The sequence below is a fragment of the Streptomyces sp. NPDC044002 genome (genome assembly GCF_056434525.1).
Window position 1 is genome coordinate 1 of sequence record NZ_JBWKEZ010000026.1, and the last position, 53138, is coordinate 53138.

The following is a 53138-nucleotide window of genomic DNA, read 5'->3' on the forward strand; positions in this document are numbered from 1 at the left end:
AACGCCGGCGAGGCTATAGATAGCCCCGCCGGCGTTTGAGGCGCGGGTCCGGGCAGCGCCCGGGGAACGGTGGAAGGGCGGGTAGGGGACGGCCCCGCGCAGCGGCATCGCCCGCACCCGACCCACCGGCCCCAGCCCCAGCCCCAACAGGCTCCGGATGCGGGGCCCCGTAAGGGCCCATAGCCTCCCAGATGTGTACTCGCTGAGACGCGTCGCCCCGCACGCGATCCTCCTCGCCGCCATGCTGCTCGCACTGCTCGTACTGCCGGCCCCGCCGGCCCGGGCCGAGGACCCCGTCGCGCTGTCACGGCAGGGGCAGGTCACCGACCGCGTCGGCGCCCTCGGGGACCGGGGGCCCGCGGTGGCCGCCGCGCTGGAGCGGCTGTACGCCGGCCGGAAGGTCCAGCTCTTCGTGGCGTACGTGCGCGACTTCTCCGGGCGGGCCCCGCAGAGCTGGGCGGACGCCACCGCGCAGAGGAACGGGCTCGGCCAGGACGACGTCCTGCTCGCGGTGGCGACCGGCGACCGGCAGTACGCCTATTCGGCCGACGTCGACTCCGGTTTCACCGAGGCGCAGCTCGCGGACGTCGCCCGTACCGCCATCGAGCCCGCCCTGCGCCAGAACGACTGGGCGGGCGCCGCCATCGGCGCGGCGAACGGCTACGACGCCGTGCTCGGCGGGAAGCCGGTCCCCGTGCCCGCCGTCACCCCCGGCCCCGCCGACCCCGGTGGCGCGGCGGAAGGGGCGAGCGGGGCCGGGGACTTCGTGCTGCCCGTGGTCGCCGTCGGCGCGGCCGGGGCGCTCGGGGTGTACGCGTACCGCCGCCGCAGGAAGCGCGACGGGACGGGCCGGGGCACCACCACCGCCCACGCCGGCTGGGACGGGGCTCGGGCCGGGCCCGCGCCGCTGCCCGAGCTCGACGCCACCGCGAAGGCCCTGCTCGTGGAGACCGACGACGCCGTCCGCACCAGTACCGAGGAGCTCGGCTTCGCCACCGCGCAGTTCGGCGACGAGGCGGTCGGCACGTTCACCGCGGCGGTGGCGTACGCCAAGGACGAGCTGACGCACGCCTTCCGGCTGCGCCAGCAGCTGGACGACGCCTACCCGGAGGACGACGCGACCCGCCGCCGGATGCTGGAGGAGATCGTGGCCCGCTGCACGGAGGCCAACCGCAGGCTCGACGCCGAGTCGGCGGACTTCGACCGGCTGCGGGACCTGGAGAAGAACGCCCCGCAGGCCCTGGCCACGGTGGAGGCGCACTTCCGGGCGCTGACGGGCCGTACGACGACGGCCGGGGCGACCCTGGCCGCGCTGACGGGCCGCTACGCGGACTCCGCGGCCGCGCCGGTGGCCTCCAACCCGGAGCAGGCCCAGGACCGGCTGCTGTTCGCGACGACCAGTCTCGGCGAGGCGCGGGCCGCCCTGGGCGCCGGGGACAACGGCCGGGCCGCCGTGCACGTACGGGCCGCCGAGGGCGCGGTGGACCAGGCGGCGACCCTGGTGGACGCGGTGGAGCGGCGGGCGCAGGAGCTGGCGGAGGCGGCCGGGAAGCTGCCGGGGGCGCTGACCGAGACGGAGACGGACCTCGCCGACGCCCGCGGCCTGCTGACCGGTACCCAGGCGGGCTCCGCCACGGGCGACCTGCGGGGCCGGATCGGCCGGGCGGAGTCCGTACTGGCCGATGTGCGGCGGGAGCTGGCGGCGGGCCGGTACGACCCGATCGACGCGCTGCGCCGGGTCGAGGAGGCGGACGCGGCCCTGGACGAGGCCCTGGCGGGGGCGCGGGAGCAGGAGTCGGGGCGGCGGCGGGCGGCGGCGCTGCTGGACCAGGCGCAGCTGTCGGCCCGCAGTGCGATCGGCGCGGCGACGGACTACGTGACCACCAGCCGGGGTGCGGTCGGCAGCCAGGCCCGCACCCGGCTGGCGGAGGCGCAGCGGCACCTGGAGCGGTCGGCGGCGCTGGCCGGCCAGGACCCGGCGGGGGCGCTGGCGGAGGCGCAGCAGGCGGACTCGCTGGCCCGGCAGGCGCAGCAGCTGGCGGAGGAGGACGTACGGGCGTACCGGAACCCGTACGCGGGGCGGCGCGCGGGCGGCGGCCGGGGCGGTGCCGTCCTCGGCGGGATCATCCTCGGCGAGATCCTCCGGGGCGGCGGCGGCCGGGGCGGGTTCGGCAGCGGAGGCGCCTTCGGCGGAGGTGGAGGCGGAGGTGGAGGCGGGTTCGGCGGCGGGCCCGGCTCGTACGGGGGCGGCGGCACCCGCGGCCGCATGGGCGGCGGCGGCCGCTTCTGAACGACCGGGCACCAGGTCTCCGGACCCCCATCCACCACCAGGAAGGACCCAGATGAGCAAGCAGACGATCCTCGGCCGTGTCACCCAGCTCGCGAAGGCCAACGTCAACGCGCTGCTGGACCAGGCCGAGGACCCGCAGAAGATGCTGGACCAGCTGATCCGCGACTACTCGAACAACATCTCGGAGGCCGAGCAGGCGGTGGCCACGACCATCGGCAACCTGCGGATGCTGGAGGCCGACCACAAGGAGGACGTGGCCGCGGCCGCCGAGTGGGGCGGCAAGGCCCTCGCCGCCAGCCGCAAGGCGGACGAGCTGCGCGCGTCCGGCGCGGCGGCCGAGGCGGACCGCTTCGACAACCTGGCGAAGGTGGCCCTGGGCCGGCAGTTGCAGTCGGAGAAGGAGGCGGCGACGGCGGAGCCGGTGATCGCCGCTCAGACGGAGGTCGTGGACCGGCTCAGGGCGGGCCTGGACTCGATGAAGGACAAGCTGACGGAGCTGGAGGCCAAGCGGGACGAGCTGGTGGCGCGGGCGAAGACGGCGCGGGCGCAGAACACGATGCTGGACGCGGTGAAGAACATCGACGTGCTGGACCCGACCAGCGAACTGCACCGCTTCGAGGAGAAGGTGCGGCGGGAGGAGGCGATGGCCATGGGGAAGTCGGAGCTGGCGGCCTCCTCCCTGGACGCCCAGTTCGAGGCGCTGGACGACCTCGGCAGGACCTCGGAGATCGAGGCCCGGCTGGCCGCCCTCAAGTCCCGGGCGGCCTGAACGGCCCCTCCTCAGCCGTACATGTCCAGCAGCTGTTCCGCCGACAGTTCGGTGACCGCCCCTCCCGGTGCGCCGCCCGGCATCGGGAGCGGGAGCTCGAACCAGACGGTCTTGCCCCGGTGGGTGCGGCGGGTGCCCCAGCCGGCCGAGAGCAGGCCTACGAGCTGGAGGCCGCGGCCGCCCTCGTCGGTGTCCCGGGCGCGGCGGCGCCTGGGCTGGGCGAGGTTGCCGTCCCAGACCTCGCACACCAGGGTCCGGTCCAGCAGCAGCCGGAGCCGGATCTCCCCCTCCCCGTACCGCAGGGCGTTGGTGACGAGTTCGCTGACCAGCAGTTCCGTGGTGTCGAGGAGGCCTTCCAGGCCCCAGGCGGGCAGTTTGGCGCGGGCCAGTTCCCGGGCGCGGCCCACCGAGCGGGCCTCGCGGGGCAGCTGCCAGTCGCCGACGGCGCCGGTGGGCAGTCCCTGGACCCGCGCCATGAGCAGGGCGATGTCGTCCTCGCCGTGCCGGGTGTGGAGGGTGTTCAGGACGTGGTCGCAGACCTCCTCCAGGGGGCGGGACGGATCGGCGACCGCCCCGCGCAGCCCGCGCAGGCCCTCTTCCAGGGGGTGGTCGCGGGACTCGACCAGCCCGTCGGTGTAGAGGGCGAGCAGGGCGCCCTCGGGGAGTTCGACCTCGACCTCCTCGAAGGGTTCGCCGCCCACCCCGAGCGGCATTCCGGTCGGGATCTCCAGCAGCAGTCCGGGGCGCGGTTCGGCGCCGTCCTCGGCGGGTTCGACGAGGACGGGCGGCATGTGGCCGGCGTTGGCGATGGTGCAGCGCCGGGTGACGGGGTCGTAGACGGCGTAGACGCAGGTGGCGAGGTAGACCTCGGAGCGGTCGGCGTCGCGGGAGTGCAGCGCGGCGCGCGAGGCCTGCTGGGCGCCGCCGGGGGCGCCGAGGCCGCGGGCGACCTCGTCGAGGGCGGTGAGCACCTCGGCCGGTTCCAGGTCCAGCAGGGCGAGGGTGCGTACGGCGGTGCGCAGTTCGCCCATGGCGACGGCGGCGCGCAGGCCGCGGCCCATGACGTCGCCGACGACGAGGGCGGTGCGGTGCCCGGGCAGTTCGATGACGTCGAACCAGTCGCCGCCGACCTCGGTGGCGGCGTTGCCCGGCAGGTAGCGGCAGGCGATGTCGAGGCCGGCGGCCTCGGGGTCGCCGGGCGGGAGCAGGCTGCGCTGGAGGATCAGGGCGCGTTCGTGCTCGCGCCGGTAGAGGCGGGCGTTGTCGATGCAGACGGCGGCCCGTGCGGCGAGTTCCACGGCGACGGCCCGGTCGCGTTCGCCGAAGGGCTCGCTGCCCTTCGTACGGGAGAACTGGGCGAGGCCGACGACGGTGTCGTGGGCGACCATCGGGACGATCAGCGTGGACTGGACGAGGTCGTCGGGGCCCGCGGCGTCGACCAGCCGGGGCCGTGCGGTGCGCAGGACCCGCGCTCCGGGGGAGGCGGCGGGGTAGCGGTGGGTCTCCCCCACGGCGACGAGGGCGCCGGGCCCCGACAGGGGGGCGTCGGAGACGGCGGAGGCGAAGGCGACCCGGCGCAGCTTCGCGGAGGGGGCGCGGCGGGCGCCCTGGTCGGGCAGGGAGGGGACTCCGGGTCCCTGGGGACGGGCGGGGCGGTCGTCGTCGCCGAGCAGCAGGCCCTGGTAGAGGTCGACGGCGGCCAGGTCGCAGAAGCCGGGGACGGTGACGTCGAGGAGTTCGCGGGCGGTGGTCTCCAGGTCGAGGGAGTTGCCGATGCGGTGCCCGGCCTCGTTGAGGAGGGCGAGGTTGCGCCGGACCCCGGCGGCCTCGCGGGCGGCGAGGTGGCGGCGGGTGACGTCGGTGCCGAGGCCGGCGACGCCGATGGGGCGGCCGGTGCCGTCGTGCACCCGGTAGAGGTTGATCGACCAGTGGCGGTCGTCGCGGCTGCGGGGGGTGGCGCCGGTGATCCGCAGGTCGGTGACGGATTCGCCGGTCTCCAGCACCCGGCGCAGGGCTTCGGCCATCCGGTCGGCCTCGTGGGGCGGCAGGTAGTCGTGGACGGTGCGGCCGCGGTGCTCGGCGACGGTGCCGCCGAAGACGGTCGCGAAGCGCCGGTTGGCCCGCTGCACGGTGAGGTCGGTGCCGAAGAGCAGGAAACCGAAGGGGGATTGGCCGAATATGGCCTGTGATGCGGCGAGGTCGGATTCGATGCGGCGCAGCGCGCGCACGTCGACGACGACGCACAGTGCGGCCCGCTCGGCGCTCTCGGTCTGGGTGGGCATCACATAGATCTCGGCCACGCCGTGGGCGCCCTTGCCGCCGGGGATCCGGAAGGGGATCAGGCCGGTCCACTCCTTGCCGTCGAGGATCTCGGCGACCTTGCGGTGGCCGCCCTCGCGCAGCTCGGGGGGCATGAAGGCCGCGACGGGGTCGCGGCCGACCGCCTGTGCCGCGCTGAGCCCGAACAGTTCCTCGGCGCGCAGGCTCCACTGGTCGATGAGCCCGTCAGGGCCGATCGAGAAGGAGGCGACCTTTATGTAGTCGTATATCGAGCCAGGCGGACTGCTGTGCCACAGGGAGTCGTGCAAAGGCTCCCCGGGCACACGGGCCTGATGTGTCTGCGCAGGTATCTCGCTCACGCGACCGTCCCCTCCAGCTCACCGCAACCGGACCGGCCATGACCGAAGTATTCAGCACCACGGCCCCGTACGGCACGGCGTTCACGATCACAAAAGGGTCCCGTTGTTTTCCGGCCATGTCCGGTGGTCTCCCCAGACGCCGTCCGGGAGACCCACTGCCGCCCTTCTCCTTGTTACTCACCAGGAAGAGCCAACTCGAACCACACGGTTTTCCCCGTCTTCCCGTGCCTGGTGCCCCAGCGGCGCGCGGAGACGGCGACGAGGTGCAGGCCGCGCCCGCCCTCGTCGTCCGGCTTGGCGACCCGCTCGCGGGGCGGATCCGGAAGCGGATCGGAGACCTCCACGAGCAGGGCCGGGCCGCCGGCCAGGTCCGGCGCGGCCGGATTGCGCCGTACCAGGCGGACCCCGATGGGGCCGGAGGCGTACCGCAGGGAGTTGGTGACCAGCTCGCTGACCAGCAGGACGGTCACGTCGCCGACGGAGTCGAGGCCCCAGGAGCGGAGGGTGCCGCGCACGGCGTGGCGTGCGGTGCGGACGGCACCGGGCTCGGCGGGGAAGGCCCACTCGGCGCATTCACCGTCTGTGTCGATCACGCCGATCACTTCCCGGGCCACCAGCGACCCCAGTCAGGTTCGTCGGGACGAAAGGGGGACGAGATAGGGACTAATAGCGACATACCCGATATTCGGGGCGCCGTACCACCCGATCCCCCACGCACCGGCGCACTGTGGCGCAGACGGCCTAGAGCGGGAGCGTCACGCGCCCCGGTGCGCCCCGCCGTGCGACGCGGCGCCGGTCCCGCCCCCTCGGCGGTCCCGCTCCGCCGCCCGGCCCACGCCCGTTCCGGTGCGCAGCCGGCGGCCGGCCTCCTCGACGAAGGGCCGGTCCTGGTCGAGCCAGTCCACCGAGTCCAGCTCGTGCGGGGCCAGCCAGCGCAGTTCGTCGTGGTCCTCCAGGGGCTCGGGCTCCCCCGAGACCAGGCGGGCGGTCCACACGTGCAGGACCAGGCCGGGCCTCAGCGGCCACTCCCCCGGGATCCGTTCCAGCACCTCGGTCTCCACGCCGAGCTCCTCGCGCAGTTCGCGCACCAGCGCCTCGGGCACGGTCTCGCCCGGCTCGGCCTTGCCGCCGGGGAGCTCCCACCGGCCGGCCAGCTCGGGCGGCGCGCTGCGCCGGGCGGCCAGCAGGCGCCCGTCATGACAAAGGGCTCCGCCCACGACCACGCGTACAGTCATGGGCGGAGCCTATGCCAGCGCCTTCAGCCGATTCAGTTGGTGGTGGCGGTCTGGCTTTCCTGTCCGATCCGCTCGACCCAGTAGAGCTGCTTGTGTCCCCGGTCGTCGAGGCTGTCGACGACCTTCTGGGCCTCGGCCCGGGTGGGGTAGCGACCCACCCGGTAGCGGTTGCCGTTGTCGTCCTGACGTATGACCAGCCATGGAAGCAGGGCACCGCTGTCGGTCATCGCGCTTCACCCTCCGCCGCTGTACCTGCCCAGGAAACCGCATTGCGCATATGCCCGAGCTTACGCCCGACCTTTACTGAGCGGATACGGTTTTTCACGAAGAGGTACCCAGGGGGCGTACGCATCCGGCCAGGGGTACGAGCGGGGCGTGCGCGCCGGTCCTGACCCGGCGCACGGAGCGCACCGCGGGTGGGCGGCGTGGGAGGGCCCGCCGCTCCGCGCGGACCCGACTCGAACGGGGGTCCGGGGCGCCCCCCGCACCCCTGTGAAACGGCCGAAAACCCGGCGTGTGCGCCGTTACCGGACAGGCAGGTGGTACGAGAGGCGGTAGCGGTCCGCCGGCACGACCACGTCCGCGGTCTCCACGGCGCGGCCCGACGCGAAGTACGTACGGCTCACCACCAGCACCACGTGCCCCGGGACCCCGCCCAGCGTCATGATCTCCTCGGCCAGGCCCGGCCGGGCCCCGACCTCCTCGACCACGTTGTCCACCACCACGTCGATGGCGGCCATCCGGTCCACCACCCCGGAGCCGCCCAGCGGCCCCTCCTCCGGCAGCATCACCGGGGTCCGGCCGGTCACGGCCAGGGGCTCCCAGGAGGTGGAGAGCATCATGGCCTCCCCCGCGTCGCGGAAGACGTACCGGGTGCGCATGACCCGGTCCCCCGGCTCGATGCCGAGGCGCTCCGCGATCCGGTCCGGCGCGGCCGCCTGCTCACTGCTGGACTCCCACGTGCCGCGGGCGCCCGCCTCCGCCTGCTCCTGGCGGAACGGCGTCGACGCCCCGGCCGAGCGGTAGCCGGAGCGGGCGACCCTGCGGGGCACGGGCTGCTCGCGCACGTACGTACCGGACCCGGACCGGCCCTCCACCAGCCCCTCGGCCATGAGGACCTTGCGCGCCTCCAGCGCCACGGTGTCGGAGACCCCGTACTCCTCGCGGATCCGGGCCTGGGAAGGGAGCCGGGCGTGCGGGGGCAGGGAGCCGTCGACGATCTTCCGTCGCAGATCCCCGGCGACGCGGAGATAGGCCGGCTGCTCACCGAAAGTCACGAGCCACTCCCATCAGGTTGACAGACAGCTACACCCTGGCAACCGACGGTTGAGCAGCGCAAGCACGGGCCAGAGTTTCACTCGATGTGATGAACCCAGGTCACTCAAACCCGTTACCGCGCGTTACCCACAGGACCTCAGACGGACTCCGCCGAGGGCCCCCGACCGGACCCCGTCCCCGGCCCGTCCGGACCCGGCCGCAGCCACTCCGGAACCCGCGTCGAGAGCCCGTACGACCCGCGCAGCGCCTTCTCCGTGTCCACCGACAGCGCCGCCAGCGCCGCGTCCCACGCCCGCTGGAAGTCGGCCGGCCGGGTCGCCCGCGCCGCCCGCTGCCACTCCTTGCGCGCCGCGGCGACCTCCCGGAGCCGGGCGCCCGCCGCCGGGCCCGTGCCCTGGTGCGCGGTGGCGCCCTGGAGCATCCGCTCCTGTGCCGCCAGCGCCTCGTCCACGCCCCGCGCCCACTTCTGGTGCTCGGGCAGCGCCTCGTCCAGCTCCCGGTCGGGGGCGCGCCCCAGCGCCTGGTCCACGGTGTTCAGCGCGCTCAGCAGGGTCACCTGGTCGGGCGTCAGCATGCCCGCATCCTTGCGCAGACTGCCCTTGTGCTCCTGCGTCGACGTGCCGATGAGGCACAGGAGCCGCCGGTCGCCGTTCTGCCAGCCGTCCGGCGAGGGGGTGAAGTAGAACATCTCCGCGTACCCGGGCAGCGCCCACGAGTCCATCGCGTAGGCGTCCTGCGCCTTCCAGCAGGCTTCCGTGGCGTTCTCCTTCAGCCAGCCCTTGCTGGGGTAGGAGCTCTGCCCGATCGCCGTCGCGGCCGTCACCTCGGCGTCGTGCACCCGGTCGCAGCCGATCTTGTAGGTGAAGCGGGTCTCGTCGAGGAGGTCGCCGCCGGGGACGTTGAAGCAGTCGCCCACGCGCAGCTCGTCCATCCCCGTCAGCTGGCCCTCCACCTGCTCCGGCTCCCACGCGCCGCCCGGCCCGCCCGTGAAGTGCTCCGCGTACCGGGTGACGCCGGTGACCAGGACGGCCGTCGTCAGCAGCGAGACCACCAGGCCCGCGACGGCCAGGGCGCGGCCCCGCTCCCCCTTGCGCGCGATCTGCACCAGCGCCACGACGGCGAAGACGATCCCGAGCGGCGGGAAGCACAGCAGCCCGACCAGCAGGGAGGCCAGCGCGAACCCGTTGAGCGCGGGCTGATGCATGTATCCGGGAGGAGTCCCGTACCCGGGCGGCGGCGCCCCCCACACCGGCGGCGGCGACGGCGGGGGCCAGGAGTGGCCCGGGCCGGCGGGGGGATGCTGCGGGGGCGGGGTGGTCACCGGGCGAGTGCTCCATCAGGGGCGGCGCGAACGAATGCCCGAAATAGTACGCAGCGGGGGCGACCGATCACTCGGTCGCCCCCGTGTTCATCGCGCGATCCAGCCTGTTATCGCGCCCCTCGCCACCCGGTCGCCCGGGCGGAGGACCTCAGTGCTCCGTCCCGTGCCGGAGCCACCCGGCGTCAGAACTGCAGCGCCCAGGAGTCGATCTTGCCGGTGTCGATGTTGGCGTTGTCGTTCACCCGCAGCTTCCACACCCCGTTGGCCACCTCGGACGAGGCGTTGACCGTGTAGGAGCGGATGATGTTGTCGGCGCTGCCGCCGCTGCGGTTGTGCAGGTTGTAGACCGAGCCGTCGGGGGCGACGAGGTCGACCTTCAGGTCACCGATGTAGGTGTGCTTGATGTCGACCGAGACGCTCAGCGCGGCCGGGGCGTTGCCGGAGATCCCGCTGACGGTGACCGGCGACTCGACGGTGGCGTTGTCGTTGATCGCGTAGTCGGCGGTGTTCTCGAACTTGGTGCCCGGGTTCGGCGGCGTGGTGCTCGCGCCCACGTTCAGCAGGCGGTTGGGGGATCCGGTGCCGGGGCTGGTCACCACGTTCGGGGTGGCCGCGGCGACGAGGCCGTCGCGGACCTGCGCCGGGGTGCTCGCCGGGTTCTGCGAGAGGTAGAGGGCCGCCGCGCCGACGACGTGCGGGGTGGCCATCGAGGTGCCCGAGATGGTGTTCGTCGCGGTGTCCCCGGTGCCCCAGGCGGAGGTGATGGAGGAGCCCGGCGCGAAGATGTCCAGGATGGAGCCGTAGTTGGAGAAGCTGGACTTCGCGTCGGTGTTGGTGGTCGAGCCGACGGTGATGGCCTCGGCCACGCGCGCCGGGGACTTGCTGGAGGCGTCCGTGGACTCGTTGCCGGCCGCGACGCCGTAGGTGATGCCGGCGGCTATGGAGTTGCGCACGGCGGTGTCGAGCGCGGAGTCCGCGCCGCCGCCGAGCGACATGTTGGCCACGGCCGGCTTGACCGCGTTGCGGGTGACCCAGTCGATGCCGGCGACCACCTGGGCCGTCGTGCCGGAGCCGTTGTTGTCGAGGACGCGGACGCCGACGATCTTCGCCTTCTTGGCGACGCCGTACGCGCCTCCGGCGACGGTGCCGGCGACGTGCGTGCCGTGGCCGTGGCCGTCCTGGGCGGTGTTGTCGTTGTCGACGGCGTCGTAGCCGTAGGAGGCGCGGCCGCCGAAGTCCTGGTGGGTGATGCGGACGCCGGTGTCGATGATGTACGCGGTGACGCCCTCGCCGGCCTTGTCGGGGTAGGTGTAGCTCTGGTCGAGCGGGAGGGCCCGCTGGTCGATCCGGTCCAGGCCCCAGGACGGCGGGTTGGGCTGGGTGGCGTCGACGGTGAAGGTGCGGTTCTGCACGACGGACGCCACCGCCGGGTCGGCCGCGAGTTTTCTGGCCTGCGCCTCGGAGACCTCCACGGAGTAGCCGTTGAGGGCCGCGCTGTAGGTCCGGTCGATCTTCGCGCCGTACCGCTTGGCGACGGCCCTGCCGCTGTCCGCGGTGGAGCGGGCGGCGGAGTCCTTCAGGGTCACGATGTAGCTGCCGGGGACGGCCCCGGCGACACCGGCGTTCTCGATGACGCCCTGCGGGGCGCCCTCGGCCGCGGCGGCGGGCAGGGCGGCGGCCGCGCCGAGCGCGAGGGCCGCGACGGCGGTCGCGCTGACGCCGGCGATCCTCCGGCGGGTGTGACGCATCACGGACATGTGGGGGGTCCTCCTCTAGGGGGTGTCCTGCGGGTGCCGTGCGACGGTGCGCGGACACGCGGAAGAACTCCCTCCAGGCAGCCCTTCGGACATGTCCATGACAACGAATCCCGCTCAACGGGCCGCCGTCCCCGAAAGGTTGACCCACCCCCGCGCCATCCCACAAGAGCCCCACGGACGCACAACGGACGCGTAACATCCGTGCCATACAACGGCCATGAACGAGCAAAGGCGCTCCGCACATGACGCACGCACTTCCTGGTTACGTCTGCCCCGAGGACGGCACGCACGCGGACGTGCGGACCGCGCCGTGGTGCTGCCCCTTGTGCGGCGGCCCCTGGGACCTCGACTTCACACCCGATCCGGCCATCGCCCTCGAACCGGCGGCGGGACCCCACTCGCTGTGGCGGTACGCGCCCGCACTGCCCCTGCCGGGGGCGTTCCAGGTCTCGCTGTCGGAGGGGCACACCCCGCTGGTGCCGCTGTCGGAGCGAATTCACGCCAAGCTCGACTTCCTGATGCCGACGCTGTCCTTCAAGGACCGGGGCGCGGTCATGCTCGCCGAACTGGCCCGGCGGCTGGCCCCGCAGCGGGTGGTCGCCGACAGCAGCGGCAACGCGGGGACGTCCGTGGCGGCGTACTGCGCGCGGGCCGGGCTGAGTTGTGAAGTTTTCGTGCCGGAGGGCACTTCGGAGAAGAAGACGGAGCAGATGCGGGCGCACGGGGCCGTCGTACGCGTCGTCGCGGGCGGCCGCGAGGCCACGGCGCGGGCCGCGCGGGCGGCGGCGGACGAGCCGGGGGTGTTCTACGCCAGCCACGTCTTCAACCCGTACTTCCTGCACGGCACCAAGACGTACGTCTACGAGATCTGGGAGTCCCTCGGCGGCCGGCTCCCGGAGGCGCTGGTCGTGCCGGTGGGCAACGGCACCCTGCTGCTCGGCGCGGCCCTGGCGGTGGAGGAGCTGGCCCGGCAGGGGGTGCGGCCGCCCGCGCTGATCGGGGTGCAGGCGGAGGCCGTGTCCCCGCTGGCGGCCGCCTTCGCGGCGGGCGCGGAGGACGCGGCCCCGGTGCCGCAGCTGCCGACGGCGGCGGAGGGCATCGCGATCCCGGCCCCGCCGCGGGCCCGGCAGATCCTGGCGGCGGTCCGCAAGTCCGGCGGCACCTTCGTCACGGTCCCGGACGACCGGCTCCGCGAGGCGCAGCGGGACCTGGCGCGGCGCGGCCTGTTCGTGGAACCGACGGCGGCGGCCTGCTGGGCGGCGGTGGCCCCCACCGCCCCCGGCAACCCCCTGGGCGGCCGCAGAGCGGTCATCCCCCTGTGCGGCGCGGGCGCGAAGACGGGGCTTGCCCCTTCCTGAGGGGTAGGCGTCGGAAAACCGCCAGCCGGGCGGGGCCGGATCTGCTCAACTGACCCCATGACCAGCAACCTTGACCGCGCCGCCCAGGCCACCGCCTTCACCGCGCTGCACACCCCCGCCGCCCCCCTCGCCCTCGCCAACGCCTGGGACGTCGCCAGTGCCCGTCTCGTCGAGGCCGCCGGGGCGGCGGCCGTCGCCACCACCAGTGCCGGGGTCGCCTGGTCGCTCGGGGCGCCCGACGGGGACGTCCTCGCGCGGGACCGGGCGCTGGAGCTGATCGCCCGGGTGGCCTCGGCCGTCTCCGTGCCCGTCACCGCCGACATCGAGGGCGGGTTCGCCGCCGACGCCGCCGGGGTCGGGGAGACCGTCGCCGGGGTGCTGGCCGCCGGGGCGGTCGGCATCAACATCGAGGACGGCCGCCGCGCCCCCGCCGAGCACGCCGAGCGCCTCGCCGCGGCCCGGGCCGCCGCCGACGCGGCCGGGGTGCCGCTGTACATCAACGCCCGGGTGGACACGTACCTCTTCGGCCTCGGCGAGAGCTCCGCCCGGCTGGACGAGACCCTCTCCCGCGCCGCCGCCTACCTCGCCGCCGGCGCCAGCGGCGTCTTCGTGCCCGGGGTCGTCGACCCCGCCACCGTCGCCGAGCTCGCCAAGGGCATCGACGGGCCGCTGAACGTCCTCGTCGGCCCGGACGCGCCCTCCGTCGCCGAGCTGGGCGCCCTCGGGGTGGCCCGCGTCAGCCTGGGCTCCTGGGTGGCCGAGGCCGCGTACGCCGTGGTCCGCCGCGCCACCGAGGAGCTGCTGGCCGGCGGCACGTACGGCTCCCTCGCCGGATCCCTGCCGTACGGGGAGCTGAACGCCCTGCTCAAGGGCTGAGATATCGAGAAGCGTGCATCGGGCACCGACCGTAGGATCCGGCCATGGGCACCTCGACTCCGACAGACAGCACGGGTGCGGCGACGGACGCGCCCCGCCGCACCACCGGGGCCGTGTGGTTCGCGCTCGCGCTCGTGTACGTGGTCTGGGGATCGACCTACCTCGGCATCCGGATCGTCGTCCAGACCATGCCGCCCTTCCTGTCCGCCGGGGCCCGCTTCATCACCGCCGGCCTGGTGCTGGCCGGCATCGTCGCCTGGCGGTACGGGCCCTCCGCGCTCAGGATCACGGCCGCGCAGGCCCGCTCGCTGGTGCTGGTCGGCCTGCTGCTGATCCTGGGCGGCAACGGCCTGGTGGTGCTGGCCGAGACCTCCATCCCGTCCGGGCTGGCGGCGCTGCTGGTCGCGTCGGTGCCGATGTGGGTGGTGGTGCTGCGCGCGGCCACCGGGGACCGGCCGCCGCTGCGCACCCTGGCCGGGGTGCTGGTGGGCCTCGCCGGGCTGGCGGTGCTGACGAGCCCGGGGCTCAGCGGCACGGTCCACCTGGGCGGGGTGCTGCTGGTGCTGGGCGCCGCGCTGCTGTGGTCGCTGGGCTCGTTCTCGGCCGGGCGGCTGCCGCTGCCGGAGAATCCTTTCACCGGCTCCGCGTACCAGATGCTGGCGGGCGGGGCCGCCGGTGTGCTGGTGGGGCTGCTGCGCGGCGAGCAGCGCGGCCTGGACGTCGGCGCCTTCTCCACCGCCTCGTGGGTGGCGCTGGGCTACCTGGTGCTGATCGGGTCGGTCGTCGGTTTCACCGCGTACGCGTGGCTGCTCCAGGCGGCGCCGCTGTCGCTGGTGGCCACGTACGCGTACGTCAATCCGGTGGTGGCCGTCGCGCTGGGGGCGCTGATCCTGGACGAGCCGCTGACCCTGCCGATCGTGCTCGGCGGCGCGATCGTGGTGGCGGCGGTCGGCGTGATCGTCAGCACGGAGCGCCGCAAGAAGTAGGCCGGCTCAGCCCTTGGCGGCCTTCTCGTACAGGGCCTTGGCCTTCTCGTCGTACAGCGCGGCCGTGGAGTCCACGTCCGTGTCCCCGCCGCTGAGCACCCCGATCAGCCGGCCCGGCTGCCCCGTGCCGCCGCGGTCGGCGATCCAGGGGCTGCCGCTGGTCCCGGTCCAGAAGCCCGAGCAGCTGATGTACAGCATGTCGGGGTCGTCGAGGTCGTGGCGGGTCTGGGTGGTGCAGGACACGGGCTTGTTCTGCGGGTTGTGCTCGGACTCCGGGTAGCCGACGACGGTGACCTCGCGCTCATACCCGGAGGTCCAGTCGGGCACCGGCGCCTCGCTCTTGCCGCCGACGGCGTCCTGCACGCTGCGGCCGTCCTCGTCGGGCTCGATGGTGAGGAAGGCGAAGTCGGCGGTGTCGTCGCCCCACTTCGTCCAGCGTTCGTCGACGTGGATCGAGCGGACCTTCCACACCCCGAGGGGCTGGGTGCCGGAGCCCTCCCCGGAGAAGGCGGGCGCGAAGGAGAGCTCGCCGATGGCGAGGCCGTCGTGGGCGACCTCGCCGGGCACTCCGCCTTCGCCCGCCGGGGCGACGCAGTGCGCGGCGGTCGCGACGACGTTGCCCTCGGGGCTGTCGACCACGCTCGCCGTGCACCAGTGCTCGCCGTTGGCCATGAGCACGCCGACGGTCGGGAAGGGGTGCACCGGCCGGTCGCCGGGCGCCTTGAGGAACGCGACGGCGCACACCATCGCGATCCCCGCGGCGACGGCGGCCGTGGCCCCCTTCACCGTCGGGCTCACCGCACGGCGGGGTCGGGTGTCGGTCCCTGCATCACCTTGCTGATCCACTCCAGGGAACCCTCCCTCATTCCGCGTACGTACGACTTTCCGTTGTGCTCACCATCCTGGATCACCTGGAGCCGGGTGTGCACGGGGCCCCTGCCGTACTCGCGCATGAACCGCTCGGCCAGGTCGCGGCCGCTCTCCTTGGTGCCGATCTGGAAGTTGATCCAGACGTCCGGGCCACCGTCCTTGATCAGCTTCTCGGCGAGCTTCTCGGGGTTGTTCTCGTCCATGGCCTGCCGGTTCCCCTTCCACAGCGGGGAGTCGGGGACGATGTCGACGCCGCTGGCGATCACCGCCTTGAAGCGCTCGGGGTACTTCAGGACGTGCTTGAAGGCTCCGAAGCCGCCCGAGGAGGAGCCCATGAAGGCCCAGCCGTCGCGGGAGGTGAAGGTGCGGAAATTGGCCTTCGTGAAATCGGGGACGTCATCGGCCATCCAGGTGCCCATCTTCGGCTGGCCGGGGATGTCCGATCCGTCGAAGTGGTGCTTGGTGTCCGCGTTGATCACCGGCATGACGAGGATGAAGGGCAGGCTGGTGCCCGCCCTGACGCCGTCGATCACGGCCTGCTGGAGCCCGAGGCCGGGGCCGGTGCCCCAGTAGTTCTTGGGGTAGCCGCGTCCGCCGGGCAGGGAGATCAGCACGGGGAAGGCGCTCTTGGCGTACTTCGGTTCGTCGTACTCCTTGGGCACCCACACCCACACGTCGCCCGTGAAGCCGGACTTCGCGCCGGTCAGGGTGGTCATCGCGATCTGCGTGCCGTCCGGCAGCCGGCTCGTGCGGGTGAACTCGGCCTTCGGGCCGGTGGGCATCAGCACCCCCGGGCGGATGTCCTCGGCGGCTGCCGACTCCTGGATCTTGCCGAAGGAGACCGGATCCCCTATGTCCGAGAAGAGGCCCGCCTTGTACGCCGCGCCGCCCCCTGCGGCGAGGGCGAGCGCGATTCCGCTGCCGATCAGGACGTGGCGCCTGCGGGGGCGCCGGGGGCGACGGCCGCCCTTGGTCGTGGGGCCGCCGTCGCCTTGGTGGTCATACTGCACGGATTTGTTCCCGTTCCTTCTCCGGCGCCCTGGTTGGGCGCGGGTCGGACCGATTGGTCCCCCTTAACACCTGTACAGAGGTGTGAACGACCGTATGGGTTGCCTGGGACCGGGGCGACGTGGCGAGGGCCACGTGGCGGAGTCCGGCGACGGGCCGGGGGAAGGGTCCTGCCTGCGGGAACGAGCGGGAACGGGCGGCTTTCGAACGTACGGGGCCGCGGTCAGCCGGGCGCGGTCAGCCGCCCTCGGGCCTGGGGCCCTTCAGCACCTTGCTGATCCACTCCAGCGAGCCCTCCTTCATGCCGCGCACGTAGTGCCAGCCGTTGTGCTCGCCGTTCTGGATGTCGCGGATGGTCGTCCTGACCGGGCCCTTGCCGTACTGCTGCACGAACTTCACCATCCGGTCCTTGCCGGACTCCTTCGTGCCGACCTGGAAGTTGATCCAGACGTCCGGGCCGCCGGCGGCGATCAGCTTCTCGGCGAGCTTCTCCGGGTTGTTGGCGTCCATCTCCGCCTGGTGGCCCTTCCAGAGCGGGGAGTCGGGGGTGATCTCGCCGCCGCTGGCGATCACGGCCTTGAACCTGTCCGGGTGCTGGAGGAGCGTCTTCATGCCGACGAAGGCGCCCGAGGAGGAGCCCATGAAGGCCCAGCCGTCACGGGACCGGTACGTGCGGAAGTTGGCGCGGGCGAAGTCCGGGACGTCCTCGGCGATCCAGGTACCCATCTTGGGCCGGCCGGGTATGTCGGCACCGTCGTAGTAGTACTTGTCGTCGGGGTTGAGCACGGGCATCACCAGGACGAAGGGCAGGCTGGTGCCGGCCTGGACGCCCTCGGACACGGCCTTCTGGAGGCCGAGGCTGCGGTCGGCCCAGTAGTTGGTGGGGAAGCCGTTGCCGCCGGGGAGGGCGATGAGGACCGGGAAGGCGCTCTTGGCGTACTTCGGGTCCTCGTACTCCTTGGGGGTCCAGACCCAGACGTCGCCCTCGAACCCGGACTTGGCCCCGGCCACGCGGGTCTTGGCGATGACCGTGCCGTCGTCGAGCTTCGCGGTCTGCCGGAAGTCGGACCGCGGTCCGGCCGGCAGCTGCACGTCCGGGTCGCCGCCGGGTGTGGGCGAGGCGGAGGGCTCGGGCTGCTTCGCGCCGGAGCCGCCGGTGGCGGAGGCGGAGGCGCTCGGCAGGACGACGGGCTCGGCGAAGCCGGCGGCCCGGCCGTCGCCGGAGAACCAGTCCTTCTCGTAGGCGGCGAAAGCGCCCGCGCCGAGGAGCAGCGCGCCCACGATGCCCGCACCGGTCCACATCGCGGCGCGCCGGGACTTCCTGCGGCCCTGCCCCGGCTCGGGCCGGCGGCCGGACGACTGCTGCGGGTACTCGTGCACGGACTTCGCTCCGAACGGTCGGGCCTGCCCCGGGCGGGGCAGTGCGGGTGGAGGTCCCCCTCCTGCTGACGCACGGATCCCGCGGACGGTTCACCTCAGGGTGTCGAGCACCTCGGCGCACCGCCCCAGCAGCTCGATGAGCTGCGTCCGCTCCTGCTCCGTGAGGGCGGCGGCGAGGGCGGTCTCGACGCGCACGGCGCCGGTGTCGGCCAGTTCCATCGCGGCGCGGCCCTCCGGGGTGAGCCGGGTCTCCAGCACGTTGCGGTGCCACTCGTGGGGGGTCCGCTCGATGAGGCCGCGCTCGTGGAGGTTCTTCAGGACGGTGTTCATGGTGGGCGGCGTGACCCCGCAGAGCCGGGCGAGGGCGGCCGCCGAGATGCCCGGCTTCTCGGCGAGCCAGAGCAGGGCGGCGTACTGCGGAACCGTTACTGCGGCCGGCTTGCAGGCGGCGTTCTTCGCCGCGAGGAGCGCCTGCTCGGCGCGCTTGATGTGTGCGCCGATGCGTTCCTCGGGAGGCATGGAGGTCATTGCGGCATCCTACGACCCTTGCCAAGCATTAGACCTCTAACTACTCTGCGAACACACCGATCAAGAAGGGCTCATCCATGCGCATGTCCTCTCACGCCTTCGTCACCACGGCCGCGGTCGCCCTGGCCGCGGCCCTGACCACGGCCGCCGCCCCCGCGCCCGCCCCCTCCCCCTCCTCCTCGGTCCGGACGGCGTTCACCCTCCCCGGCTCGAAGGTCTACCCGGAGGGCATAGCCTCCGACCCCCGCACGGGCACCGTGTACGTCGGCTCGTACGCGGACGGCACGGTGTACCGCGCCCGCCCGGGGGCCCGTACCGCCGAGGTGTTCCTCCCGTCCGGCACCGACGGCCGGCGCACGGCGAACGGGCTGCGCGTCGACGCGCGCGGCCGCCTGTGGGTCACGGACTCCACGGCCGGGGTGTCGGTGTACGACACGGCGACGGGCACCCGCCTGGCCAGCTTCGAGACGGACCCCGCCGTCCCGCACTTCGTCAACGACCTGACCATCACCCCGGACGGCACCGCCTACCTGACGGACAGCGTCCGCGCGGTGATCTACCGGGTCACCCCCGCGCAGCTGCGCGCCGGCTCCGGCCCGCTGGCGGTGGCGTACGACCTGGGCCGGCACATCACCCCGCCGCCGCCCGGCAGCTTCACCCTCAACGGCATCACCGCCGACCGGGACGGCCGCTACCTGCTGACGGTCGACATGACCGCGGGCGAACTCCACCGCGTCGACCTGCGCACCGGCGCCCTGAGCCGGGTCACCCTGACGGGCGGCGACCTCAAGGCCGCCGACGGCCTCCAGCTCTCCCCCACGGGCACCCTCCGGGCGGCCCACAACGTCACCAACACCCTGACCCGCTGGCAGCTCACCCCGGACGGCACCCGCGCCCGCCTGACCCGCACCCTCACGGACCCGTCCCTCCAGATGCCCACCACCCTGGCCCACACCCCGGGCCGCACCCTGGTGGTCCGCTCCCAGTTCGACAAGGACGGCCCCTTCACCCCCTCGACGGGCACCCCCACCGCCTTCTCGGTGGCCGCGGTCCAGGGTCTGTGACAGCCGAGCCCGCCCCACGGCGGTTGACCGGTGCCCGGGACGGCCGCTCGCGCCGTCCCGGGCCGCTCCCGGTCAGAGCCCCGTCAGGTGCTCCGGGCGGATCGGGGTCTTGTTGAGCTCCAGGCCCGTCGCGTTGCGGATGGCCGCGAGGACCGCCGGGGTGGAGGACAGGGTCGGGGCCTCGCCGATGCCGCGGACGCCGTACGGGGCCTCCGGGTCGGCCAGTTCGAGGTAGTCGACCGGGATCGTCGGGGTGTCGAGGATCGTCGGGAGCAGGTAGTCCGTGAAGGAGGGGTTGCGCACCTTCGCGGTCTTCGGGTCCACGATGATCTCCTCCATCACCGCGACGCCCAGCCCCTGGACGGTGCCGCCCTGGATCTGGCCGACGACGGACAGCGGGTTGAGCGCCTTGCCCACGTCCTGGGCGACCGCCAGCTCCACGACCTTGACCAGGCCGAGTTCGGTGTCCACCTCCACGACGGCGCGGTGCGCGGCGAAGGCGTACTGCACGTGGCCCTTGCCCTGGCCGGTGACCCGGTCGAAGGGCTCGGTGGGGAAGTGCCGCCACTCCGCCTCGATCTCGACGACCTCGTCCCCCAGGACGTCGACGAGGGCCGCGAGGACCTCCCCGCCCGCGGTGACCACCTTGCCGCCCTCCAGCAGCAGCCCGTCGGACGCCCACGCCGGCTGCTGCGCCCCGAACTTGCGCCGGCCCATCTCCAGGACCTTCTCCCGGACGAGCTCGCAGGAGTTCTTCACCGACCCGCCGGTCATGTACGTCTGGCGGCCCGCGGAGGTCGAACCCGCCGAGCCCACCTGGGTGTCGGCGGGGTGGATGGTGACCTGCTGGACGCCGAGTTCGGTACGGGCGATCTGCGCGTGGATGGTGACACCGCCCTGGCCGACCTCTGCCATGGCCGTGTGGACCATCGCGACGGCCTCGCCGCCCACGGCCTCCAGCCGCACCTTGGCCGTCGAGTAGTCGTCGAACCCCTCCGAGAAGGCGACGTTCTTGATGCCGACCGCGTAGCCGACACCGCGGACGACGCCCTCACCGTGGGTGGTGTTGGACAGGCCGCCCGGCAGCGCGCGCAGGTCGGCCGGGCCGCCGGCGGTCTCCCACTGGCGCAGGGGCGGCAGCGGGCGCTCCTTGACCATGCGCAGCAGTTCGGCGACCGGGGCGGGGTGGTGCACGACCTGCCCGGTGGGCATGACCGTGCCCTGCTCCATGGCGTTGAGCCGGCGGAACTCGACCGGGTCCATGCCCAGTTCGGCGGCGAGCTTGTCCATCTGGGCCTCGTACGCGAAGCAGGCCTGGACGGCGCCGAAGCCGCGCATCGCGCCACAGGGCGGGTTGTTGGTGTAGAGGCCGACCGCCAGGATGTCCACGTCGTCGATGACGTACGGGCCGACCGAGAGGGACGCGGCGTTGCCGACGACCGAGGCGGTGGAGGAGGCGTACGCGCCGCCGTCGAGCACGATCTTGCAGCGCATGTGCGTCAGCTTGCCGTCGCGGGTGGCGCCGTGCTCGTAGTACAGCTTGGCCGGGTGGCGGTGGACGTGGCCGAAGAAGGACTCGAAGCGGTTGTAGACCATCTTCACCGGCTTGCCCGTGCGCAGCGCGAGCACGGAGGCGAGGATCTGCATGGAGATGTCCTCGCGGCCGCCGAACGCACCGCCGACACCGGCCATCGTCATGCGGACCTTCTCCTCGGGCAGGCCGAGGACGGGGGCGATCTGCTTGAGGTCCGAGTGCAGCCACTGGGTGGCGACATACAGGTCGACACCGCCGTCCTCGGAGGGCACGGCGAGACCGGACTCGGGGCCGAGGAAGGCCTGGTCCTGCATGCCGAAGGTGTACTCGCCGGTGACGATGACGTCGGCCCGCGCGGCGGCCGCGTCGGCGTCGCCGCGGACGATCGGCTGGTGGTGGACGACGTTGGGGTGCGGGACGTGCGCGGAGTGGTGGTCGTCGCGGTTCTCGTGGACGAGCACGGCGTCCGGGGCGAGCGCGGAGGCCTCGTCGGTGATGAGCGGCAGCTCCCGGTACTCGATCTTGATCTTCGCGGCGGCGCGGCGGGCGGTCTCGGGGTGGTCGGCGGCGACCAGGGCGACCGGCTCCCCGTGGTGGCGGACCTTGCCGTGGGCGAGGACCGGGGTGTCCTGGAACTCCATGCCGTAGTACTTCATGGGGGCCGGCAGGTCGTCGTACGTCATGACCGCGTGGACGCCGGGCACGGTCAGGGCCTCGGCGACGTCGATGGAGACGATCTCGGCGTGCGCGACCGTGGACCGCAGTGTCTGGCCCCACAGCATGTCCTCGTGCCACATGTCCGAGGAGTACGCGAACTCGCCGGTGACCTTGAGGGTGCCGTCCGGGCGCAGCGTCGACTCGCCGATGCCGCCCCTGGTCCGGGAGCCCTGGGTGACGTTGGTGGGGATACCACTGGTGGTGCCGGCCATGTTCGGACCGCCTCTCTCTCCGTGACGTGCCGGTACCGCGACCCCCGTGCGCGGTATCCGGCTCCGCGTGGCCGAAAACCTGTCGGCCACGCGGAGCAGTACACACAGCGGCCCGGGGGGCGGGGCAGTCACCGATCGCTCAGAACCGCCCGCCCGGCCGCCTGTGGAGGACGGTGTGTTCACACCGCCGCACGCCCGTGAACTGTGGTGATCCGTCCACGGGAAGGACCGCGGCGTTCGTGAGAGGGTGCTGGTCATGCGGCTGCGCGAACTCCTGGACACCGACGAGCTGGGGCTGCTGCTGCTCGTGGGCGCGGATGCCGGGGACGAGGTGCTCGACCGCGCCGTCCGGGCCGTCCCGGTCATCGACCTGGCCGACCCCGGCCGCTTCCTCTCCGGCGGGGAGCTCGTCCTGACCGGGCTGGCCTGGTGGCGCGAGGACGGGGACGCCGAGCCGTTCGTACGCGTCCTCGCGCGGGCGGGCGTCACGGCCCTGGCCGCGGGGGAGGCCGAGCACCGGCTCGTTCCGCACGACCTCGTACGGGCCTGCCGGCGGCACAGGCTGCCGCTCGTCGCGGTGCCGCCGGAGACCTCGTTCGCCGCGGTCACCGAACACGTGCTGCGCCGTCTGCACCGCCGGGAGGTCGGCAGCCTCGCCGCCGTGGTCGAACGCCACCGGCGGCTCCTCTCCGACCGGGCCGCCCCCGACTCCGTACTGGAGCTCCTGCGGCACAGCCTCGGCCTCCGCGTGCGGGTCCTGTCCGCGACCGGGCGCCAGATCGCCGGGGCGCACCCGCCGCCGCACCCCAGGACGGCGGCGGCGCTGGCCGCGCGCTACCTCGCGGCGCGCCGGGCGGGCGTACGGGCCCCGCACCGGGTCACGGTCGGGGACCGCCCGTACTCCCTGCTGCCGGTGGCGGGCCCGGCCGGGCCCGCCTCCGAGCTGGGCGACTGGCTGGTGGTGGTGGAGGCCGACGTCTCCCGGTGGCCCGCGGCGGACGCGGAGCTCCTGGACCGGGTCGGCGAGCTGCTCGCCGATGCGCGGCGCGCGCACGAGGAGGCGAAGGCGGCCCTGCGCGATCTGGCCGGCCGCTCCCTGGAGCTGGTGCGCGGCGACGTCCCGGCCGAGGAGATCCCCCTGCGGCTGCGCAGTACCGCGCAGTCCGTCGTCAGCGGGGTCGGCCACTGGCCGCGCTGCCAGTACGTGGTGGCCGACGGGGCCCCGGCCGGGGCCCTGCGCGTACTCCTGGAGGAGGCCCTGGTCGAGCCGGACGGCCCGGTGCCGGTGTCACCGCTCGACGTCGCCGCCACCGTGGAGGGCGACCGTGCGGTGCTCATGGTCCTGATGCCCGAGCCGGCGCCGGGCGTCGACTGCGCCGCCCTCCAGCGGCGGCTCGCCGCGGCCCTCGCCCGCTGGCTCGGCCCGGCCGAGGCGGTGTCCGTCGGTGTCAGCTCGCCCGTGGGCGACCCCGGCAACGCCCGCCGTGCACTCGACGAGGCCCACGATGCGCTCCGGGTCGCGCGGGAGGCCCCGGACCGGGTGGCCGTGCGCGGCCCCGGCGACCTGACCGCGCACGTCCTCTCGCTGCTGCCCCTGATCCCGGCGGACGCCCGCCGGGCCTTCGCCGCCCGCCACCTCGGGCCGCTCAGGGACCACGACCGCCTGCACCGGACGGATCTGCTGGGCACGCTGGATGCGTTCCTGGCCTGTGACGCGTCCTGGACCAGGACGGCGGCCAGGCTGCACCTGCACGTGAACTCGCTGCGCCACCGCATCACCCGCATCGAGCGGCTGACGGGCACCGACCTGAACCGGCTGGAGACCCGGCTGGACTTCCTGGCGGCCCTGCGGGCCGGCTGAACCGCCGGGCCACCGCGGGAGCGGTCAGACGGCGGCCACGCGCAGGACCACCGACAGGGAACTGACGACCAGCAGGCCGAGGACGACGCGGCGGAAGCGCTCGGCGTCCAGGCGGTGGAAGACCTTCTCCCCGGCGAACATCCCGATGAGCAGGGCCGGCACCCCGACGAGGAGCATCTGCCCGACGGTCGCGGTGAGCTGCCCGCTGATGCCGAAGCCGGCGAGCGCGGCGAGGCTGGTGCCGGAGAACACCACGCCCAGCGTGGCGCGCTGGACCCGGGGCTCCAGCCGCATGCTCTGGAACGCGGCGACCATCGGCGGTCCGTCGATGCCGGTGGCGGCGAAGGAGGCCCCGGAGAACACGCCCACGGCCGCCACCGTCTTCATCCCTCCCCGCAGCTCGATCTTCCGCCACACGATGAAGGTGCCCAGCAGGACCACCGCGGTGATGACGAACAGCAGCACCCGTGAGGGGAGCGCGGCCAGCAGCCACACCCCGAACGGCACGCCGGCCAGCCCGGACAGCAGGGTGGCCGCCATGACCTTGCGGTCGACGTACCGCCAGTCGCGTGCGGCGATCCACAGGCTGAGCGGGGCGGCCATGATCCCGGCCACCACCACCGCGCTCGCCGGGTCGATGAGCAGCGCCAGGGGCGGTACGGCCACCAGCGAGAAGCCGAAGCCCGCGGTGGTGCGTACGACGGAGGCTGCGGCCAGCACCAGGAAGGCGCAGAGGAGGATCAGCACGGCGGCACCAGATCGCTCTCGCTGACGGTGCAGGTCAGCGGGGGGTAGGAGAAGTCGGTCTCGTGGTTCTCACGGCGCCGCATCCGGTAGAACTCGCGGCTCTGGTCCTCGTCGGCCGGCACCAGGCGCGCGCCCCCGGGGAGGTGGGCGTGTCCGTCGCGGAACCGGAGGAGGGTCTTCGAGGTCCGGAAGGTCACGCCCAGCCAGCGGTTGTCCGTCGCGGCCGGTGCGGCCGCGTCCAGCACGATCCGGTGCCTGAACCGGCGGTTCGTGCCGACGGAGAACGCGACGACGCCGTTGTGGACGAGGGGAACCTCGAACGCCTCGCCCCCCTCCCCCTTGGCCTCGAACATCAACTTCCGCGGCGGGCCCGCGTCGGGATCCCGGTAGCAGGAGTAGAGGGCGATGAACGACCCGTCGGCCAGGTCGAGGGCCTGGTCGCTGTGGCCGCCCATGGTCCGGTAGGCGTCGGTGTAGTTCTCGATCAGGGCGTTGTTGAAGCCGGCCGGGAGAGCCAGGTGCTCCCGGATCCGCCGCGCGAGCCGTTCGTGCACCGGCCGGAAGCGCTGCGCCGGGCTGCCGTACCGGGTGGTGGTGCGCACGAGGGGCACGCCGCCCGACTCGTCGGGGCGGGTGAGCACGGCGCCCTGCCGCCCCTTGCCCACGTCCTCCCACCGGACCGACGCGAACAGCTCCGCGAAGAGGTCCTCCCCGGCCGGCAGTGCGCGGGCGACGACCCCGTCAGGGACCCTAGATCCGAGGGGCAACGTAGTCTCCCGCGTTCATGCTGAAAAGGAACCCGTCGCCGTAGTCAATGACGGACGAGGTCCTGTTCTCCTCGGCGTACAGTCTTCGCAGCTCGTCCATGCCCTCGGCCGTGGGCGGCCCTAGCTCCACCAGCCCGCCGTCCTCCTTCTTGAGGAACGTGGTGCCGTCCTTGTGCACGGCTTCGGCGCTCGAACAGCGCACCACGTACCCCAGCCGGGTCGGCAGCAGCCCGGCGTCGAGCGCCGAGGGCCGGATCTCGTGCGTGTAGAGGCGGTTGGTGGACAGCGGCATGAAGAACACGGAGCCGGGATGGAGGGTCACGGTGAACTCCTCGGCCAGTCCTGGTCCCCCACCCGGCTCCTTGAGCCGGAACCGGAGCCGGGTCAGCCCGCTGACCCCCTTCACACCACGGTCGAAGGGATCCCCCTCCAGGGGCCCCAGCCGGTCGAGCCGATCGAGCTGGTCGTAAAAAGTACAGAAGGCCATGACCCCATTGGCGGGCATGTCCTTGGTCTTGTCCGCGTGCGCCGAGATCTTCGCCTTGGACTGCTTGCGCCCGGCCGTGGCGAGGGTGTTGTGGTAGGTCTGCGCGAGGACGTGGTTCAACGGCGCGTGATCGCGGAACACCGACGCGGCCGCCCGGTTCAGCGCGTCGACGATCTCCGTGTCGGTCGGCCCGAAGCCCTCGGTCGGCCCCGACAGGTTCGTGGAGCACCGGAGCAGGCGGAAGTGCAGTCCGTCGCCGTCCCGCGTGACGGGCGTCAGGTAGATCCCGCTGCGGTGGGCCGTTCCGGGCTTGGTGGACTCCGTCAGCGACTGGAACTCGTGCTCCGCACGGATCCGCCCAAAGTGGCCGTCCCCGGGCTCGAAGAATCGCGGGTAGTACACCCCGGCCCCGTGCACCCGGACGGGAACCCGCCCGAGCCCGACGGGGACCCACCCCTCGCCGCGTCGCCCGTGCGACAACTCCCGCACGACGAACACCCGCTCCGCCCGCTCCAGTTGCCGAGCACTGACGGCGGCCAGGTCACCGCACAGGTAAACGGTCTTCCCCACCAGGTCGACCCCACCGGCCCCCAACTCCTCGGGCGAGACGACGACCCCGAAGAACCCCCCGACCGGATCCCCACCCCCCGCCTCCGAGGGCGCGACCAGCACATTCCCCGCATCCTCGATGCGGGCCCCTGCCGACTCTGCCGCGTTCATCAAACGGTCCCCCCGTTCGCCGATCACTCGAATCCGTGGCCATGACAACGATCCGCACTGTACATCCGCGCAGCGGACACGCGACCGTAAAATCACCCCGTTGTGTACACATGGGACACTCGGTACGCTTGAGCGCATGACGCAGCCGCTGCCCATCGAGTCCATCCGCGATGTCCGCGCGCACCTGGCCGAGGTGGTGGAGCGAGCCGAGCGGGACGACACGCCCACCGTCATCACCCGCCGCGGCAAGCAGGTCGCCGCCGTCGTGTCCATCGAGGTGCTGCGCAAGTACCAGGAGTGGGAAGAGCGCGAGATCAACCGGATCATCGACGAGCGCATGGCCAACCCCGCGCCCGGTATCCCGATCGAGGACGTCATGAGGGAGACGCTGGCGCGCAGTGAGTGAGTACCGCACCGTCTTCCGTCCCGAGGCCCAGGCCGAGCTCCGCAAGGTCCCGCGAGACATGGCCCTCCGCATCCTGGCCAGGCTGACCGAGCTGGAGACCGACCCGCTGGGCTTCAACACCACGGCCCTCGTCTCCCAGCCCGACCGCCGCCGCCTGCGGGTCGGTGACTACCGCGTGATCTACACGCTCGACAACGGCGAGCTGGTGGTGTGGGCGGTCGGCGTCGGGCACCGCTCCACCGTCTACGACACCTGAAGTCCCGGAAACGAAAACAGCCTGACCTGCATCACCGCAGGTCAGGCCGCCCTCAGGGGATCCGGTCACACGTTGAAGCGGAACTTCGAGTGCAGAGCTGCGACCTGCGAAAACGTCGTTTTCGAGCGGGTCATCCCAGCACCGTCCCAGCACGGGAGGACATCCCAGCACGACCCGCACGGCGCGAGCGGTCAGTAGTGGTACCGGGCGGCAAGGATGACGATCTCCTTGTCCGTCACCAGGTAGACGAGGCGGTGCTCGTCGTCGATCCGCCGCGACCACGCCCCGGGCAGGTGGTACTTCAGCGGCTCTGGCTTTCCGATGCCCGTGAAGGGGTCACGCCTGACGTCCTCGATGAGCTTGTTGATCCGGGCGAGCATCTTGCGGTCGTTCTTGAGCCAGGACGTGTAGTCCTCCCAGCCCTGATCCTCGAAGACGAGCCTCACGCGGCACCCGTACCGGCATCCACCGATTCGGGATCGATCAGCTCGCGCTCGGACACGTTGATGTTCGCCAGGGCGTTCTCGTACGCCTTGAGCAGCCGGCGGGCGTTCGCCGGAGAGCGCAGCAGGTACGAGCCCTCACGCAGTGCCGCGTAGTCCTCGGCCGAGACGAGCACTGCGTTGCCGTGCTTGGAAACGATCTCGATGGCCTCGTGGTTCTCGTTGACCTTCTTGATCAGCGGAAAGAGTTCCTTGCGGGCTTCGCTCGCGGTTATGGACATGACCCGACCCCTCCCTCAAGTGGTACCTAATAACGTACCACTCCCGACACCTTCCAGCCGGTCCGAACGGCTGACGGGCGGTCAGGAATCTCAGCACCATCCCAGCGCGGGAAACAACAAGGGGCCGACCCCCGGAGGAGCCGACCCCTTCTGACCTGCATGCTTGCCACGTCAGCGACGTGGCGTTATTTCATCCGCTCAGACGTTGAAGCGGAATGTCTGCCGCCCGATCCTGACCTGCGGCGGAGCCCCGCACAGGGCTCTGACCTGGGTTTTCCCCGTTGGTATGCGTTGGCACCCGACAGCCATTTACGGGTGTCCTGCGGACTGGCCGCGGACTGGTCGGACGTGCAGAGGCCGAGAAATCCATGGCGCACCGGCCGGACCTCCAACGAGACTGCGCAGGTGAGCGACCGCTACCCCTGTCCCTGCTGCGGGCACCGCGTGCTCGACGCCATGCCCGGCTCCTTCGATATCTGCCCCGTCTGCTTCTGGGAGGACGACGGGGTCCAGTTCCGCTGGCCGACCATGGACGGCGGAGCGAACAAGATCTCCCTGATCGAGGCCCAGCGCAACTACCAGGACTTCGGCGCCTGCGACCAGCACGGCCGCCAGCACGTCCGCCCGCCGGCCGAGGACGAGCCGCTCGACCCCGCCTGGCGCCCCATCGATCCGACGCGCGACTCCTTCGAGGACTGGGAAGCCGAGGACCGCTCCCCGTGGCCCGACGACCGCTCGGTGCTCTGCTGGTGGCTCCCCACTTTCTGGCGCGGGGACCATCCATGACCACCAACATCGCGAGACTCATCCAGCAGCTCGACGACTCGGCCGGCCCGTCGTACGACGCCCGCGCAGAACTGATCGACATCGGCTCCGACGCCATCCCCGTCATCATCGACGGACTGCCCTTCCTCGGCGGCTTCGGTCAGCTGACCGCCATCGAGGTCTTCGAAGAGGTGGCGGACCCACGCTGCGGCCCCGCCCTGATCGCGCTCCTGAGCAGCGACGACCCCACCGTCCGCGAATGGGCGGCGATGGCCCTGGCGAGCCTGAAGATCGACGGCGCGGTCGAGCCCGTGTGCCACGCCTACCGCGCCTGCCTGGAACGGGCGACGCCACCGGACTGGAGCGAGCCGGATGGCATCCGCTGGGCCCTGACGGAACTCGGCGCCCGCACTCCTGTCGTCCCACCGCTCACCGAGCGCCTACGAGCAACCGCTGAGGACGACGCCCCTGGCTGGCCCTCGACCCACTTCACCGAGATCATCAACGACCTGGCCGACCATGCCCTGGTGATCCTCTACTCCCAGTTCTGGCAGGTGGACGCCGGCCGCACGTACGGCGTCTCCGGCCCCAGGCTGGACTGGGAACTCGACTGGACCGCGCCCTGGGAGCACCTGGTCGAAGAGTCCCGCACCTGGTCCCTGCTGGAAGCAGCCGAAGCCCCCGCCGGCGACAACATCTTCGTCGCCCCTACCTGGATCGACCGTACCGACCTGCACCCAGAGAGGTGACCGATGCCGTTCCAGCACCCCAAGGAGATCGGCTACGGCTACGTGATCGAACGCTACGCAGCGAGGAAGGACTCAGGCCGCGCGCGCTACCTCGTCCTGAAAAGTGGTCGATTCCTGCGGCCCGAGTGGGCTCACGCCGAACATTTCGCCCGTCACCTCATCGACGACTCGGCCACGATCACCGATGTCGAGCTGGAGGCCCTTCTCGGCTACGAGTGGCGCTCGCGCCTCACCGCCGCCTGGCTGATCGGCGTAGGCCGACGCGCCACGTTCCGTGAACGCATCGGCGACCTGCTCCTGGCCAGCGAGTTCTGCTTCTCCGGCAGCGCCTACTGCTTCGCCCTGGCCCGCTTCGGCACCCACGCGGACGCCGAGATCCTCACCGCCTACCTAGACCGCTACCTCCCCCGCACCGACCTCCGCTACGACCAACCCGCCGCCCTCGGCGCCCTCCTCCGCCTCGACGCCCACCTCGGCACCCACCGTGCGGACCGCTTCACCCAGCCCGGCGGCCTTTGGGACCAGTGGGTCAATGCCCTGGCCCACCTCCGCGACCACCCCGGTTACACCCCCGTCGAGCGTCGCCGCTGGACGGACCTCCAATGCGACTTCGCCAACGGCTGGTCCCGCTCCTAACCCCCCAACCCCTCGCCCGACCAATCTGCAGACTCCGTGTCACAGCGCGCGGGTAGCCTGCCATGCATGCCAGCCAATCGCCCTGCCGTGCCGCGCCAGTTGAGCAGAGACCTCCTTGTGGAAGCCGGCCATCGCTGCGCCATCCCGACCTGCCGTGCAACGACGCTTGACCTCGCCCACATAGTCCCTTGGGAAAAGGTCCGCGAGCACGCCTTCGAGAACATGATTGCCTTATGCGCAAACTGCCACAGGCGCTTTGATCGTGGGGAAATTGATCGGCGCGCGATGCTTCAGTACAAGGCGAACCTCAGGCTTCTGGGACCCCAGCCCATCGACGAAGCCACCTACCTCTACCGCGCACGACTACTTGACACTTATCGCGGATTTCAGGCGAGATTGGACGACTGGGCCCGTTCAATTGGATCAATCGAGATGGCTGACGTCATGGACAAGCCTGATTACATGCGCGCTCCCCTCGTCCAGAAATGCGCCACGAGGGCTGGGGAGACCCGGGCCGCCCTCGCACATCTCACTGAGGCCGGAAATGCTGCAACGGCACGCAATGCGGACGCCGTATTCCGGTGGACGAAATCATGGGCAGACGATGTAGCAGATGGGCTCTGGCCAAGCACCCACATGGGTGCCACCCGCCACGACTCGGACCAACTAGTTCCATTGGAAGAGGATCTCCACGCGGCTGTCTGCAGCGAAATGGGACTGGAGGAAAATGCGCTTCCCCTCTGGGCTGACCAGAAGGGCAACACGACTCCCATGAACCTCGGAGGCACCGGCAAGCGTTTCTAAGCCGCCGACGGGCAGCACGAGCGTGAACCCGGCAGGCTCGTGCTGCAGGCAGAATAGCGCCCCCGGTCAGAGACCCTACAGCTTCAATCCGACGTGATCCACAATCCACCGAAGCCCAGCATTGTCAATAGCGAAATAGACTCGCCCGACCCGATCAGGGCTAGTGTGATCGTCGAGCTTGATGTGCGGCTGGCGATCCCAAGGCTTCTCGCGTTCGAATTTGAATTCATGCAATTTCGCTCGCCGAAGAGGCTCATCTGATGGCGCATAGCTCAGGGCAGTTCGGCCGCCGATCCATGAAACGAGCGAGGTGCCGAGACGCCCCTTCTCCTTCTTCCACTCCCGGGCGAGGTCAGCCAGAGTGTCCAGCGCTTCCCTCATACGCTCGGGGTAGGGATAAGAACTTCGCTGCCACTGCTCCTTCGCGTTGGATGTGAACACGAGAGCCCCGTCGGAATCCTGCATCCAACGGCTCCAGTCAGTGGAGAAGTCTCCAGAGTTCGCCACGAGGTGCTGATCAACCTCGGCTGGCTCCTCATCTACTGGCAGCGATGCTGCTTCCAATTGAGCCGTAAGGTTGGCTACGTCGATCTCTAGGCGGGCGACCCTATTCTCAAGATGCTCGTTCTGTTCGAGCAGCTCGACCGATTGGCCGCGTTCCTCCTCTAGCTTCTCTTTCAGTCGAACAAGTTGATCGGCTTCCGATCCAGCTAGATCCTCCAGCAGGGCATCGGCCTCAGCCGAGCGGACAGCCTCCCACAGCCGGTCCCTGCCACGCGCCACGAGACTGAGCGGAGCAAGAAGCCGGGTGAGTTTACCTAGGAGCGCATCGTGATCGCCGTAGAGATCCGCCGATCCCCACCAGGGCGCTCGTGCATCCGAGGTGGGCCAGTAAAGACGCATTCCATCTCTGGGCAGGAAGTTACGTTCGAGGCCAGAATTGAACGAGTCGAAGGCCAGCCAACCAGAAACGACCACAACATGGGCTAGGCCGACGAGACGGCGAGCCGCTTCGCGGGCAAAGACAGCTGGTGCCCCTACCGTTCGCATCGAGGAGACAATGAGGATCGGCAGACGACGTTGCGGAGCAGCAAGGCAATCACGGATTGCGGGGACCTGAGCCGCGAGTACCGGCAACGCCGCTGTGGTTATTCCTTCTTGTCCATCCTCGCAACGAAGTCGAGAATCCTGCACTATCGCCTTAAGCGCACCAGGTGGCCTTAGTTCTGACACTGTCGCGGGGGCAAGTAGGCCATCACTCTTGCGCCCCATCACGACCCTAAAACCTGTTGTTTCATCGCACTCCGAGGCCGTCAACTGGCAAACGAAGCGACCGCCCCCGGGCAGAGCGTTCTCGATCTCCATTCTCAACGCACGGGTCCCATTGCCCACAATGACGGGAATCCAACTTACGTAGCGGTCGGGGTGCCCTGGCTTATGCCCAGGTAGTACGGTCGCGCCCTTGCCAGCCTGAAGCGCCTCAGCGGATAGGCCAGTCGTAGCTGGAGAAACGTGCTGCTCCATATGCTTCAGTAGGTGCTCGAAGGCGGACGCCGTATCGCCTGGCTCAGTGGCCGACACCTCAAAGCCGACGACGTACAACTGCTGCATGGGGGCTCCCTTCCTCCTGCTCCGATCCAGCCGCGTGGACCTCACTCCGAAGCGGGGCCAGCATAGTTACTGGCCCACGCCAGTACGACTGGTCAGACTGATGACCAGCCGTCCAGGGAGACCGCCGTCCCACTGTGCAAGTAATGGTGGAGAGCAGTGGCCGTGGTGTCCACGAAGGCTTCGGGGATGGCATCGGCGTCGACCCAGCGGACCTGGGAGTGCTTGCGGGGTTCGCGGTTTTCGGGTTCGCCGGTCCAGTCGTGGGCGGCGAAGACGACTGTGAGGAAGCCGTTGGGGGCTTCGACGCCCCAGGCTCCGTGGATGATGTGGGCGACCTTGAGGGACTCGGGCTTCACGGTGAGGCCTGTCTCCTCGTAGAGCTCGCGGACTGCGGTCTCCGTGATGGGCTCGCCCGGTTCGCTCTTGCCGACGGGGAGGTCCCACAGGCCCTGGGCGAACTTCGCGTTCTCGCTGCGTTGGAGGAGGACGACGCGGTTGGTGGCCTTGTCGTGGACGATGACGGCCGCGACCAGCAGGGTCATCGATTCGAGCGCCGGCTTGAGGGCTTGGGAGCGGTCGTCGGTCTGCTGGGCCACGGTGTTCCCTTCGTCGGGCGGGTTGTTGGGCATGTTAGGCGAGGGCCTCGCGAGCGCGGCGGGCGAGATCTGCGGCGCCGGGGACGCGGCGGCGCTGGTACACCGCGAGGGTGGAGCGGATCGAGGTGATCGCCTTTCGGGTCCGGTCGGAGGTCATGCCCTCCATGAGGACGAGGGCCTGGGTCCAGGCGGCGACGGCTTCGTCGGCGCGCGCCTGGGCGGCGAGGCTGTCGCCGAGGTCGGCATGGGTGAGGGCATGGACGCGCTTGTACTTCTCGGGGTCCCAGCGGGTGAGGGCGTCGCGATGCTGTTGTTCGGTGCCGATGTGGTCGGCGAGGTCGGTCAGGGTACGGGCGGTGTGGCTGGCCACGGTGCCGGCGGCGGGACCGCTGACGCGGGAGTAGCAGGGCTGGGGGCCGTCGTCCCGCAGCAGGGCGTCTTCGGCGGCGAGGAGGGCACGTGCGGCCGATGGGCTCGCGTCCGTGGCGGCGTAGGCGCGGGCGTGGGTGATGTGGAGGAGGGCTTCGGTCTGGCCGTCGACGTGGCCGAGGCCCCGTCGCAGGGCACCTTCGACGAGGTCGACGCAGTGGTGGGGCTGCTTGAGGCTCAGGGCCTGGTGGGCGAGGGCGCGCATCATCCAGGCGGCTTGGCCGTGGGGGTCGGCTTCGCAGGCGAGCTGGTAGCCGACCTGGTAGTAGCGCTGGGCCGCGCCTTCGTGGCCCAGGTCGTGGTGTTTCCACCCGGCGAGGTAGGCGAGTTCGGCTACGGCGCCGAAGGCGGCCTGGCGTAACGGTTCCGAGGGGAAGCGGCCGCGGAGCATCGGGGCGGCGGTGTCGGCGAGGTACGCGGTGACCGTGGTCAGGCCATGGCCACCGCCGAGGCGTTCGTCGGCGGCGCTGAAGGCCGCGGTGATCTGGCGTACGACGTCGATGTCCTCGGTTCCGACGAGGGAGCGGCCGGTGCGGGCTCGGAGCATCCGGGAGGTGGCTTCGTGGTCGTGGAGCAGCGGCATGGCAACGCCGGCCGTGGTGAAGGCCGCGATGGCGAGGAAGCGGCGGCGTTCGACGTCGGCACGGCCGAGGTCCGTGACGGTCACGACCGGATCGCCGTCCGAAGTGGCTTCGGCGTCGCCGGGGTGGAGGCCGATCTCGGTCGGGGTGACGACGCGGCCCAGGCGGCGGGAGAGGGCTTCGGCGAGGTACTGGCCGACTTGGCCCGAGGGCGCGCGGGTGTTGTTGGCCCAGTGGGAGATCGCGGACTTGTTGGTCTGGAGGAGTTCGCCGTTCTCGGCAGCGATGCGGCGGACGTCCTTGGCGAGGGCTTCGTACGTGCATCCGGCTGCGCGGATCGTCTCGCGCAGGCGGGAGTTGGGGTCGGTCGGCGCTGGCACGTTCCTCCGTCCCTGAGCTGTAAACCGCGTATACCGCTTGGGCTCGGTCACACCGTACCCACTCTGCGTAGCGGGCGGTTCACTTATCGACAGCCGCCCCACTCTCGGGCCGGGCGGCCTCCAAGTTCCGTACGCCCCTACCGGGCTCGGGCATTCCTATGCCCTGGCCCGGACGATCAGAGACGGAGACACGGTGACCACCATCGACACCGCCACCCTCACGGTCGAGCTGCCCAACGCCTTCGACCCGCGCTGGAACCGCCTGCCCGGCATCCAGGTCGAGGGCCGACGCCTCACCATCGACCCGGCAGAGTACTTCTTCCGCTTCGAGTCCAACACCTGGCTCGTCGCCGGCTGGGAGCTGGTCAAGGCCCAACTCCTGGACGTGGACGAGACGACCGAAAGCGCGGTCGAGCAGCTGGCGCTCGACTTCATCAAGAACCACGGCGAGTCCACCTCCGACGCCGCCCGCGTCCTGGCCACCGCGTACGAGGTGTACGCGTACCTCTTCCGCGAGGAGCACCTCGCCGGCCTCGGCCTGCCGCAGATCACCGCCGACCACCTGCGGATGCTGCGCGAGGCCGCCACGCTCATGGCGCTCAACAAGGTCGAGCTGGACGGGCACATCTCCAACGTCGGCCCGTGCTGGTTCTTCCCCGCCGCCACCTCCGTCGTCTTCGACCTGGACGACGAGACGGGCGGGATGCTCGACGAGGTCTACCACGGCGGCTGGTTCAACGAGCACCGCCGGATCGAGTCCATCAAGGCCCACGCCGCCCTCGGTGGCCGGCTCGTGCACGGCTGCCAGTCCGTGCCGGACCAGTCGGGCGGCGTGGTCGCGCCCTACGGTGCCTCGATGGCCAACTTCGGTGACGACCTGGCCGCGTTCAAGGCGGGCTGGATCGAGCAGGTTTACGCCCACCGCGTGACCGCCGCCGAGTAGCCCCATCCCACTACGGCTTCGGGGCGGGCCGGCACGTTCGCCCGCCCCGGAGCCCACCAGCCCCTGGAGACACCCCCATGGACCAGAGCCTGACCGCCGCCCTGCTCGACGACCTGTGCGCCCTCATCCGCAAGCCCCTCCCGGAACGCACGGAGATCCGCGTCTGGGGCATGTCCGGCGTCGAGCGGGTCACCTTCCCCGACGGCACCACGGCCGTCTTCAAGTACGCCAAGGAACCCTTCGACCGCGAGGCCCAGGCCCTGCGGATCGCCCACCAGCGCGGGCTGCCGGTTCCCGAGCTTCACGCCACCGCCATGCGGGACCAGTGGCTCGGGATGCTCATGGACGACCTCGGCACCCCGGTACGGGAGGCCGACGACCTCGACGGCGTCGGCGCCGCCGTGATGCTCCACGCCGCCCGACCGGCCAGCGGCCTGCCCTTCCTGGACGGCGCAGGCCTCGTGGCCCTGCCCGGCCTGGCCCTGGATCACCTCCAGCGGCTGCGGAAGGCCGAGCGGTGGACGGACTGCGACGACATCGAGACCGCGCTGGGGAAGATCTCCGCAGCGGCCGAGGCCCGTGCTCAGGGGGCGACGCTCGACCCGTTCGGCTGGGTGCACTCCGAGTTCCACCCCACGAGCGTCCACATCGGGAAGGAGGGCTGGCGCCTCCTCGACTTCGCCCGCGCCTTCACCGGACCCGGCCTTATCGACCTCGCCTCGTACCACGGCACCACCGAGACGCCCAGCCCCGTACGCCTGCGGGTGTTCCTGGAGCAGTACGTCGCCGCCGGAGGGCACGAGGACGCCCTCGCCGCCCGGGGCGGCCTGACCGCCGAGGCCTGGGCCCTGGGATGGCACCGCATGTGGGCCGTCGCGTGGTTCATGGAGCAGGCGATCCGCTGGATCAACGACCCGACCAGGGACTTGGCGTACATCCCCGTCGTCCGCCGCCACCTGAACGACGTGGTCCAACTCCTGGAGGTCTAGGTGCTCGCCCAGGTCTCCCCCTGGTACGCCCACGCCGCCCAGCGTCTCGCCACCGCACCAGCCCACGCGCTCGTTCCTCCGGCACGGATGGAGTGGAGTACCCACCCCGGTCTGGGCCCCGGCGCGGAGATCCTCGGCCGGGACCTGCGCGGCAAGCGCCTCCTAGAGCTCGGGTGCGGTCCCGGCCACAACGTGGCTCACCTTGCCCGACACCACCAGGCCCGCGTCACCGGAGTCGACCTGGTGGGCCTCCAGGTGCGGCGAGCACGCTCGCACCACGGCCACATCGAGGGCGCCACCTTTACCGCCGGCCATGCACTGCACTACCTCCAGGCCACCGGCCAGACCTTCGACGCGGTCTACTCGGTATTCGGCGCCGTCGGCCTGGTCGCTCCGGAGCTTCTGCTCGCCGCAATCTCCCGCCATCTCGTGCCCGGCGGCGTACTGGCCTTCTCCGTACCCCACCCGGCACGGGCCGGAAGACATCCTTCGACGGACGACCGTCCCCGCGAGGACTACGTCACCATGCCCGACCGCACCCGGCTGCCCATCGCACGCTGGGAGTACGACGCCCACCGCTGGGCCGCCCATCTCTCCCGGACCGGCCTACAGATCACCTCGGCCATCGAGCTGCGGCACCCGCGTCTGGACCCGTGGCCCAACACTCTCCTGATCACCGCCCGGAAACGCTGACCGCGGAGGCAACGATGCCCTTGCCCTACCTCCTGCTCGACATCGACGGCGTCCTCATACCGTTCCCGGCGTCCGACGGCAGCACCCCACCCACCCACGTCCGCCACACCGTCCTGCCCGCGGGCCGCGACCCCGACAACCCGGTACCGATCTGGCTCAACCCCGCCCACGGCCCGTTGCTCGCCGGCTTCCTGACCAGCGGCCTCGTCGCCCCCGTGTGGTGCACGAGCTGGCGCAAGGACGCCACCACCATCGTCGGGCCGCTCCTCAGGCTGCCGGAGTTCCCATACCTCGATCTCCCCCGCCCCGAGATCACCACCAGCCACCCCAACGGCTACCTCTGGAAGCGCGACCACGTCGAGCCGTGGCTCGGCGGGTCGGCGGTCGCCTGGGTCGACGACGACTTCACCGACCTCGACCACGCCTGGGCCGCGGAGCGGACCGCCAAGGGCACGCCGACTCTCCTCGTTCAGCCCGACTCATACCGCGGGCTGCAACCCGGGCATCTGGCCGAGCTCACGACGTGGGTCTCGCAGTTACCAGCAGCCCGGGCCGCCTAACGACTGATGTCCTCGCTGCCACGAGCAGCGAGGACATCAGAGTGCTGCTCGAGCGTGAGCTGACTGCGGCCTATGGCAGGCATCGGCGCCCCTGATGTCGGAGTCGGCTGGAACACTGCGGTCGTGATCAACAAGATGGCCCCAGACCTTCCTGATGCTCCCGGCGGCTGCCTGCCACCCAGAGCACAGGCGGAGCTCACCGGTACCGCATGGGAGGAGCTGCCGCACGTCTGTACGGGCCGACACGGTGTGCCCGACACACCGGACGTCCTCCGCGCGGTGCTCGCCGCCGACCCGGCCCGCCGGGTACGGGCGGTGGGCAATCTGTACAGGCTGCTCCTGCATCAGGAGCAGGTGTTTCCGGCGACCGCCCCGGCGGCCTTGGTCCTCGCCTGTCTCCTCGACGATCCGCGTACCCTCGCCGAAGACCGGTGGGAGTGCAGGGCAGGCCGGCGGTCGCTTCGCGCCGAACTCCTGAACTGGCTGGCTTCGTTCGCCGACATCGCCCGCCTGGACGTCGAGGACGGCGTCGGCACGGCACGGGATCTGGCCGCCGCCCGTGCGGCGCGGCCGATGCTCCACGACCGCATCGCGCATTTCTGCGACGACGACGATCCACCGGTCAGGGAGGCCGCGCTCGCGGCCACCGCCCTGCTCCTGGCCGACCCCGGCCTCGCCCCGTCCGTACCCCGGTACGCGCCCGCCGTTCGCGAGGTCCTGGCCGTGAGCGCGGACTCGTACTACCGGTGGGTCGCCCGGGAACGGCTGGCTGCCTGGGGTGAGGACGTCACCGGTCTCGTCACTGCGGAGGTGGAGCGCCGCGCGGCCCTGGAGCGGGCGGGCGCGTTGGCGGAGGACCCGTTCGGCCAGGACCAGGAGCAGGCGATCCACTGGCTGGAAGAGCAGCCCGAGGACACCGCGGCTCCGGAACGACTCGGCCGTCGGCGTGAGGACCGGACCGCGCCCGTACCGGCTGCCCCGCACGAGCCGGCACCCGAGCCGCCCGTGGCCGCCCTGGGGAGCGAGGCCGGATACCGCGGCCCGTGGCGGATCGCCCGGGAGGAGGAGCGCGCCGAATGGACGTTCACGCCGTACGTGGGAGTCGGCCCCTTGCACTTCGGGATGACCTTGGAGGAGATCAGCCACGTCCTCGGCGAAGGACCGGCCCTCTCGTCCTACTCCCGGCACGGCGAAGAGCCGCAGCTCGACTACGCCGACTTCACTGGACGCGGGATCAGGGCCCTCTTCCGTGACGGCCGCCTGGGGTGCGTCGCCGCGAACGCCCTCACCGGCCCCCAAGTGAGACTGGACGCAGCCCCGCTGACCGGCTGCGCGCCGTCCCGTGTCGAGGACTGGCTTGTCCACCGCACGACACGGCCCGGCGGCCTGGCGTACAGCGTCGCCGGCGATCCGGTCTTCGCCGACCTCGGCCTGGCGATCCGCTCCCAGCGGGCCGGCGACGTCGTCCTGACCCGCCCCCTCTTCCTCCTCCACGACTGGCTCGACCTATGGCACTCGCTGCCCAGCGAGGAGTGGAACTGCTCCTGAAGCACCCGGGTACCAGGCCCGTGCGGACAGCAAAGGCCGCCCGACCCGCTCCGTCGCAGGTCAGACGGCCTTTCGCCGGACGTGTCAGACGTTGAAGCGGAATCTCTGGCGCAGAGCTGCGACCTGCGGAAACGTTCCTTCTGGGGATCGCATCCAGCACAGATCCAGCACGGGAGAATCCTATCCAGCACATCCAGCACATCCAGCACGTCAGGCGACCGGGCTGTACTCGGAGCGCTCCTCCGCGGCCTCGCTGGGGACCTCCACGGTAACCGGACCCATGGCCTTCTGCATGATGGCTCGGCAGCGGTCCCACGCCTCGGGGACGAGGTGTCCGTAGATGTCGACCGTGGTCTTGATCGACTTGTGGCCGAGCCAGCGGGAGACCTCGTGGATCGGGATGCCGGCCGCCAGGGCGGTCGAGGCGAAGAAGTGGCGAAGCGAGTGCGGGTGGTACTTCGGCTTGCCGTCGGCGTCCACCAGCCCGGCCAGCCTGCACGCCTTCCTGAAGTGGTAGCTGTAGGTGTTCGCGGTCGGCATGATGCCCTTGCCGCGCTCGCGCGGCGCGAAGAACACCTCAACCTGCCGGGCCTTGCCTGCCGCGTTCTGGAAGGTGAGGGGGATCGGGTCCCACTCCTCCACGTGGGCGTCGATCTCGTCGCAGACGAACGGCGCGGCCGGCACGTCGCGGTACTCGCCCTCATCGCGGTGCTTGAGGGGTACGAGGCGGGTCTTGCAGTCCTCGCGGTGCGCCTTCGAGCTGATCTGCCAGCGCACGCGGATCACGTCGTTGCGGAGGCACCCTGTGTGGAAGGCGAGGGCTTCGCTGACTCGCAGCCCGGCTCCTGCCTGAAGCCAGACGGTGAGCTTGTACTGCGGCGACATGTGCTTGTGCAGGAGACGGACCTCGTCGAGGGTGGGGATCTCGTCCTCGTCCACCGCGCGGCTTCCGGGGGCGTTCTTCACCTCCTTGGAGGGGTCCTCCTGGATGATCTTCTCTTCCTTGGCGGACCAGAAGATGTGCTTGACCATCTTCATACGGTCGTACACCGTGCTGGCGGCGAGTTCCTTGCTGATGGCCGCCTTGAAGTGCTCGATGTCCCGCTTGGCGACTCCGGCCATCGTCTTGCGGCCGAGTCGGGGTATCAGGTGGTTGTCGATGAAGGCGCGGTAATTCGAGAACGTCGAGTCACCGATCACGCGGCGGCTGAGCCAGTCCTCCGCGTACGCCCGGACGGTGATCTTCCCGGCGTTGGGGTCGATGTACGTCCCTACGCTCTTGTCGTTCTCCATCTTGTTGGCGAAGTTGTCCGCAGCCGTCTTCTTGGTGAAGGACTCTTCGCGCTGCCGGGCCGTGCGCCCGCCCGGCTCCCTGTACCTGACTGTCCAGTCGTGGCCGCAGCGCACCTTCTCGCAGGGGTAGAGCGGGCTGCGCTTGTCGGTCTTGCACCTCTGAAAAACGGTAGCCATAGGCCCCTCTCTCTTGCTGGGGCAGGGCTGTCCCGTTACCCGTAGTTGTCGTCGAGGTAGGCGACGATGTCGCGCTCGCGGAATCGCAGGAGGCGGCCCACCTTCTGGGCCTTCAACCCCCACGTCCGGTACTTGTTCTTGACGGTGGTCTCGCTGACCTTCAGCCACGAGGCCACCTCTTCCGGCGTCAGGAGCCGGTTACTGCCGCCCTGGCTCAACCCCGGTGCTCCGGGGTGGCGCCGTCGAGGCGGACGAGGTTGTGCACCGCAGACCAGGCGGTTGCCGCCGAGGCGAGTGCCTGCCGGTGCTCCGTCCGGAGTTGCCGCACGGTGGCCGGCACACTCGCCGGATCGGTTACTCCGAGGAGATCGGCGACCTCCGCGAGGATCTCGGCGTGGTCGACCTTCGGGCACGAGTAGACGCGACACTCCTCGCCACTGACGCCGAGCACCCACCCCCACCCGTTGTCGAGGGCTTTCTGGCTGGGCTTCATGCGGCGGCTCCGTGGTAGTCGCGTCGGCTCTGCTTGGTCAGGTGGTATCGGTCGTGATCGCACCGGTAGATCCGGTGTTCGCGGGCGATTCCGCGGCGGGCTCCGTGACGCTCCGCGTGACGGTCTCGCTTGGCCTGTGCCCTGCCGAGGGCCTTCTCGGCGGCGCGGCGGTCGGCGAAGCCGCGCTTGGAGCTGCACTCGCAGGTCTGCCACTCGACGGGCTTCATGCTGGTCTGTCTCTCTGTTCTACGTGGGCCGGAATTTCGTGCAGGGGCACGTGGGGATCTGGCAGGCACCTCGTGCCGAGCTGGCGGCGGAGTGGGTGAAGGGGGCGTGGGTGCACTGCTCGTCTTGGCAGTAGCCCTTCCACTTCTTGCCGTCGTGGTTGGCGAGCATCACGCCGGGCGAGTTGAGCTTGACCATGCGGCCGGTGCCGCCGAAGGCCATCTTCGAGGCGAAGGATTTCGCCTCGGCCTCGGATGCGAAGGGTGCGAAGTTCAGCCCTCGGTGGCCATCGCTCCAGGTGTGGACCAGGGCGACCCAGTCCCGCATCTGGAGGATCTCGCCCACTTCCTTGATCACGGCCTTGGCGAGGTGGTTGGCGCTCTCGAAGGACGGGTCCTCCAAGAGCGCCACGATCGCGGCCACCTCTTCCTTGCGGGGGGTGATCCTCACGCAGCCGCCACGGGGGCGACGAGCCCCGAAAGACGGCGGTAGACCTCGCCCAGCTTGTCGCTGTCCTGCTCGCCATGGATGTCGTACCGCAGCCGGTCCCAGTCGCACAGGTTCTCGGCCGGCACGTCACCGTCCTCGTCCCGCAGCTCGTCGAGTTCGGCTTCCTGGCCGGAGTACATGGCGGCGATGTCCTCAACGATCTGGCGCAGTTCATCCATGAGGTTCGAGGGGTTCGTCATTCCTCTTCCTTCCGTTCTTGCTACACGTTAACACATCGGTCACAGGTTCACACCTGCGTTGTGGGTCACACGGGCAGGAGGAGACGCTCCGCAGACTTGCGCAGGTCCTCCACCGTGCCCGTGTTCAGGACAATCACGTCGAAGTCCCAGTCCTTCAGGGCGTTCTCGCTGATGTGGGCCGCGCCGTCGATGAGCATCTGCTTCGGCCGGCACACCTGCACGACCAGGCCCCCACGCTCCTTGATGGCCCTCGCCTCGTTGGGGAACCGCACGTCCGTGATGACTGTCGGCACCTCGGGTCGGACGTCCCTGAACAGGGCGTCGACCCAGACATCCGGGCCCAGCACGGCCCGCCCTGCTTCGGTGCCGCACCGCTGGAGGAGCCCGCGGACTTCGAAGTGCTCCACCTTGGCCGCCTCCCAGCCGCGCGCGTCCACGGCGGCGTTGAGCGGCAGAGATCCGCCCTCGTCGTCGGGGAGCCAGAGGTCCAAGCGGTACAGGAACTCCCTGATGGGGTCGGCGAACGCCTTGCGCTGCCAGCCCATGTCCACGAGGAACGAGGCGGTGGTGTCCTTGCCGGATCTCGCGGCGCCCGCGAGTCCGATCAGCGTGGGTTTCATGGGGCGTTCTCCTTCATTCATGCCTCGCGGCTGTCCACGAGGCGGTAGAGGCCGGGTGCGTGGACGCGGCCTTCGCATACGTCGCAGTCGCAGTCGTGCAGACAGATCGAGCAGGTCGTCTCGTCGCAGAAGGGGTCTGGGCCGTGCCACGCGTGACTGGGGTCCGGATCAGGGCAGCCCCAGGCGGAGCAACTCCGGTCCTTGCTCCACGTCGGGTAGAGGACGTGTTCTCGGCGGCCGATCAGACCGTGGGCCAAGGGCTCGCCGGGGCAGGCGAAGCGACTGCGGTTGGCGTTGTTGCGGTCGAGGAAGGCGGCTCGGCATGAGGTGCACTGGAGCCGCCCCTCGGGTCGCATCCGCAGAGCATGAGCTGTCACAGGTTAACCATCTAGGTGTAGCAGGTCTCGATGGGGATGCCTTCGGCCTTGGCGTGCTGGATGCAGGTCTCGGCGCACTCCGAGAAGAAGGCGAGGGCCTTCTCCGCGGCTTCGGACGGGGTCTCGGCGAATTCGTACCGGGCGTTCTGCATCCGCAGCAGCTCGTCGCCGAACATCAGGAAAAGCGCCTGGCCCAGCCAGTAGATCCGACCGCCGCCGAAGGGGTTGAGGTCGTTCTGTTCGTGCAGCACCACGCCGTTCGTCAGGCCCCGCTCGATGCGGACCCGGAGCTTGGCGCCGTTGGACAGCGTGATGGTCTCGGTGTGGGTGATCATGTCGTCCTCACGATCGGTGCTGGAGTTCGGGCCGCCCGTACAGTCGGCCGTCCGAGTCGACGGCCCAGGTCTGCCCTGGGTCGAGCCACACGTCGCGATCAGGGTCGATGAATGCGCCGCAGGTGGAGCACGTGAACTCCCCACTGGGGCTTGCGTGGAGATGACCTCCACCGCACGGCCCGCAGACCACGTACTGCTCCCAAGTGATCCCGGTCACGCAGTCACCAGCTCTCGGCCGGCATGGAGGGCGAGGGCCTGCTTGGCCGCGGCGACCGCCCAGTCGAATCCGTAGTGGCCCCAGCAGGCATCTACCTCTTCCCAGGTGGTCATGGCGGCGCCCTGGTCGTCGGTGCGGACCCAGTCGACGGCCTCTTCGACGATGTACCCGTAGACATCACCCTCGGCCCACGCTTCGTACTCGGCGCGCTCGGCGTCAAGGTACGCCTCGGGCAGCATGCCGAGGTCTTCGGCATCGTCGCGCATGAGGTACCAGAGGGACACGGGGCCGCGTGCCGGCCGGGACTCGATGACGATCGCGCCGTGGTAGATCCGGGCCCAGCGGGTGAAGATGCCGATGCCCTGCCAGCGGTTCCAGCTCACGCGCTCCCAGGCTTCGGCCAGGGGGCCGCCGTCCTGGTCGACGGGGGCATAGTGGCCAACGTGGGTGTCGATGGTGATCACGTGCGCCAGGTGGTCGTAGTCCTCGCGGGGGCTCCGGGCGAACTCGTCGGGGACGAGGCGGACGCGAAACCGTCCGTCGGTGCTGGTGGCGATGGTCTCGGTCATGGTCTCCCTCGTCTTCACAGGGTGGGGGCGGGGTAGTGGATATCGCAGGACGTCCGGCGGCAGGGTCGGCCGAGGGAGTCGATGAACTCGCGGTGCGCCTCGAACGCTTCGGCCAGCCAGTCGTCGCCCTCGACGAAGTCGGGCCGCTTCTCGGCCCAGGACGAGCGGACCTCTTCGATGTCGGGAATCTCGTGGAACTCCGAGGCTCCGTGCTGGCGGATCAGGTCGATCCAGGAGGCCCGTACGCGGTCGTAGCTTCGGCGGGAGTAGTCGTATCCGGAGGCCGGGTCGATGTCGTCCATGGAGACGCCGGTCGCCAGGCAGATGGCTATCCGGGCGTCGGCCATGGATGTGAGTCGGTCAGCCTCGCAGGCGGCGCAGTCCAGCGGGCTGCGGGCGTAGTGCATGAGCAGGAGGTTTGCGCGCATGGTCTCTCGTTCGGTCAGGCGGCGAGCACGTGCTCGGGCTGAGGGGTGGCGTGGTTGTAGATCTCGGCGAGGTAGCGCCGGAGGGGTTTCTCCCAGGGGTGGGACAGGAGGCTGCCGATGACGACCGCGCTCATCGGTGGGGCGACGACGTCGCCGATCTGCTGGGTGCAGCTCGACCGGGCGCCGGTCCACGGGTAGCCGTTGCGGAAGCCGACCAGGAGCGCGGCCTCGTCGAGGCTGAACTTGCGGTCCTTGTCGTGCTCCCAGTACCAGCCGCGGATTTTGCTGGTGATGCCCGTCGCGGGCCGGTCCGCTGACCAGCAGTTCCCACCCGCCGTCTTCCTGACCCCTCTGGTGTTGACGCTGATGCCCTCCGGCCAGCCGAGGGCCTTGGCGGCCGTGGTGGTCGGCAGCGGCTCGGCGGGAGTGAGCGCGTCCATGTCGACGTAGGAGTGGCGGGCCGCCATGAGGAAGACGCGCTTGCGGCGGGAGGCGAGGCCGTAGTCGACGGCGTCCAGGACGCGGAACTCGGCGCTACACCAGTCCGCCGACCACAGCTCCTCGCGTATCCCGTCGAGGATCGTTTCGGGCAGGGCGGCACTCTGCTCCATGGCCAGCCAGCGCAGGTTGTCCCACTGCGCGGTGAGGGTGAGGGCCCAGATCAGCACTTCGGCGACGAGGCCGATCCGCTCGTCCGTCATCTGCGCGATCGGGGCCCTGACCTCGTCCAGGGTGAGCAGAGGGCCGGTGAACCCCGCGTAACCGTCCCAGTCGGGGTCGCTACAGATCAGGCAGATGTCGGCGAACTCGCAGGCGCCGCATTCTCCACTGTCGTGCCAGTGTCCGAAGGTGGCCTCGAAGGCCATCGTGAACACGTCCAGGAGGAGTTCCTGATTGCGCGGGTCCTGCCCGGCCCTTTTGCCGGCCGGGGACCAGCACTGGCACGGTGCCGAGACCACCAGGCCGACGACCCAGCGCAGGGCGGGGTGCTTGGGGTCGAGGGAGCGGACGTCCGCGGTGATCCGCTGGAAGCCCGCCGCCCTGGCGGTCGCGGAGGCATCCTTGTGCATCTCGACGCCGACGGTGTCGAGATCGTGCTCCAGCACGTCGCGCACGCCGACGTCCCAGCCGCCGGGTCCGGCGAACAGGTTGATGACGCGATCGGGGGCCCAGGGGCTCGGAGGGAAGAGCCAGTCGACCGGCCAGGGGGCGGCAATCTCGGCCAGCTCTTCGGGGGTCTTGCCGGTCAGGTCCAGCTCTTCGGGGGTGCCGAGGGCACCAGCGGTGTCAAGGCGTATCAGGGACATCAGTCCACGTCCACGGTCTCGACGCTGGTCAGCCAGCCGCTGACGATCTCCCAGTGGTAGCCGGGGCGAATCAGGCCGTCGCTCATGTAGATGTGCCGGCCGCAGTCGGCGCACTCGTACGGCTGGTAGTCGCCGGGGTAGCGGATGGGCCCGGTGCACTGTACGCAGCGCACGACGCTGGAGGGCGCGGTCAGAGTGATCACAGCGGCGGCCCTAGGCGGTGAGGGCCGCGAGGCGGGCAACCAGGTGGGCGACGTGGGCCTCGGCCTTCACGAGATCCTCCCGGGCGGTGGCTACGCCGACCTCGGCGTTGCCGAGAAGGCCCTCCAGCTCCAGGCGCTCGCTGATGAGCTGCCATCCCGGGTGCTCGGCCTCGAAGCGGTCGGCGGCCTCCCTGACCATGCGGTTGAGGCGCTCCCTGGCGGCGGTGCCGTGGGAGAGTTCCTGGTCACGGTCGTTGGTGAACTCCCAGCGACGCAGGGGACTTTGGTAGATCCACAGCGATGCGTCCGAGTCGTTGCGGCGCAGCAGACCCTCTCGGCGGACGTGGGCCCGTTCGCGGCGGGAGGCGATGCGGTACCTTCGGCCGCGGATCTTCACGAATCCCGGCTCGTCGTTCTCGTCGCGCGAGGAGCTGATCCCAAGGCGGCCCTCGGGGAGCGCCAGGTCCTGGTCGCCCCATCGCTCGTGCTTGGTGACGGCCGGGAGGATGGTGACGTACAGCTCGCCCTCGGGGAACTCGTACGTGGCGTCGTGGGTCATGATCGTTCCTTGGGGTGATTCAGGCGGGGAGGGGCAGGCCGGCACGGAGGGACTCGACGAGCGCGGCGGTGGCGCGGCGGTACTGCCAGAGGGCCTGATGCGCCGCCGCCCAGTCACCGGTGTGCAGGGCGGCGATGTCGTCGAGCCACTTCAGGCAGGCGGTCGGGGCGAGGAAGACGTGCACGGTCCCGGTCTCGTCCACGGTCCAGACCTCGTCCGGGTCGAGGTAGAAGTCGTGGATGTCGAGGCGGTGACCGCACTCGGTGCATTCGAGGTGGGCGTCGGGGTGGACGGCGTACGGGGCGAGGTCGCACTCGCGGCACTGCATGGCGCTCATGGGCATCCTTCGGACGGCGCCCGCACGGAGGCGGGCGCCGTCAACGTGGTGGGGTGATCAGGAACCGAGCTGTTCGAGCAGCTCGTCGACGAGGCGGTTGTCCTCGGGGGTGAGCGCGTGGACCTGCTGGGGCTCGTCCTTGAACCAGGACGGCGGCCAGAGATCGGCGGGGAGCGCGAGGATCAGGGCCTCGGCGGCGTCGGCGAGGTTCAGCCCTGCCGCGTGTTCGTCGTCCCAGGACCAGGGGCTGTCGCCCTCGTCGGGCTCTTGACGCATGGTGGCGACGGCCTCGTCCAGCTCGGTAACGAGGTGCTTGATCCGGTCGTTCAGCGGGATGTTCGTCGTCATCAGTACGCGTTGGCGATCTCGATGACTTCCTTCGACTGGATCTCCTCGAAGGGAGGGACCAGCTCGTACCACTCGTTCTCGTTGTCGTTGAGCCAGTCACGGAGGCCGTCCTCGTCGAAGAGTTCGCCGTCCTCGTCGAGGAACTCCTCCGGTACGTCGAGGTCGATCTCGATCTCCCCGTGGGTGATGGTCTCGACGGGGAACTTCACGGTCATCTTCATCAGGGCGTCCTTCAGGTACAGGCCGATACGGCAGAAAGCGCAGGTCAGGTCTTCGTCGAGGAGTTCGGGCACGAGGCCGCACTCGACGCAGGGTTCGGCATTCATCGGGGGCAGAAGACGTGGACGCCGCCGAAGACTTCCTCGGAGTGAAAGCCGCCGCTGAACAGCTCGGCTGCGGCGTGGTCCCAGTCGATGGCGTTGAACGGCCAGGCGGTCATTCGGGCCTGGTCCTCGGGCTGGCAGGTGTCCTCAGCCCAGTCCTGGGCGAAGTGGCCTTCGCTCTGGTGGAATCCGCGGTACTCGCTGCGGAAGCGGTCCACCCAGTCCGCGCGATCGTCGGGCTCGCCCCACTCGCGCACCCAAACGGAGAACGCGGCGGCCTCATCGAAGGTCAGCTCGCTTAGCGCCTCGGCGATCTCGGCGGCCTCGGAGGGTGAGCACTCCCCCTCAAGGGCGCCGCAGAAGTCGTCGTGGTCCATGACCCAGAGTTCCTCGTGGAGGGTCGGCCGGCCGTGCAGGTCTTCCGGGGTGACGAGGTCTGCGGTGTCGGCGTCGTACCACTCACCGACGAGGCGGCCCGCGTTGTAGCAGGCCAGACAGCCGATCCAGACGGTCGGCCGAACGGTGTTGGACAGGGTGGGCATGTTGCTCCTCACGGGGCCGCCGGGCCGGTCGCCCAGCCCGGCGGCGTGCGGTCAGTTCTGGGCGGCCTGGCGCTGGAGCACCCGACGGTTCTGAAGCTCGCCGAGCGCCTCCAGGGCGACGAGGGCGGCGATGGCCGACCCGGCGAACTCCCACGTGTTCGGGTCGGTCTCGGCCAGGACCCACCCGGCGTTGGCGACAGAGATTGCGGCGACGCCCCTGATGAGGGCGGCGAAAGAGTTGTTCATAGACACTCCTGGGTGCGCGATGCGGGCTGGCATCGTCAGGGGGGGAGGGACCACCTCCCGCCGACCTCCCTTCGGAGGTTTCGCCTTTGCGTCGTCAGGAAGTGGCGGCGAGGTGGCGCGCGAGGTCGCGCTGCACGCCCTCCCACGCGGCGATGGCGAACTGGGCCGTGGTCAGGCTCAGGAGCGCGGCGCGGCGGGCCGTGGTGGTTCGAGCGGAGGCGTGACGCTCCTCGGCCTTGGCGCGCTCTTCCTCCAGGTCCGCGGTGATGTCGTCCTCGGGCTTGCCCCTGAGCCGAGCGACGGCGAAGCCCTGGAGGATGATCGGCAGACCGTCGCGCAGGAGCCTGGTCCCTTCCGAGCGGCGCATCTGCCCCTCGCGGACGAGGCGGTCGACGACTTCGCGGGCAGCCTTCTCGGCTTCGGTGGTGCTGGGCGTGGTCATGGTGTCTCCGGGTTCCGGTTGCCCCCCGCTTCGGACAGGGGGCAACCTTGTTACAGGTTCACTGAAAGGTCACAGGGGTTGCTTGGTGGGCTCACCGGCCAGCACGGTGGCGAAGTTGGTCATAACGACCATGGCCATGAACTCAAGGTCGGGGCCGTCGTCCGGCAGGTCCACGCCGAGGATGCGCATGGTGGTGAGGGCGCGGGTCAGCAGGCGCTCCATGTCGTTGGTGTCGACGAGGTCGGAGCGCAGGTCGCAGGCTCGCCAGCGGCCGTCGTTGGGGAGCGGGACCACCACGCCGTCATCGGTCATCAGCGCTGCGAGCGCACGGGCTTGGGGGATGTAGAGCCAGCGGGCAGTAGGCATGGTGCAGAAGTCGCAGGTCTTCACGGGGTCGACTCCGTCTCGTCTAGGCCGCGAGGGTCAGCTCGCCGGAGTGCTCGGGGGCCTTGTAGTGGAGGTCGTCCTCATCGTCATCGCCTTCGGCGTGGCACTCCAGCCAGAGGTCAGCGATAGTCGGGTAGTCGACGGCCCGGAAGAACGCGGCGATCCCTTCGATCTCGTCACAGGTGAACCGCTCGGCGACATGGGAGGCCAGCATCCCGTCGTCGAAGAGGTTGGCGAGGTCACCGGCGGCCAGGCGGTAGTCGTTCAGCGTCGCCTCGGAGAGCGTGACGATCTCCGCGGCCAAGGTCATGCACTCGACTGCTGCCCACCGCTCGGCACGCAGGACTGCCCACGGGTTGACGACGGGGCGCAGTCGTCCCCAGACGGCCGGCATGCGGCTGACCATGGACTTGACGGCCGTGAAGGCAGGGGCGAGGCGCTTGAAGGCGTTCATGGTGTGCTGCTCCTGGTGATGGATGTCTACAGGCAGAGGAGAGGCGGGGTGATCAGCGCGAGGTCTCCTTCGACCTCCTGGACCGAGATCCCGTGGGGCTCCCACACCCCGCACTCGGGGTCGTCTTCGCACGGGCAGTCCCGGCGCGAGGTCTCCACGAGGGCCTCGGCGCCGAAGCGGGCGAAGGACAGCGCGTCCTCCTCGCTGGCGAAGGGGGTCTCCTCACGGTGGTCGTAGGTGACGACGTACCGCCCCCGCTTGATCCGCTCGATCTCCCACAGGCCGAGAAGGTCGGCGGCCTCGTTCCAGACGCGTACTTCGTAGGGGCGGGCGATGGTGCGCATATGTCCTCGTCTTCAGGTAGAAGCCACCCCTCCCCGGGAGGGGAGGCACAGGGAGGGGCGGCGGCTCAGGGGGGTCAGGCCGCGGTGATGGCGAGCTGACCGGGGATCTCGTTGCGCATGACCTCGCGCCCGAGTTCAAGGAAGTGCTTGGTGCGGCCATGGACGTACGCTTCACCCGCGCCGTTCCAGTCCACGAGGCCGTCGGGGTCCCAGTGCGACAGCTCCCACAGGGCGTCGGAGGCGTGTTCGACGATGCCCTTGTGATCGGCGTCGGTGTCGTACGGGTAGCTCAGCCTGATGTCGTCGAGCGCTTCGGCGAGGTTCTTCTCGAACTGCTCGGTCCGCTGCTCGTAGTAGTCGTCCTCGTTGAGGAACGGGTGGTCGTGCTTGACGTACTCGGCCAGCGCGACGGCCTCGCGGAAGGCCGGGGTGTACGCACGGGTGCCGTGGCAGTCCCCCTCGCACTCCTGGCCGTGGCAGAGGTCGGCGTACGGGTCACACCCTGGCCGGCATTCCGGCGTGTGCGTGCCGAGGCAGTCTTCGGGGCAGCCGCCTTCGTAGACCTGGATGAAGAGCTGGGCGACGTCCCAGGCTGAGGAGCCTCCCCCGCATTCGTAGACCTGCTCGTCGGACACCTCGGTGTCCTCCCGCCCGGCATCGGCCGCCGAGCGGATCAGGTCGCGGGCGACCTCGAAGTTCGACTTGTCTCCGACCCAGCCTCCACGGTCGTCGTGCCAGACGAACATCTCCACGTGTGTGGGGACGTCATCGTGGGCGTAGGTGCCGGTGCGCCAGGTGGGCCAGGCCGCGTGGTCGTCTTCGAGTTTCGCGGCGTACCGCGCCAGCGCCTCGTCCGACGCCGGGTCGAGCCTGTAGGGCGACATGCGTCCTCGTTCTCGGTATGGACGGGCCGCCCCTCGTTCGCGAAGGGCAGGCCGGTCACGGGTCAGCGTCTAGGGCGTCAGCGGGCGTCGGCGAGGGCCTTGTAGTGCGCCAGCTCGTCGCGCAGGACACGCTCGCGTTCGTCGCGGAGCCGACGCGTCTCGTCGAGGGACTCGCGGAGCAGCTCGATCGTGAGATCCGCCATCTCCAGGTCGAGTGCGAGCTGACGCCCCGCCTCATGGAACAGCTCGGCCACGAAGGTGGCGGCGTCCAGGTCGCGGCGGGTCTCGTCGAGTTCGCGACCGAGCTGGAAGGTGCGCTCGCTCAGGTTGGCGGACGACTCCATGGCGATCTCCAGGAGGGAGCGGCCGGAGTAGGCGAGCGGGTTGTCCTTGATCAGGGAGACGGCCATGTGACCTCACCTTTCAGTTACAGGTTAACAGGTACGGTATGAGAATGGGCAGGAGCCCGACTCACCCCCGCCCGAAGGCGGGGGGAGTCCGTACCCCCCAGAGGTTTGACCCTGTGGGGGGCTTCGCGGCCACCCACCTTGCGGTGAGCGACCCCGGCCGCTTGCGCTGGCCGGTAGAACAGATCGAGTGATTTCGCTTGACGGGACGGACGCTCACTCAAGCGCCCGCCTCACCGTCCGTCATCATGCCGGTCACGTTCCTTCCGGGTGGTTTCCCTCCCGTTCGGTCCGTTTCCGGCCGTCCGATGGACGGTGAGCCCTGGGCGACCAATCAGGCCCCTACCTCACACCCGTCCCCGACCCCACACCAAACCTGCTTCGGGTGCCCTCCGCAGGTCAGCATGGGTTCAGCCGGTTAGAGCGCTCCCGTTGCGCCAGGGTGGATACTCCCCAGCCGGTACGGCAGTTGCGTTCACTCAGTCGTCTGTACCCGAACCTCGTACCCGAACAGTCCAGAACGCTTCCAGTCCGTACCGCGCAGGGTCACCCTGCTAGACCTTTCACGCCCCTTGGCCGGGCGATGATTCCTCAGACCCCGAAGGGTCAGCGAGCCTGGACCATCCGGAGACGGCCTTCCGCTCTTGCGCTCGATCCACACCGGAGAGACCCGGCTGCGACATCCGGCATCCCGCTTGCGGGACAGGGGCCGGATCGAGCGTCCTTGCAACGTTGGTGTGCTGGGCCGTGTGGCCCGGCGATTCGATCCTGTCACAGGTTAACACCTGCTGTCGAACCGAGTGCCCGTGGTGGGCGATTCCCGCTGGTCTACGGCGGCGGCTCTCGTGAGCCCCGTTCTCGTTGGCCTTGCGGTGAGCCCCACTCTAGGCGGGCGGCCCGGCGAGTGTCAACCTGTGACTTCGCCTTGCCGGTCGCCCCTCACCTGCCTTGCGGCCTGCGTCGTTGCGACACCGAGAACATTAGTCACAGGTTCACAGCATGTCCAATCGTGCAGGTCAGAGGCCATTTAGGGCGCGTTCTCAGCCGCTCCGAGGCAGCCCAAGGGCGGAAGGTGCGCGCGTTCCTCAGCTCCGCGCGTCGCGCGCGTACGCGTGTGCAGCGGCGGCCGGTGGGGGTGGGGGATGATCCCCGGTGCGCACGCGCGCGGACCGCCCTGTCATAGCAGCTCGGATTCTGCCACGGTTCCAGGGTCGACGAGGCACCTCGCGACCCGCGTCAAGCCTTGCCATATCCGCAGGTCAACGCCCGTAATGGCGTCCCATCGCGCCTCCGCCGGCACTGCACAGAAATGACACCTAAGCGGCCAGGCCGACGAGAAGGGCGAGCGCGAGCACGACCACGGAAGCCGCGGTGATGTGGATGGCGACCCGGAGCATGGCGAACTTCCGGCGAGCGATCTGCGAGCGGACGACGAGCTGCGCCTTGCGGCGGTCCACGGCGAGGTCGGCCAGCACTTCGTCCGGCGTGCAGCTCGCCCAGTGCAGGAAGGACCCCTGGGTCGCGTTGCCGAAGTGCGGTTGCAGGACACGCAGGGTGGCCAACATCGCAGCGACCATGCCTGCCACCGCGACGCCGGCAAGGACGCTGCCGGATGCCGGAAGCTCCCGGCCGGGCAGGACGGCCACGAGGACGGCCAGCGGAATCCCGAGTGCCGTGAGCAAGGCGGACGCCTTGCCGTCGGTGCGGGCTATCTCGGCCATCACTTCCGCGTGGGCCTGGGCGAGCCGTTCGCCCCTCGCTGCGCACCGAGGGGCGCTCGTCGCTCGTCATGGCCGCAAGCTACCCACAGCCTCGTCAGACCGAAACGGTACGCATTGCGCCACGAAGTTCAGCCAAC

General features: G+C 70.6%; 63 protein-coding genes, 1 other RNA gene and 1 pseudogene. 18 read left to right on the forward strand and 47 right to left on the reverse strand.

Translation table 11 applies throughout. The features are described 5' to 3' along the window. Positions 1–193 precede the first annotated feature (193 nt). Together AC07A6_RS20120 and AC07A6_RS20125 are read left to right on the forward strand one after the other, a co-directional pair. A complete protein-coding gene (locus AC07A6_RS20120) occupies positions 194–2290 on the forward strand; it encodes a TPM domain-containing protein (protein ID WP_478777929.1) in 2097 nt (698 codons plus the stop codon). A 52-nt stretch (positions 2291–2342) separates the two neighbouring features. Next, the gene (locus tag AC07A6_RS20125) at positions 2343–3059 is read left to right on the forward strand and encodes a PspA/IM30 family protein (RefSeq protein WP_478777930.1); all 717 of its coding nucleotides are present in this window, start codon (positions 2343–2345) and stop codon (positions 3057–3059) included. An 11-nt stretch (positions 3060–3070) separates the two neighbouring features. Here AC07A6_RS20125 and AC07A6_RS20130 read toward each other — a convergent pair whose 3' ends face one another. The 7 genes from AC07A6_RS20130 to AC07A6_RS20160 all read right to left on the reverse strand — a co-directional run bounded on the left by AC07A6_RS20130 (position 3071) and on the right by AC07A6_RS20160 (position 11289). Then, complete coding sequence (locus AC07A6_RS20130) at positions 3071–5689, reverse strand: SpoIIE family protein phosphatase (RefSeq protein ID WP_385761896.1); 2619 nt, start codon at positions 5687–5689, stop codon at positions 3071–3073. A gap of 182 nt (positions 5690–5871) precedes the next feature. After that, entirely contained in the window at positions 5872–6300 is a 429-nt protein-coding gene (locus AC07A6_RS20135) for an ATP-binding protein (protein ID WP_362468526.1), read from the reverse strand. 153 nt (positions 6301–6453) lie between these two features. Next, entirely contained in the window at positions 6454–6933 is a 480-nt protein-coding gene (locus AC07A6_RS20140; protein WP_478777931.1) for a (deoxy)nucleoside triphosphate pyrophosphohydrolase, read from the reverse strand. Between the two features lie 32 nt (positions 6934–6965). Next, entirely contained in the window at positions 6966–7160 is a 195-nt protein-coding gene (locus AC07A6_RS20145; protein ID WP_125598320.1) for an SPOR domain-containing protein, read from the reverse strand. Positions 7161–7457: 297 nt separating this feature from the next. Then, a complete protein-coding gene (locus AC07A6_RS20150; protein ID WP_362468517.1) occupies positions 7458–8210 on the reverse strand; it encodes a GntR family transcriptional regulator in 753 nt (250 codons plus the stop codon). A gap of 137 nt (positions 8211–8347) precedes the next feature. Then, the gene (locus tag AC07A6_RS20155) at positions 8348–9415 is read right to left on the reverse strand and encodes a DUF4190 domain-containing protein (RefSeq protein ID WP_478777932.1); all 1068 of its coding nucleotides are present in this window, start codon (positions 9413–9415) and stop codon (positions 8348–8350) included. Between the two features lie 299 nt (positions 9416–9714). Continuing rightward, the gene (locus AC07A6_RS20160; RefSeq protein ID WP_478777933.1) at positions 9715–11289 is read right to left on the reverse strand and encodes a S8 family peptidase; all 1575 of its coding nucleotides are present in this window, start codon (positions 11287–11289) and stop codon (positions 9715–9717) included. A gap of 242 nt (positions 11290–11531) precedes the next feature. On the opposite strand from AC07A6_RS20160, the gene AC07A6_RS20165 reads away from it, so the two are divergent. The 3 genes from AC07A6_RS20165 to AC07A6_RS20175 are packed head-to-tail and all read left to right on the forward strand — an operon-like array spanning position 11532 to position 14509. Continuing rightward, positions 11532–12647, forward strand: coding sequence for a pyridoxal-phosphate dependent enzyme (locus tag AC07A6_RS20165; protein WP_362468511.1), 1116 nt, complete (start codon positions 11532–11534; stop codon positions 12645–12647). A gap of 57 nt (positions 12648–12704) precedes the next feature. Continuing rightward, positions 12705–13523 (forward strand): isocitrate lyase/PEP mutase family protein, encoded by an 819-nt coding sequence (locus tag AC07A6_RS20170; protein ID WP_478777934.1) that lies wholly within the window; start codon positions 12705–12707, stop codon positions 13521–13523. A 44-nt stretch (positions 13524–13567) separates the two neighbouring features. Beyond that, positions 13568–14509 carry an EamA family transporter gene (locus AC07A6_RS20175; protein WP_362468507.1) on the forward strand — a complete coding sequence of 314 codons (942 nt, stop codon included), beginning with the start codon at positions 13568–13570 and terminating at the stop codon, positions 14507–14509. Between the two features lie 6 nt (positions 14510–14515). On the opposite strand, the gene AC07A6_RS20180 is transcribed toward AC07A6_RS20175, so the two are convergent. From AC07A6_RS20180 to AC07A6_RS20195, 4 genes are all read right to left on the reverse strand, one after another. Continuing rightward, complete coding sequence (locus AC07A6_RS20180) at positions 14516–15295, reverse strand: trypsin-like serine peptidase (RefSeq protein ID WP_478777935.1); 780 nt, start codon at positions 15293–15295, stop codon at positions 14516–14518. Positions 15296–15303: 8 nt separating this feature from the next. Further along, a complete protein-coding gene (locus AC07A6_RS20185; protein WP_362468503.1) occupies positions 15304–16389 on the reverse strand; it encodes an alpha/beta hydrolase in 1086 nt (361 codons plus the stop codon). Positions 16390–16624: 235 nt separating this feature from the next. Then, complete coding sequence (locus AC07A6_RS20190) at positions 16625–17767, reverse strand: alpha/beta hydrolase (protein WP_478777936.1); 1143 nt, start codon at positions 17765–17767, stop codon at positions 16625–16627. 90 nt (positions 17768–17857) lie between these two features. Then, positions 17858–18295 carry a MarR family winged helix-turn-helix transcriptional regulator gene (locus tag AC07A6_RS20195; RefSeq protein WP_385761865.1) on the reverse strand — a complete coding sequence of 146 codons (438 nt, stop codon included), beginning with the start codon at positions 18293–18295 and terminating at the stop codon, positions 17858–17860. Positions 18296–18372: 77 nt separating this feature from the next. Here AC07A6_RS20195 and AC07A6_RS20200 point away from each other — a divergent pair, with 77 nt between their 5' ends. Beyond that, positions 18373–19359, forward strand: a complete 987-nt coding sequence (locus AC07A6_RS20200) for an SMP-30/gluconolactonase/LRE family protein (RefSeq protein WP_478777937.1) — start codon at positions 18373–18375, stop codon at positions 19357–19359. A 72-nt stretch (positions 19360–19431) separates the two neighbouring features. Here AC07A6_RS20200 and AC07A6_RS20205 read toward each other — a convergent pair whose 3' ends face one another. Then, complete coding sequence (locus tag AC07A6_RS20205; protein ID WP_478777938.1) at positions 19432–21822, reverse strand: xanthine dehydrogenase family protein molybdopterin-binding subunit; 2391 nt, start codon at positions 21820–21822, stop codon at positions 19432–19434. 256 nt (positions 21823–22078) lie between these two features. Between AC07A6_RS20205 and AC07A6_RS20210 the strand changes: the two genes are divergently transcribed. Continuing rightward, the gene (locus AC07A6_RS20210) at positions 22079–23683 is read left to right on the forward strand and encodes a PucR family transcriptional regulator (RefSeq protein ID WP_478777939.1); all 1605 of its coding nucleotides are present in this window, start codon (positions 22079–22081) and stop codon (positions 23681–23683) included. A 24-nt stretch (positions 23684–23707) separates the two neighbouring features. On the opposite strand, the gene AC07A6_RS20215 is transcribed toward AC07A6_RS20210, so the two are convergent. Genes AC07A6_RS20215 through AC07A6_RS20225 form a run of 3 tightly spaced genes read right to left on the reverse strand, consistent with a single transcriptional unit; the run spans position 23708 to position 26404 of the window. Further along, positions 23708–24430: a sulfite exporter TauE/SafE family protein gene (locus tag AC07A6_RS20215; protein WP_478777940.1), complete on the reverse strand. Its 723-nt coding sequence runs from the start codon at positions 24428–24430 to the stop codon at positions 23708–23710. Next, positions 24424–25197: a 2OG-Fe(II) oxygenase family protein gene (locus AC07A6_RS20220; protein ID WP_478777941.1), complete on the reverse strand. Its 774-nt coding sequence runs from the start codon at positions 25195–25197 to the stop codon at positions 24424–24426. Before AC07A6_RS20220 ends, AC07A6_RS20215 begins: the two co-directional genes overlap by 7 nt. Beyond that, a complete protein-coding gene (locus tag AC07A6_RS20225; RefSeq protein ID WP_478777942.1) occupies positions 25181–26404 on the reverse strand; it encodes a hypothetical protein in 1224 nt (407 codons plus the stop codon). Before AC07A6_RS20225 ends, AC07A6_RS20220 begins: the two co-directional genes overlap by 17 nt. Positions 26405–26540: 136 nt before the next feature. Here AC07A6_RS20225 and AC07A6_RS20230 point away from each other — a divergent pair, with 136 nt between their 5' ends. Then, positions 26541–26810: a type II toxin-antitoxin system Phd/YefM family antitoxin gene (locus tag AC07A6_RS20230; RefSeq protein ID WP_478777943.1), complete on the forward strand. Its 270-nt coding sequence runs from the start codon at positions 26541–26543 to the stop codon at positions 26808–26810. Further along, positions 26803–27066 carry a type II toxin-antitoxin system RelE family toxin gene (locus tag AC07A6_RS20235; RefSeq protein WP_478777944.1) on the forward strand — a complete coding sequence of 88 codons (264 nt, stop codon included), beginning with the start codon at positions 26803–26805 and terminating at the stop codon, positions 27064–27066. Before AC07A6_RS20230 ends, AC07A6_RS20235 begins: the two co-directional genes overlap by 8 nt. A gap of 191 nt (positions 27067–27257) precedes the next feature. Here the strand turns inward: AC07A6_RS20235 and AC07A6_RS20240 are convergent, their stop codons facing one another. Further along, positions 27258–27512 carry a Txe/YoeB family addiction module toxin gene (locus AC07A6_RS20240; protein WP_073443650.1) on the reverse strand — a complete coding sequence of 85 codons (255 nt, stop codon included), beginning with the start codon at positions 27510–27512 and terminating at the stop codon, positions 27258–27260. Continuing rightward, the gene (locus AC07A6_RS20245; RefSeq protein ID WP_362468481.1) at positions 27509–27790 is read right to left on the reverse strand and encodes a type II toxin-antitoxin system Phd/YefM family antitoxin; all 282 of its coding nucleotides are present in this window, start codon (positions 27788–27790) and stop codon (positions 27509–27511) included. Before AC07A6_RS20245 ends, AC07A6_RS20240 begins: the two co-directional genes overlap by 4 nt. A 405-nt stretch (positions 27791–28195) precedes the next feature. Between AC07A6_RS20245 and AC07A6_RS20250 the strand changes: the two genes are divergently transcribed. The 4 genes from AC07A6_RS20250 (at position 28196) to AC07A6_RS20265 (ending at position 30744) form a co-directional block, all read left to right on the forward strand. Continuing rightward, complete coding sequence (locus tag AC07A6_RS20250; protein ID WP_478777945.1) at positions 28196–28576, forward strand: CPCC family cysteine-rich protein; 381 nt, start codon at positions 28196–28198, stop codon at positions 28574–28576. Beyond that, positions 28573–29304 carry a HEAT repeat domain-containing protein gene (locus AC07A6_RS20255; protein ID WP_478777946.1) on the forward strand — a complete coding sequence of 244 codons (732 nt, stop codon included), beginning with the start codon at positions 28573–28575 and terminating at the stop codon, positions 29302–29304. The genes AC07A6_RS20250 and AC07A6_RS20255 overlap by 4 nt, the downstream gene beginning before the upstream one ends. 3 nt (positions 29305–29307) lie before the next feature. Then, positions 29308–29940, forward strand: coding sequence for a DUF6000 family protein (locus AC07A6_RS20260; protein ID WP_478777947.1), 633 nt, complete (start codon positions 29308–29310; stop codon positions 29938–29940). 66 nt (positions 29941–30006) lie between these two features. After that, positions 30007–30744: an HNH endonuclease gene (locus tag AC07A6_RS20265; RefSeq protein WP_478777948.1), complete on the forward strand. Its 738-nt coding sequence runs from the start codon at positions 30007–30009 to the stop codon at positions 30742–30744. A gap of 75 nt (positions 30745–30819) precedes the next feature. On the opposite strand, the gene AC07A6_RS20270 is transcribed toward AC07A6_RS20265, so the two are convergent. The 3 genes from AC07A6_RS20270 to AC07A6_RS20280 all read right to left on the reverse strand — a co-directional run bounded on the left by AC07A6_RS20270 (position 30820) and on the right by AC07A6_RS20280 (position 34341). After that, a complete protein-coding gene (locus AC07A6_RS20270) occupies positions 30820–32355 on the reverse strand; it encodes a zinc ribbon domain-containing protein (RefSeq protein WP_478777949.1) in 1536 nt (511 codons plus the stop codon). 92 nt (positions 32356–32447) lie between these two features. After that, the gene (locus AC07A6_RS20275) at positions 32448–32984 is read right to left on the reverse strand and encodes an NUDIX domain-containing protein (RefSeq protein WP_478777950.1); all 537 of its coding nucleotides are present in this window, start codon (positions 32982–32984) and stop codon (positions 32448–32450) included. Between the two features lies 1 nt (position 32985). Next, on the reverse strand, positions 32986–34341 hold the full coding sequence (locus AC07A6_RS20280; protein ID WP_478777951.1) for a tetratricopeptide repeat protein: 1356 nt from the start codon (positions 34339–34341) through the stop codon (positions 32986–32988). Between the two features lie 193 nt (positions 34342–34534). Here AC07A6_RS20280 and AC07A6_RS20285 point away from each other — a divergent pair, with 193 nt between their 5' ends. From AC07A6_RS20285 to AC07A6_RS20305, 5 genes are all read left to right on the forward strand, one after another. After that, on the forward strand, positions 34535–35284 hold the full coding sequence (locus AC07A6_RS20285; protein ID WP_478777952.1) for a hypothetical protein: 750 nt from the start codon (positions 34535–34537) through the stop codon (positions 35282–35284). Between the two features lie 77 nt (positions 35285–35361). Further along, a complete protein-coding gene (locus tag AC07A6_RS20290) occupies positions 35362–36273 on the forward strand; it encodes a phosphotransferase family protein (protein ID WP_478777953.1) in 912 nt (303 codons plus the stop codon). After that, positions 36274–36966 carry a class I SAM-dependent methyltransferase gene (locus AC07A6_RS20295; RefSeq protein WP_478777954.1) on the forward strand — a complete coding sequence of 231 codons (693 nt, stop codon included), beginning with the start codon at positions 36274–36276 and terminating at the stop codon, positions 36964–36966. Positions 36967–36980: 14 nt separating this feature from the next. After that, positions 36981–37526, forward strand: coding sequence for a hypothetical protein (locus AC07A6_RS20300; protein WP_478777955.1), 546 nt, complete (start codon positions 36981–36983; stop codon positions 37524–37526). A gap of 123 nt (positions 37527–37649) precedes the next feature. Continuing rightward, entirely contained in the window at positions 37650–39074 is a 1425-nt protein-coding gene (locus AC07A6_RS20305; protein WP_478777956.1) for a hypothetical protein, read from the forward strand. 210 nt (positions 39075–39284) lie between these two features. Here the strand turns inward: AC07A6_RS20305 and AC07A6_RS20310 are convergent, their stop codons facing one another. From AC07A6_RS20310 to AC07A6_RS20440, 27 genes and pseudogenes are all read right to left on the reverse strand, one after another. Beyond that, the gene (locus AC07A6_RS20310; RefSeq protein WP_478777957.1) at positions 39285–40544 is read right to left on the reverse strand and encodes a tyrosine-type recombinase/integrase; all 1260 of its coding nucleotides are present in this window, start codon (positions 40542–40544) and stop codon (positions 39285–39287) included. A 35-nt stretch (positions 40545–40579) separates the two neighbouring features. Continuing rightward, positions 40580–40762 carry a helix-turn-helix domain-containing protein gene (locus AC07A6_RS20315; protein WP_478777958.1) on the reverse strand — a complete coding sequence of 61 codons (183 nt, stop codon included), beginning with the start codon at positions 40760–40762 and terminating at the stop codon, positions 40580–40582. Beyond that, positions 40759–41037: a hypothetical protein gene (locus AC07A6_RS20320; protein ID WP_478777959.1), complete on the reverse strand. Its 279-nt coding sequence runs from the start codon at positions 41035–41037 to the stop codon at positions 40759–40761. Before AC07A6_RS20320 ends, AC07A6_RS20315 begins: the two co-directional genes overlap by 4 nt. Then, a complete protein-coding gene (locus tag AC07A6_RS20325; protein ID WP_478777960.1) occupies positions 41034–41264 on the reverse strand; it encodes a hypothetical protein in 231 nt (76 codons plus the stop codon). The genes AC07A6_RS20320 and AC07A6_RS20325 overlap by 4 nt, the downstream gene beginning before the upstream one ends. 19 nt (positions 41265–41283) lie before the next feature. Next, positions 41284–41712 carry a hypothetical protein gene (locus AC07A6_RS20330; RefSeq protein WP_478777961.1) on the reverse strand — a complete coding sequence of 143 codons (429 nt, stop codon included), beginning with the start codon at positions 41710–41712 and terminating at the stop codon, positions 41284–41286. Continuing rightward, complete coding sequence (locus tag AC07A6_RS20335) at positions 41709–41951, reverse strand: hypothetical protein (protein ID WP_478777962.1); 243 nt, start codon at positions 41949–41951, stop codon at positions 41709–41711. The genes AC07A6_RS20330 and AC07A6_RS20335 overlap by 4 nt, the downstream gene beginning before the upstream one ends. A 65-nt stretch (positions 41952–42016) precedes the next feature. Then, complete coding sequence (locus AC07A6_RS20340) at positions 42017–42571, reverse strand: deoxynucleotide monophosphate kinase family protein (RefSeq protein ID WP_478777963.1); 555 nt, start codon at positions 42569–42571, stop codon at positions 42017–42019. A 17-nt stretch (positions 42572–42588) separates the two neighbouring features. Further along, the gene (locus AC07A6_RS20345) at positions 42589–42927 is read right to left on the reverse strand and encodes a hypothetical protein (RefSeq protein ID WP_478777964.1); all 339 of its coding nucleotides are present in this window, start codon (positions 42925–42927) and stop codon (positions 42589–42591) included. Positions 42928–42959: 32 nt separating this feature from the next. Then, positions 42960–43283, reverse strand: a complete 324-nt coding sequence (locus AC07A6_RS20350; protein WP_478777965.1) for a hypothetical protein — start codon at positions 43281–43283, stop codon at positions 42960–42962. Positions 43284–43496: 213 nt separating this feature from the next. Beyond that, positions 43497–44069 (reverse strand): hypothetical protein, encoded by a 573-nt coding sequence (locus AC07A6_RS20355; protein ID WP_478777966.1) that lies wholly within the window; start codon positions 44067–44069, stop codon positions 43497–43499. A 14-nt stretch (positions 44070–44083) separates the two neighbouring features. Further along, positions 44084–44497, reverse strand: coding sequence for a hypothetical protein (locus AC07A6_RS20360; RefSeq protein WP_478777967.1), 414 nt, complete (start codon positions 44495–44497; stop codon positions 44084–44086). Between the two features lie 14 nt (positions 44498–44511). Continuing rightward, positions 44512–45804, reverse strand: a complete 1293-nt coding sequence (locus AC07A6_RS20365; protein ID WP_478777968.1) for a DNA cytosine methyltransferase — start codon at positions 45802–45804, stop codon at positions 44512–44514. Beyond that, complete coding sequence (locus AC07A6_RS20370) at positions 45804–46007, reverse strand: hypothetical protein (protein ID WP_478777969.1); 204 nt, start codon at positions 46005–46007, stop codon at positions 45804–45806. The genes AC07A6_RS20365 and AC07A6_RS20370 overlap by 1 nt, the downstream gene beginning before the upstream one ends. A 10-nt stretch (positions 46008–46017) precedes the next feature. Beyond that, positions 46018–46566, reverse strand: a complete 549-nt coding sequence (locus tag AC07A6_RS20375; RefSeq protein ID WP_478777970.1) for a hypothetical protein — start codon at positions 46564–46566, stop codon at positions 46018–46020. 19 nt (positions 46567–46585) lie between these two features. Then, positions 46586–46903 carry a hypothetical protein gene (locus tag AC07A6_RS20380; RefSeq protein ID WP_478777971.1) on the reverse strand — a complete coding sequence of 106 codons (318 nt, stop codon included), beginning with the start codon at positions 46901–46903 and terminating at the stop codon, positions 46586–46588. A 57-nt stretch (positions 46904–46960) separates the two neighbouring features. Beyond that, complete coding sequence (locus tag AC07A6_RS20385; RefSeq protein WP_478777972.1) at positions 46961–47251, reverse strand: hypothetical protein; 291 nt, start codon at positions 47249–47251, stop codon at positions 46961–46963. Next, on the reverse strand, positions 47251–47577 hold the full coding sequence (locus tag AC07A6_RS20390) for a hypothetical protein (RefSeq protein WP_470037963.1): 327 nt from the start codon (positions 47575–47577) through the stop codon (positions 47251–47253). The genes AC07A6_RS20385 and AC07A6_RS20390 overlap by 1 nt, the downstream gene beginning before the upstream one ends. Then, complete coding sequence (locus tag AC07A6_RS20395) at positions 47574–48116, reverse strand: antirestriction protein ArdA (protein ID WP_478777973.1); 543 nt, start codon at positions 48114–48116, stop codon at positions 47574–47576. The genes AC07A6_RS20390 and AC07A6_RS20395 overlap by 4 nt, the downstream gene beginning before the upstream one ends. A 51-nt stretch (positions 48117–48167) precedes the next feature. Beyond that, a complete protein-coding gene (locus tag AC07A6_RS20400) occupies positions 48168–48362 on the reverse strand; it encodes a hypothetical protein (protein WP_478777974.1) in 195 nt (64 codons plus the stop codon). A gap of 20 nt (positions 48363–48382) precedes the next feature. Next, an RNA gene (locus tag AC07A6_RS20405) (hammerhead ribozyme type II) lies at positions 48383–48448 on the reverse strand. 8 nt (positions 48449–48456) lie between these two features. Continuing rightward, a complete protein-coding gene (locus AC07A6_RS20410) occupies positions 48457–48804 on the reverse strand; it encodes a hypothetical protein (protein WP_478777975.1) in 348 nt (115 codons plus the stop codon). A gap of 69 nt (positions 48805–48873) precedes the next feature. Beyond that, the gene (locus AC07A6_RS20415) at positions 48874–49194 is read right to left on the reverse strand and encodes a hypothetical protein (RefSeq protein ID WP_478777976.1); all 321 of its coding nucleotides are present in this window, start codon (positions 49192–49194) and stop codon (positions 48874–48876) included. Positions 49195–49213: 19 nt separating this feature from the next. Next, entirely contained in the window at positions 49214–49645 is a 432-nt protein-coding gene (locus AC07A6_RS20420) for a hypothetical protein (RefSeq protein ID WP_478777977.1), read from the reverse strand. Positions 49646–49671: 26 nt separating this feature from the next. Next, positions 49672–49989, reverse strand: coding sequence for a hypothetical protein (locus AC07A6_RS20425; protein ID WP_478777978.1), 318 nt, complete (start codon positions 49987–49989; stop codon positions 49672–49674). Between the two features lie 74 nt (positions 49990–50063). Beyond that, positions 50064–50873, reverse strand: a complete 810-nt coding sequence (locus AC07A6_RS20430; protein WP_478777979.1) for a hypothetical protein — start codon at positions 50871–50873, stop codon at positions 50064–50066. A gap of 77 nt (positions 50874–50950) precedes the next feature. Continuing rightward, positions 50951–51283 carry a hypothetical protein gene (locus AC07A6_RS20435; protein ID WP_478777980.1) on the reverse strand — a complete coding sequence of 111 codons (333 nt, stop codon included), beginning with the start codon at positions 51281–51283 and terminating at the stop codon, positions 50951–50953. A gap of 1313 nt (positions 51284–52596) precedes the next feature. Then, positions 52597–53013, reverse strand: a pseudogene (locus AC07A6_RS20440) (Pycsar system effector family protein); the annotation flags it as partial. Between the last annotated feature and the right edge of the window lie 125 nt (positions 53014–53138).

What these genes read in the sequence shown, in the direction of transcription:
- AC07A6_RS20125 (WP_478777930.1), top strand. Translation starts at nt 2,343, where the DNA reads ATGAGCAAGCAGACGATCCTCGGCCGTGTCACCCAGCTCGCGAAGGCC.
- AC07A6_RS20140 (WP_478777931.1), bottom strand. Translation starts at nt 6,933, where the DNA reads ATGACTGTACGCGTGGTCGTGGGCGGAGCCCTTTGTCATGACGGGCGC.
- AC07A6_RS20145 (WP_125598320.1), bottom strand. Translation starts at nt 7,160, where the DNA reads ATGACCGACAGCGGTGCCCTGCTTCCATGGCTGGTCATACGTCAGGAC.
- AC07A6_RS20155 (WP_478777932.1), bottom strand. Translation starts at nt 9,415, where the DNA reads ATGCATCAGCCCGCGCTCAACGGGTTCGCGCTGGCCTCCCTGCTGGTC.
- AC07A6_RS20160 (WP_478777933.1), bottom strand. Translation starts at nt 11,289, where the DNA reads ATGTCCGTGATGCGTCACACCCGCCGGAGGATCGCCGGCGTCAGCGCG.
- AC07A6_RS20165 (WP_362468511.1), top strand. Translation starts at nt 11,532, where the DNA reads ATGACGCACGCACTTCCTGGTTACGTCTGCCCCGAGGACGGCACGCAC.
- AC07A6_RS20170 (WP_478777934.1), top strand. Translation starts at nt 12,705, where the DNA reads ATGACCAGCAACCTTGACCGCGCCGCCCAGGCCACCGCCTTCACCGCG.
- AC07A6_RS20175 (WP_362468507.1), top strand. Translation starts at nt 13,568, where the DNA reads ATGGGCACCTCGACTCCGACAGACAGCACGGGTGCGGCGACGGACGCG.
- AC07A6_RS20195 (WP_385761865.1), bottom strand. Translation starts at nt 18,295, where the DNA reads ATGACCTCCATGCCTCCCGAGGAACGCATCGGCGCACACATCAAGCGC.
- AC07A6_RS20200 (WP_478777937.1), top strand. Translation starts at nt 18,373, where the DNA reads ATGCGCATGTCCTCTCACGCCTTCGTCACCACGGCCGCGGTCGCCCTG.
- AC07A6_RS20205 (WP_478777938.1), bottom strand. Translation starts at nt 21,822, where the DNA reads ATGGCCGGCACCACCAGTGGTATCCCCACCAACGTCACCCAGGGCTCC.
- AC07A6_RS20210 (WP_478777939.1), top strand. Translation starts at nt 22,079, where the DNA reads ATGCGGCTGCGCGAACTCCTGGACACCGACGAGCTGGGGCTGCTGCTG.
- AC07A6_RS20225 (WP_478777942.1), bottom strand. Translation starts at nt 26,404, where the DNA reads ATGAACGCGGCAGAGTCGGCAGGGGCCCGCATCGAGGATGCGGGGAAT.
- AC07A6_RS20230 (WP_478777943.1), top strand. Translation starts at nt 26,541, where the DNA reads ATGACGCAGCCGCTGCCCATCGAGTCCATCCGCGATGTCCGCGCGCAC.
- AC07A6_RS20245 (WP_362468481.1), bottom strand. Translation starts at nt 27,790, where the DNA reads ATGTCCATAACCGCGAGCGAAGCCCGCAAGGAACTCTTTCCGCTGATC.
- AC07A6_RS20255 (WP_478777946.1), top strand. Translation starts at nt 28,573, where the DNA reads ATGACCACCAACATCGCGAGACTCATCCAGCAGCTCGACGACTCGGCC.
- AC07A6_RS20260 (WP_478777947.1), top strand. Translation starts at nt 29,308, where the DNA reads ATGCCGTTCCAGCACCCCAAGGAGATCGGCTACGGCTACGTGATCGAA.
- AC07A6_RS20265 (WP_478777948.1), top strand. Translation starts at nt 30,007, where the DNA reads ATGCCAGCCAATCGCCCTGCCGTGCCGCGCCAGTTGAGCAGAGACCTC.
- AC07A6_RS20270 (WP_478777949.1), bottom strand. Translation starts at nt 32,355, where the DNA reads ATGCAGCAGTTGTACGTCGTCGGCTTTGAGGTGTCGGCCACTGAGCCA.
- AC07A6_RS20275 (WP_478777950.1), bottom strand. Translation starts at nt 32,984, where the DNA reads ATGCCCAACAACCCGCCCGACGAAGGGAACACCGTGGCCCAGCAGACC.
- AC07A6_RS20290 (WP_478777953.1), top strand. Translation starts at nt 35,362, where the DNA reads ATGGACCAGAGCCTGACCGCCGCCCTGCTCGACGACCTGTGCGCCCTC.
- AC07A6_RS20300 (WP_478777955.1), top strand. Translation starts at nt 36,981, where the DNA reads ATGCCCTTGCCCTACCTCCTGCTCGACATCGACGGCGTCCTCATACCG.
- AC07A6_RS20310 (WP_478777957.1), bottom strand. Translation starts at nt 40,544, where the DNA reads ATGGCTACCGTTTTTCAGAGGTGCAAGACCGACAAGCGCAGCCCGCTC.
- AC07A6_RS20320 (WP_478777959.1), bottom strand. Translation starts at nt 41,037, where the DNA reads ATGAAGCCCAGCCAGAAAGCCCTCGACAACGGGTGGGGGTGGGTGCTC.
- AC07A6_RS20325 (WP_478777960.1), bottom strand. Translation starts at nt 41,264, where the DNA reads ATGAAGCCCGTCGAGTGGCAGACCTGCGAGTGCAGCTCCAAGCGCGGC.
- AC07A6_RS20335 (WP_478777962.1), bottom strand. Translation starts at nt 41,951, where the DNA reads ATGACGAACCCCTCGAACCTCATGGATGAACTGCGCCAGATCGTTGAG.
- AC07A6_RS20340 (WP_478777963.1), bottom strand. Translation starts at nt 42,571, where the DNA reads ATGAAACCCACGCTGATCGGACTCGCGGGCGCCGCGAGATCCGGCAAG.
- AC07A6_RS20345 (WP_478777964.1), bottom strand. Translation starts at nt 42,927, where the DNA reads ATGCGACCCGAGGGGCGGCTCCAGTGCACCTCATGCCGAGCCGCCTTC.
- AC07A6_RS20350 (WP_478777965.1), bottom strand. Translation starts at nt 43,283, where the DNA reads ATGATCACCCACACCGAGACCATCACGCTGTCCAACGGCGCCAAGCTC.
- AC07A6_RS20355 (WP_478777966.1), bottom strand. Translation starts at nt 44,069, where the DNA reads ATGACCGAGACCATCGCCACCAGCACCGACGGACGGTTTCGCGTCCGC.
- AC07A6_RS20360 (WP_478777967.1), bottom strand. Translation starts at nt 44,497, where the DNA reads ATGCGCGCAAACCTCCTGCTCATGCACTACGCCCGCAGCCCGCTGGAC.
- AC07A6_RS20365 (WP_478777968.1), bottom strand. Translation starts at nt 45,804, where the DNA reads ATGTCCCTGATACGCCTTGACACCGCTGGTGCCCTCGGCACCCCCGAA.
- AC07A6_RS20375 (WP_478777970.1), bottom strand. Translation starts at nt 46,566, where the DNA reads ATGACCCACGACGCCACGTACGAGTTCCCCGAGGGCGAGCTGTACGTC.
- AC07A6_RS20380 (WP_478777971.1), bottom strand. Translation starts at nt 46,903, where the DNA reads ATGAGCGCCATGCAGTGCCGCGAGTGCGACCTCGCCCCGTACGCCGTC.
- AC07A6_RS20385 (WP_478777972.1), bottom strand. Translation starts at nt 47,251, where the DNA reads ATGACGACGAACATCCCGCTGAACGACCGGATCAAGCACCTCGTTACC.
- AC07A6_RS20390 (WP_470037963.1), bottom strand. Translation starts at nt 47,577, where the DNA reads ATGAATGCCGAACCCTGCGTCGAGTGCGGCCTCGTGCCCGAACTCCTC.
- AC07A6_RS20395 (WP_478777973.1), bottom strand. Translation starts at nt 48,116, where the DNA reads ATGCCCACCCTGTCCAACACCGTTCGGCCGACCGTCTGGATCGGCTGT.
- AC07A6_RS20400 (WP_478777974.1), bottom strand. Translation starts at nt 48,362, where the DNA reads ATGAACAACTCTTTCGCCGCCCTCATCAGGGGCGTCGCCGCAATCTCT.
- AC07A6_RS20410 (WP_478777975.1), bottom strand. Translation starts at nt 48,804, where the DNA reads ATGACCACGCCCAGCACCACCGAAGCCGAGAAGGCTGCCCGCGAAGTC.
- AC07A6_RS20420 (WP_478777977.1), bottom strand. Translation starts at nt 49,645, where the DNA reads ATGAACGCCTTCAAGCGCCTCGCCCCTGCCTTCACGGCCGTCAAGTCC.
- AC07A6_RS20425 (WP_478777978.1), bottom strand. Translation starts at nt 49,989, where the DNA reads ATGCGCACCATCGCCCGCCCCTACGAAGTACGCGTCTGGAACGAGGCC.
- AC07A6_RS20430 (WP_478777979.1), bottom strand. Translation starts at nt 50,873, where the DNA reads ATGTCGCCCTACAGGCTCGACCCGGCGTCGGACGAGGCGCTGGCGCGG.
- AC07A6_RS20435 (WP_478777980.1), bottom strand. Translation starts at nt 51,283, where the DNA reads ATGGCCGTCTCCCTGATCAAGGACAACCCGCTCGCCTACTCCGGCCGC.